General features: G+C 68.8%; 56 protein-coding genes (2 of these 56 cut by a window edge). 33 read left to right on the top strand and 23 right to left on the bottom strand.

Going from position 1 to position 56,664, the window contains the following annotated elements; translation table 11 throughout:
* From ctpC to ACIUM1_RS08980, 4 genes are all read right to left on the bottom strand, one after another.
* On the bottom strand, positions 1–131 hold the beginning of the coding sequence (gene ctpC / locus ACIUM1_RS08995; protein ID WP_406816836.1) for a manganese-exporting P-type ATPase CtpC. 2,053 nt of this gene lie to the left of the window's left edge; only the first 131 of its 2,184 coding nucleotides appear in the window; the start codon lies at positions 129–131; its stop codon lies off the left edge, out of view.
* 9 nt (positions 132–140) lie between these two features.
* Complete coding sequence (locus ACIUM1_RS08990) at positions 141–422, bottom strand: DUF1490 family protein (RefSeq protein ID WP_406816835.1); 282 nt, start codon at positions 420–422, stop codon at positions 141–143.
* Positions 423–518: 96 nt separating this feature from the next.
* Complete coding sequence (locus tag ACIUM1_RS08985) at positions 519–1,256, bottom strand: TIGR03089 family protein (RefSeq protein ID WP_406816834.1); 738 nt, start codon at positions 1,254–1,256, stop codon at positions 519–521.
* Positions 1,244–2,716: an LCP family protein gene (locus tag ACIUM1_RS08980; protein ID WP_406816833.1), complete on the bottom strand. Its 1,473-nt coding sequence runs from the start codon at positions 2,714–2,716 to the stop codon at positions 1,244–1,246. The genes ACIUM1_RS08985 and ACIUM1_RS08980 overlap by 13 nt, the downstream gene beginning before the upstream one ends.
* A 98-nt stretch (positions 2,717–2,814) precedes the next feature.
* Here ACIUM1_RS08980 and rfbD point away from each other — a divergent pair, with 98 nt between their 5' ends.
* The 3 genes from rfbD to ACIUM1_RS08965 are packed head-to-tail and all read left to right on the top strand — an operon-like array spanning position 2,815 to position 5,696.
* A complete protein-coding gene (gene rfbD / locus ACIUM1_RS08975; protein ID WP_406816832.1) occupies positions 2,815–3,720 on the top strand; it encodes a dTDP-4-dehydrorhamnose reductase in 906 nt (301 codons plus the stop codon).
* Positions 3,713–4,615: a glycosyltransferase family 2 protein gene (locus ACIUM1_RS08970; protein WP_406816831.1), complete on the top strand. Its 903-nt coding sequence runs from the start codon at positions 3,713–3,715 to the stop codon at positions 4,613–4,615. Before rfbD ends, ACIUM1_RS08970 begins: the two co-directional genes overlap by 8 nt.
* A 1-nt stretch (position 4,616) precedes the next feature.
* On the top strand, positions 4,617–5,696 hold the full coding sequence (locus ACIUM1_RS08965; RefSeq protein WP_406816830.1) for a sugar phosphate nucleotidyltransferase: 1,080 nt from the start codon (positions 4,617–4,619) through the stop codon (positions 5,694–5,696).
* Here ACIUM1_RS08965 and ACIUM1_RS08960 read toward each other — a convergent pair.
* The 4 genes from ACIUM1_RS08960 to cofD are packed head-to-tail and all read right to left on the bottom strand — an operon-like array spanning position 5,678 to position 10,205.
* Positions 5,678–6,244: an NUDIX domain-containing protein gene (locus tag ACIUM1_RS08960; RefSeq protein ID WP_406816829.1), complete on the bottom strand. Its 567-nt coding sequence runs from the start codon at positions 6,242–6,244 to the stop codon at positions 5,678–5,680. The two genes, ACIUM1_RS08965 and ACIUM1_RS08960, sit on opposite strands and share 19 nt — an antisense overlap.
* Positions 6,241–7,824, bottom strand: a complete 1,584-nt coding sequence (locus ACIUM1_RS08955) for an Eco57I restriction-modification methylase domain-containing protein (protein ID WP_406816828.1) — start codon at positions 7,822–7,824, stop codon at positions 6,241–6,243. Before ACIUM1_RS08955 ends, ACIUM1_RS08960 begins: the two co-directional genes overlap by 4 nt.
* A 30-nt stretch (positions 7,825–7,854) precedes the next feature.
* The gene (locus ACIUM1_RS08950; protein ID WP_406816827.1) at positions 7,855–9,207 is read right to left on the bottom strand and encodes a coenzyme F420-0:L-glutamate ligase; all 1,353 of its coding nucleotides are present in this window, start codon (positions 9,205–9,207) and stop codon (positions 7,855–7,857) included.
* A complete protein-coding gene (gene cofD, locus ACIUM1_RS08945) occupies positions 9,204–10,205 on the bottom strand; it encodes a 2-phospho-L-lactate transferase (RefSeq protein WP_406816826.1) in 1,002 nt (333 codons plus the stop codon). Before cofD ends, ACIUM1_RS08950 begins: the two co-directional genes overlap by 4 nt.
* A gap of 389 nt (positions 10,206–10,594) precedes the next feature.
* On the opposite strand from cofD, the gene ACIUM1_RS08940 reads away from it, so the two are divergent.
* Positions 10,595–10,933, top strand: coding sequence for a WhiB family transcriptional regulator (locus tag ACIUM1_RS08940; protein WP_406817603.1), 339 nt, complete (start codon positions 10,595–10,597; stop codon positions 10,931–10,933).
* Positions 10,934–10,987: 54 nt separating this feature from the next.
* On the opposite strand, the gene ACIUM1_RS08935 is transcribed toward ACIUM1_RS08940, so the two are convergent.
* Positions 10,988–11,410: a metallopeptidase family protein gene (locus ACIUM1_RS08935; RefSeq protein WP_406816825.1), complete on the bottom strand. Its 423-nt coding sequence runs from the start codon at positions 11,408–11,410 to the stop codon at positions 10,988–10,990.
* Positions 11,411–11,599: 189 nt separating this feature from the next.
* Between ACIUM1_RS08935 and ACIUM1_RS08930 the strand changes: the two genes are divergently transcribed.
* From ACIUM1_RS08930 to manA, 4 genes are all read left to right on the top strand, one after another.
* Entirely contained in the window at positions 11,600–12,040 is a 441-nt protein-coding gene (locus tag ACIUM1_RS08930; RefSeq protein ID WP_406816824.1) for a DUF3499 domain-containing protein, read from the top strand.
* A 99-nt stretch (positions 12,041–12,139) separates the two neighbouring features.
* Positions 12,140–13,540, top strand: a complete 1,401-nt coding sequence (locus ACIUM1_RS08925; protein ID WP_406816823.1) for a phosphomannomutase/phosphoglucomutase — start codon at positions 12,140–12,142, stop codon at positions 13,538–13,540.
* Entirely contained in the window at positions 13,537–14,637 is a 1,101-nt protein-coding gene (locus ACIUM1_RS08920) for a TobH protein (protein WP_406816822.1), read from the top strand. The genes ACIUM1_RS08925 and ACIUM1_RS08920 overlap by 4 nt, the downstream gene beginning before the upstream one ends.
* Positions 14,638–14,645: 8 nt before the next feature.
* A complete protein-coding gene (manA, locus tag ACIUM1_RS08915) occupies positions 14,646–15,872 on the top strand; it encodes a mannose-6-phosphate isomerase, class I (protein WP_406816821.1) in 1,227 nt (408 codons plus the stop codon).
* A gap of 5 nt (positions 15,873–15,877) precedes the next feature.
* On the opposite strand, the gene ACIUM1_RS08910 is transcribed toward manA, so the two are convergent.
* The gene (locus tag ACIUM1_RS08910; RefSeq protein ID WP_406817602.1) at positions 15,878–17,287 is read right to left on the bottom strand and encodes an FAD-dependent oxidoreductase; all 1,410 of its coding nucleotides are present in this window, start codon (positions 17,285–17,287) and stop codon (positions 15,878–15,880) included.
* Between the two features lie 98 nt (positions 17,288–17,385).
* Between ACIUM1_RS08910 and ACIUM1_RS08905 the strand changes: the two genes are divergently transcribed.
* The 14 genes from ACIUM1_RS08905 to ACIUM1_RS08840 all read left to right on the top strand — a co-directional run bounded on the left by ACIUM1_RS08905 (position 17,386) and on the right by ACIUM1_RS08840 (position 34,206).
* Entirely contained in the window at positions 17,386–18,903 is a 1,518-nt protein-coding gene (locus tag ACIUM1_RS08905; RefSeq protein WP_406816820.1) for an amino acid permease, read from the top strand.
* Between the two features lie 101 nt (positions 18,904–19,004).
* Complete coding sequence (locus ACIUM1_RS08900; RefSeq protein ID WP_406816819.1) at positions 19,005–20,255, top strand: alkane 1-monooxygenase; 1,251 nt, start codon at positions 19,005–19,007, stop codon at positions 20,253–20,255.
* A complete protein-coding gene (locus tag ACIUM1_RS08895; RefSeq protein ID WP_406816818.1) occupies positions 20,252–20,431 on the top strand; it encodes a rubredoxin in 180 nt (59 codons plus the stop codon). The genes ACIUM1_RS08900 and ACIUM1_RS08895 overlap by 4 nt, the downstream gene beginning before the upstream one ends.
* On the top strand, positions 20,428–20,613 hold the full coding sequence (locus ACIUM1_RS08890) for a rubredoxin (protein WP_406816817.1): 186 nt from the start codon (positions 20,428–20,430) through the stop codon (positions 20,611–20,613). Before ACIUM1_RS08895 ends, ACIUM1_RS08890 begins: the two co-directional genes overlap by 4 nt.
* An 8-nt stretch (positions 20,614–20,621) precedes the next feature.
* The gene (locus tag ACIUM1_RS08885) at positions 20,622–21,269 is read left to right on the top strand and encodes a TetR family transcriptional regulator (RefSeq protein WP_406817601.1); all 648 of its coding nucleotides are present in this window, start codon (positions 20,622–20,624) and stop codon (positions 21,267–21,269) included.
* 98 nt (positions 21,270–21,367) lie between these two features.
* On the top strand, positions 21,368–22,840 hold the full coding sequence (ahcY, locus tag ACIUM1_RS08880; protein WP_406816816.1) for an adenosylhomocysteinase: 1,473 nt from the start codon (positions 21,368–21,370) through the stop codon (positions 22,838–22,840).
* Positions 22,841–22,926: 86 nt separating this feature from the next.
* Positions 22,927–23,571 (top strand): dTMP kinase, encoded by a 645-nt coding sequence (locus tag ACIUM1_RS08875; RefSeq protein WP_406816815.1) that lies wholly within the window; start codon positions 22,927–22,929, stop codon positions 23,569–23,571.
* Between the two features lie 90 nt (positions 23,572–23,661).
* The gene (gene mtrA, locus ACIUM1_RS08870; protein WP_007168097.1) at positions 23,662–24,348 is read left to right on the top strand and encodes a two-component system response regulator MtrA; all 687 of its coding nucleotides are present in this window, start codon (positions 23,662–23,664) and stop codon (positions 24,346–24,348) included.
* A 13-nt stretch (positions 24,349–24,361) separates the two neighbouring features.
* A complete protein-coding gene (gene mtrB, locus ACIUM1_RS08865) occupies positions 24,362–26,041 on the top strand; it encodes an MtrAB system histidine kinase MtrB (RefSeq protein ID WP_406816814.1) in 1,680 nt (559 codons plus the stop codon).
* Positions 26,041–27,852: an MtrAB system accessory lipoprotein LpqB gene (gene lpqB / locus ACIUM1_RS08860; protein WP_406816813.1), complete on the top strand. Its 1,812-nt coding sequence runs from the start codon at positions 26,041–26,043 to the stop codon at positions 27,850–27,852. Before mtrB ends, lpqB begins: the two co-directional genes overlap by 1 nt.
* Positions 27,853–27,929: 77 nt before the next feature.
* On the top strand, positions 27,930–28,562 hold the full coding sequence (locus ACIUM1_RS08855; RefSeq protein ID WP_406816812.1) for a ComF family protein: 633 nt from the start codon (positions 27,930–27,932) through the stop codon (positions 28,560–28,562).
* Between the two features lie 334 nt (positions 28,563–28,896).
* Complete coding sequence (hpf, locus tag ACIUM1_RS08850) at positions 28,897–29,565, top strand: ribosome hibernation-promoting factor, HPF/YfiA family (RefSeq protein WP_406817600.1); 669 nt, start codon at positions 28,897–28,899, stop codon at positions 29,563–29,565.
* A gap of 92 nt (positions 29,566–29,657) precedes the next feature.
* Entirely contained in the window at positions 29,658–32,486 is a 2,829-nt protein-coding gene (gene secA, locus ACIUM1_RS08845) for a preprotein translocase subunit SecA (RefSeq protein ID WP_406816811.1), read from the top strand.
* 169 nt (positions 32,487–32,655) lie between these two features.
* Positions 32,656–34,206: an HD domain-containing phosphohydrolase gene (locus ACIUM1_RS08840; protein WP_406816810.1), complete on the top strand. Its 1,551-nt coding sequence runs from the start codon at positions 32,656–32,658 to the stop codon at positions 34,204–34,206.
* Position 34,207: 1 nt separating this feature from the next.
* Here ACIUM1_RS08840 and ACIUM1_RS08835 read toward each other — a convergent pair whose 3' ends face one another.
* Positions 34,208–35,929, bottom strand: coding sequence for an ATP-binding cassette domain-containing protein (locus ACIUM1_RS08835; protein ID WP_406816809.1), 1,722 nt, complete (start codon positions 35,927–35,929; stop codon positions 34,208–34,210).
* Between the two features lie 188 nt (positions 35,930–36,117).
* Between ACIUM1_RS08835 and mddA the strand changes: the two genes are divergently transcribed.
* Genes mddA through ACIUM1_RS08820 form a run of 3 tightly spaced genes read left to right on the top strand, consistent with a single transcriptional unit; the run spans position 36,118 to position 38,586 of the window.
* Entirely contained in the window at positions 36,118–36,885 is a 768-nt protein-coding gene (gene mddA / locus ACIUM1_RS08830; protein WP_406816808.1) for a methanethiol S-methyltransferase, read from the top strand.
* 56 nt (positions 36,886–36,941) lie between these two features.
* A complete protein-coding gene (locus tag ACIUM1_RS08825; RefSeq protein WP_406816807.1) occupies positions 36,942–37,424 on the top strand; it encodes a cation:proton antiporter regulatory subunit in 483 nt (160 codons plus the stop codon).
* A gap of 4 nt (positions 37,425–37,428) precedes the next feature.
* Positions 37,429–38,586 (top strand): cation:proton antiporter, encoded by a 1,158-nt coding sequence (locus ACIUM1_RS08820; protein ID WP_406816806.1) that lies wholly within the window; start codon positions 37,429–37,431, stop codon positions 38,584–38,586.
* Between the two features lie 13 nt (positions 38,587–38,599).
* On the opposite strand, the gene ACIUM1_RS08815 is transcribed toward ACIUM1_RS08820, so the two are convergent.
* Positions 38,600–39,157, bottom strand: a complete 558-nt coding sequence (locus ACIUM1_RS08815) for an Rv3235 family protein (RefSeq protein WP_406816805.1) — start codon at positions 39,155–39,157, stop codon at positions 38,600–38,602.
* 196 nt (positions 39,158–39,353) lie between these two features.
* On the opposite strand from ACIUM1_RS08815, the gene ACIUM1_RS08810 reads away from it, so the two are divergent.
* The 5 genes from ACIUM1_RS08810 (at position 39,354) to ACIUM1_RS08790 (ending at position 44,841) form a co-directional block, all read left to right on the top strand.
* Positions 39,354–40,775, top strand: a complete 1,422-nt coding sequence (locus tag ACIUM1_RS08810; RefSeq protein ID WP_406816804.1) for a WS/DGAT/MGAT family O-acyltransferase — start codon at positions 39,354–39,356, stop codon at positions 40,773–40,775.
* A gap of 41 nt (positions 40,776–40,816) precedes the next feature.
* Positions 40,817–41,674: a polyphosphate kinase 2 gene (ppk2, locus tag ACIUM1_RS08805; protein WP_406816803.1), complete on the top strand. Its 858-nt coding sequence runs from the start codon at positions 40,817–40,819 to the stop codon at positions 41,672–41,674.
* A 6-nt stretch (positions 41,675–41,680) separates the two neighbouring features.
* Entirely contained in the window at positions 41,681–42,181 is a 501-nt protein-coding gene (locus tag ACIUM1_RS08800) for a DUF6912 family protein (protein ID WP_406816802.1), read from the top strand.
* A gap of 125 nt (positions 42,182–42,306) precedes the next feature.
* Positions 42,307–43,461 carry a ferredoxin reductase gene (locus ACIUM1_RS08795; RefSeq protein ID WP_406817599.1) on the top strand — a complete coding sequence of 385 codons (1,155 nt, stop codon included), beginning with the start codon at positions 42,307–42,309 and terminating at the stop codon, positions 43,459–43,461.
* A 96-nt stretch (positions 43,462–43,557) separates the two neighbouring features.
* A complete protein-coding gene (locus tag ACIUM1_RS08790; protein ID WP_406816801.1) occupies positions 43,558–44,841 on the top strand; it encodes a fatty acid desaturase family protein in 1,284 nt (427 codons plus the stop codon).
* Positions 44,842–44,868: 27 nt separating this feature from the next.
* Here the strand turns inward: ACIUM1_RS08790 and ACIUM1_RS08785 are convergent, their stop codons facing one another.
* The 6 genes from ACIUM1_RS08785 to ACIUM1_RS08760 form a co-directional block, all read right to left on the bottom strand.
* The gene (locus ACIUM1_RS08785; protein ID WP_406816800.1) at positions 44,869–45,735 is read right to left on the bottom strand and encodes an ABC transporter substrate-binding protein; all 867 of its coding nucleotides are present in this window, start codon (positions 45,733–45,735) and stop codon (positions 44,869–44,871) included.
* A gap of 51 nt (positions 45,736–45,786) precedes the next feature.
* Positions 45,787–46,530 carry an SDR family NAD(P)-dependent oxidoreductase gene (locus ACIUM1_RS08780; RefSeq protein ID WP_406816799.1) on the bottom strand — a complete coding sequence of 248 codons (744 nt, stop codon included), beginning with the start codon at positions 46,528–46,530 and terminating at the stop codon, positions 45,787–45,789.
* 77 nt (positions 46,531–46,607) lie between these two features.
* Positions 46,608–47,837, bottom strand: a complete 1,230-nt coding sequence (locus ACIUM1_RS08775) for an FAD-dependent oxidoreductase (RefSeq protein ID WP_406816798.1) — start codon at positions 47,835–47,837, stop codon at positions 46,608–46,610.
* Between the two features lie 98 nt (positions 47,838–47,935).
* Entirely contained in the window at positions 47,936–48,436 is a 501-nt protein-coding gene (locus tag ACIUM1_RS08770) for a nitroreductase/quinone reductase family protein (RefSeq protein ID WP_406816797.1), read from the bottom strand.
* A 157-nt stretch (positions 48,437–48,593) separates the two neighbouring features.
* Positions 48,594–49,097, bottom strand: coding sequence for a DUF302 domain-containing protein (locus ACIUM1_RS08765; RefSeq protein ID WP_406816796.1), 504 nt, complete (start codon positions 49,095–49,097; stop codon positions 48,594–48,596).
* Positions 49,098–49,101: 4 nt separating this feature from the next.
* The gene (locus tag ACIUM1_RS08760; protein ID WP_406816795.1) at positions 49,102–50,298 is read right to left on the bottom strand and encodes a thiolase family protein; all 1,197 of its coding nucleotides are present in this window, start codon (positions 50,296–50,298) and stop codon (positions 49,102–49,104) included.
* Positions 50,299–50,396: 98 nt separating this feature from the next.
* Between ACIUM1_RS08760 and ACIUM1_RS08755 the strand changes: the two genes are divergently transcribed.
* The gene (locus tag ACIUM1_RS08755; RefSeq protein WP_406816794.1) at positions 50,397–50,873 is read left to right on the top strand and encodes a winged helix-turn-helix transcriptional regulator; all 477 of its coding nucleotides are present in this window, start codon (positions 50,397–50,399) and stop codon (positions 50,871–50,873) included.
* Here ACIUM1_RS08755 and rsgA read toward each other — a convergent pair.
* Both rsgA and aroA read right to left on the bottom strand, forming a co-directional pair.
* Positions 50,857–51,852, bottom strand: coding sequence for a ribosome small subunit-dependent GTPase A (gene rsgA / locus ACIUM1_RS08750; protein ID WP_406816793.1), 996 nt, complete (start codon positions 51,850–51,852; stop codon positions 50,857–50,859). The genes ACIUM1_RS08755 and rsgA overlap by 17 nt on opposite strands.
* The gene (aroA, locus tag ACIUM1_RS08745; protein ID WP_406816792.1) at positions 51,849–53,144 is read right to left on the bottom strand and encodes a 3-phosphoshikimate 1-carboxyvinyltransferase; all 1,296 of its coding nucleotides are present in this window, start codon (positions 53,142–53,144) and stop codon (positions 51,849–51,851) included. The genes rsgA and aroA overlap by 4 nt, the downstream gene beginning before the upstream one ends.
* A 44-nt stretch (positions 53,145–53,188) precedes the next feature.
* On the opposite strand from aroA, the gene ACIUM1_RS08740 reads away from it, so the two are divergent.
* Positions 53,189–53,953, top strand: coding sequence for an SOS response-associated peptidase (locus tag ACIUM1_RS08740; RefSeq protein ID WP_406816791.1), 765 nt, complete (start codon positions 53,189–53,191; stop codon positions 53,951–53,953).
* Positions 53,954–53,967: 14 nt separating this feature from the next.
* Here the strand turns inward: ACIUM1_RS08740 and ACIUM1_RS08735 are convergent, their stop codons facing one another.
* Together ACIUM1_RS08735 and ACIUM1_RS08730 are read right to left on the bottom strand one after the other, a co-directional pair.
* Positions 53,968–55,332 carry an HNH endonuclease signature motif containing protein gene (locus ACIUM1_RS08735; RefSeq protein ID WP_406816790.1) on the bottom strand — a complete coding sequence of 455 codons (1,365 nt, stop codon included), beginning with the start codon at positions 55,330–55,332 and terminating at the stop codon, positions 53,968–53,970.
* Positions 55,333–55,452: 120 nt separating this feature from the next.
* Positions 55,453–55,689, bottom strand: a complete 237-nt coding sequence (locus ACIUM1_RS08730; RefSeq protein ID WP_406816789.1) for a hypothetical protein — start codon at positions 55,687–55,689, stop codon at positions 55,453–55,455.
* 147 nt (positions 55,690–55,836) lie between these two features.
* Between ACIUM1_RS08730 and ACIUM1_RS08725 the strand changes: the two genes are divergently transcribed.
* Positions 55,837–56,586: an SDR family NAD(P)-dependent oxidoreductase gene (locus ACIUM1_RS08725; RefSeq protein ID WP_406816788.1), complete on the top strand. Its 750-nt coding sequence runs from the start codon at positions 55,837–55,839 to the stop codon at positions 56,584–56,586.
* A 76-nt stretch (positions 56,587–56,662) separates the two neighbouring features.
* Here ACIUM1_RS08725 and ACIUM1_RS08720 read toward each other — a convergent pair whose 3' ends face one another.
* Positions 56,663–56,664, bottom strand: a 2-nt sliver of a protein-coding gene (locus ACIUM1_RS08720; protein ID WP_406816787.1) for a YbaK/EbsC family protein. The gene runs 484 nt beyond the window's last position; only 2 of the gene's 486 nt are visible here; its start codon lies off the right edge, out of view; only part of the stop codon is in view: it crosses the right edge, with 2 bases visible at positions 56,663–56,664.

Here is a 56,664-nt window from a genome sequence, read left to right as displayed (position 1 = left end):
GCGCGCCGGGAGTTGGCGCGCAGCCAGTCGACGCCGACCCGCATGCGTCCGGCCGCATCCGAAATGACGTGCAGCGCAGGATCTTCGGTCCGCGCCTCGTCTGCAATGTCGGGGACTAGGGCGAGATCCATATCGGGCGGTCAGTGCTCGTGGTCGTGGGTGTCGACGATCGAGGGGGTGGGCGCCTCCTCGCCGATGCGCTCGCGGGCCTCGGCCATCACGTCGGCGAGCCGCAGCCGCGCCGACTCGGCGGCCTCCTCGGCCTTGCGGGTGCCACGCAGTCCGAGTTCGGCGCCCTTGACCGCGGTCTCGTGCAGGGGCGCCTTGGCCACGGCTTTGCGCACCACCTCGTAGGCCGTCACACCCACCAGCCCGGTGACCACCGTGCTTGCCGCCTTCGCCAGGAGCCCGTACACCGCCATAGCCCGCACCTTCCCGTCGTCGCAGCGTCAGCGTTATGATCGCACAAAATTAACATGTACACATAGCGATATCAACATATGTCACGACCCGGGCGGTTACAGCACCCGGGTGACCTTCTCGGTCTCGATCCGGCGCTGCAGCACCGCGGGGTCGGCGTTGGCCACCTGCACCAGCGAGGCGCCGACGCCCATGATCGCCAGCAGGCCGTCCACCAGCTCGTCGGGTCCCGACCACGAGGCGCTGGACAGCACCCGGTCGCTCGACGTCAAACCCCTTGTGGCCGCCGAGCTTTCACAATCGGCGAGCACCTGGTTGACCGACCGGCCGTCCAGCGCCGGACCGGGATTCGGTTCGGGAACGATCTGATCGCCGTGCACTCGCACCGCGGTGGCGTAGTCGGTCACGCCGATCGGTAGGTCGGGTGCCGGGCGGCCGAACGGGTCCAGCGACAGCACCGCCACCTCGCCGCCCGATACCGCCGCGTCGGCCTCGTCGAGGCGCTCGGCCGTGCACAGGGCGATGTCCGCGGCCACATCGGCCGGGTCGCCGCCGCCCGCCATCACCGCCTCGGCGCCGATCCACCACACCCCGAACAGCACCGCGGCCGTCTGCCAGTGCGCGGGCAACAGGATCGCCACCCGGCTGGCCGGCCCGGCGCCCAGCTCGTCGCGCAACAGGTTGCCCGTCTTGGCGGCCCAGTTGGCCAGCGTCACCCCGGACAGTTCGATGCGCTCGCCGGCAGCATCGTCGTAGTAGGTGATGCGCGGGCCGACCGGGTCGGCCCGCAGCATCGGATCGAGGATCGCCCCGCTCAGCGTGATCAGTTGATGCACTCCGGCTTGTCGGAGCCGGCGGTCAGGATCGGCGACGGCGCGGGAACGTTGGGGTCGGCCGCCACCGCACCGGCGGTGGACACCTTGGCGGGCATGATCGTCGCGCTGCCGGACAGGCCCGAGCCCGGGCCGCTGTAGTCGTTGGCCAGCACCACCCGCACCGCACCCGGCGCCAGCGAGGTGTCGGCGACCACCGGCAACCCACCCAATTCCTTGGAGACCTCCTTGGCCCCCAGGTCGTCGCTCTTGGCGGCGCGCACCTGGCTGGCCTTGACGTGCCCGCCCTCGTTGTTGCCCACCGTACCGGTGGCAAAGCCCTTGGCGCTCAACACGTCCGACACGGCCGAGGCCAGGCCGTTGATATCGGTGTCATTGAGGACGCTGGCGGTCGTCTTCGCGGGCGTGTAGGCGATCTCCTCGGTCTTGCCCTGCTCCTGGTCGTGCAGCAGGCCGGCGACCCACTCGGCGACCTGGTGCGGGTCCAGGCGCACCACGCTCTGCATGCCGTCGTCGCTCCAGCCGGCGCCGTCGAGCACCGGAATGGTGGCGAAGGCGACGTTGCCGCCGGCCAGCTTCTGCATCTGCTGCACGAAATCCATCACGTCCCAACCGGCGGAGATCACCACCGAGCGCTGCACGGCGGCCTCCAGCCGCTTGACCGTGGTGGGGCTGGACAGCGTCTTACCGGAGATGACCCGATGGGCCAGCGAGGCCATCACCACCTGCTGGCGCACCACCCGGTCCAGGTCTCCGCGGGGGAGTTCGTGGCGCTGGCGCACGAAGCTGAGCGCCTCGGGGCCGTTGAGTCGTTGCGGGCCGGCCGGGAAGTCGGCGCCCGACAGTGGCTCGAACACCGGCTCTTTGAGGCAGACGTCGACACCGCCGAGGGCGTCGGTGATCAGCGCGAAGCCGAGCAGGCCGATCTCGGCGTAGTGGTCGACGGTGACGCCGGTGAGGTCGGCCACGGTTTTGATCAGCGCCTCGCGGCCGGCCTCGGTGCCCTGGGCTGCCGCCTCGCTGGCGGAGGCGCCGGCCTTCACCAGGGCGGCGCGCTTGGCCTCCCGGGTCTGGCCGTAGACGCCGTTGATCTTGGTCTTGCCCAGGCCCGGCGCGGCGACGTAGGAGTCGCGCGGGATGGAGATGGCGGTGGCCGACTTCCCGTTGTTGGGGATGCGGATCAGGATGATCGTGTCGGTGTTGGTGGCTTCCTCGTCGCCGGCCTTGAGCGTGTCCAGTTCCTCCTGCGACAACGGGTTGCCGTGCGCGTCGGTGCGGCTGTCGAGGCCGACCAGCAGGATGTCGATCGCGCCGTCGTCGCCGCCCTTGCCCAGCGAGGGCGCGGACATGTGAAAGATGCCGTCTTCGAAGGACCGGACGTTGCTCCACGCGATCCCGGTGCCGACGACGACCGCGAGCGTCAGCGCGGTGGCAATCACACGAACCACACGTTGCACAGGCATCCCACTACATTACTTGCGACACAGGGGCTTCGCGGGTAGCCGACGGCGGCGTGGCCCGCGCTTCCTCGCGCTTTTTCCGGCCATGCCAAACTCGGACCATGTCGGGCAGGATCGTGATCGCCGGAGCCGGTGGGCAGCTGGGCGGCTATTTGACCTCGCTAACCGCAAGTCAGGGCCGTGACGCGGCGGCGCTGACGTCGTCGCAGTGGGACATCACCGACCCCGCGGCCGCCGAGCGGATTGTGCGGCCCGGCGACGTGGTGATCAACTGCGCGGCCTACACCAACGTCGACGGCGCCGAGAGCGACGAGGCCGGCGCGTTCGCGGTCAACGCAACCGGGCCCGGGCACATCGCCCGCGCCTGCGCGCGGGCCGGCGCGCAACTCGTCCACGTCTCCACCGACTACGTGTTCAACGGGGACTTCGGCGGCGCGGCGCCCCGGCCGTACGAGCCCACCGATCAAACCGCGCCGCAGGGTGTCTATGCCCGCAGCAAGGTCGCCGGGGAGCAGGCCGTGCTCGCGGCGTTGCCGGAGGCCGTCGTCGTCCGCACCGCATGGGTCTACACCGGCGGCACCGGGAAAGACTTCGTCGCCGTCATGCGCCGGTTGGCCGCCGGCGACGGGCCGGTGAACGTGGTCGACGACCAGACCGGTTCACCGACCTACGTCGCCGATCTGGCCGCCGCGCTGCTGCAGATCGTCGACGATTGCGTGCCCGGTCCGATCCTGCACGCCGCCAACGAGGGCGCCTGCTCGCGCTTCGAACAGGCCCGCGCCGTCTTCGAGGAATGCGGCGCCGACCCGGAGCGGGTGCGACCGGTCAGCACCGACCACTTCCCCCGCCCGGCGCCCCGGCCCGCCTACTCCGCGCTGTCCAGCGGCCAGTCGGTCGCGGCGGGGATGCGGCCCCTGCGGCCCTGGCGCCCTGCGCTTGTCGCGGCGCTGACCGCCGCCAATAGCGATGCCGCGGCCGATCGACCGTTACCCTCTACGCGTGACTGACGTCCTGCCGGTCGTGACGGTGACCTACTCACCGGGTCCGCACCTGGAGCGCTTCCTTGCCTCGCTGTCGCTGGCCACGGAGCGAGAAGTGTGCGTGCTGCTGGCCGACAACGGCTCCACCGACGGCACCCCGGAGGCGGCCGTCGAGCGCTATCCCAACGTGCGGCTGTTCCGCACCGGAGCCAACCTCGGCTACGGCACCGCGGTCAATCGCGCGGTCGCCCGACTGGACCGCGGCCTGGACGAGGATGGGGACTGGGTGATCGTCGCCAACCCGGACGTGCAGTGGGGGCCGGGCAGCATCGACGCCCTGCTGGACGCCGCCTCGCGCTGGCCGCGTGCCGGCGCGCTGGGCCCGCTGATCCGCGACCCCGACGGCTCGGTGTATCCGTCGGCGCGACACCTGCCCAGCCTGATCCGCGGCGGCATGCACGCGGTCGTCGGACCGTTCTGGAAGAACAACCCGTGGTCGGCGGCGTACCGCCAGGAACGGCTGGAGCCCAGCGAGCGGCCGGTCGGCTGGCTGTCGGGGTCCTGCCTGCTGGTGCGCCGCTCCGCGTTCGGCCAGATCGGCGGGTTCGACGAGCGCTACTTCATGTACATGGAAGACGTCGACCTGGGCGACCGGCTGGGCAAGGCCGGCTGGCTGTCCGTCTACGTGCCGTCGGCGGAGGTGCTGCACCACAAGGGCCACTCCACCGGCGGGGATCCGGCCAACCACCTGGCCGCCCACCACAAGAGCACGTATATGTTTCTGGCCGACCGGCATTCCGGCTGGCTGCGCGCCCCGCTGCGCTGGACCCTGCGCGCCTCGCTGGCGGTGCGCTCCCGGCTGATGGTGCGCAGCGCGCTGCGCGCGTCCGGCCGGCGCAAACTCCTAGAAGGGCGACACTGAGGTGGCAACTCCAGACGTCGATGTGGTGATCCTGGTCGGGGGCAAGGGCACCCGGCTGCGGCCGCTGACGCTGTCGGCGCCCAAGCCCATGCTGCCCACCGCGGGGCTGCCGTTCCTCACGCATCTGCTGTCGCGGGTCGCCGCGGCCGGCATCGAGCACGTCATCCTCAGCACGTCGTATCAGGCCGGGGTGTTCGAGGCGGAATTCGGTGACGGGTCCAAGCTGGGCCTGCAGATCGAATACGTCACCGAGGAGCGGCCGCTGGGCACCGGCGGCGGCATCGCCAACGTCGCCGGACACCTGCGGCACGACACCGTGATGGTGTTCAACGGCGACGTGCTCTCCGGGGCCGACCTGGGCGAGATGCTCGACTTCCACGCCGCCCGGCAATCCGACGTCACCCTGCACCTGGTGCGGGTGGGCGACCCGCGGGCGTTCGGCTGCGTGACCACCGACGACGACGGCCGGGTCACCGCCTTTGTGGAGAAGACGCAGGATCCGCCGACCGACCAGATCAACGCCGGCACCTATGTGTTCTCGCGCCAGGTGATCGACCGCATTCCGCGTGGCCGGGAGGTCTCGGTGGAACGCGAGGTGTTCCCCGCGCTGCTGTCCGATCCCGACGTGAAGGTCTGCGGCTACGTCGACGCCAGCTACTGGCGCGACATGGGCACCCCGGAGGACTTCGTCCGCGGCTCAGCGGATCTGGTGCGCGGCATCGCCCCGTCGCCGGCGCTGCACGGCCACCGCGGCGAGCAGTTGGTGCACGACGGCGCGGCGGTGTCGCCGGGCGCGGTGCTGATCGGCGGCACGGTGGTCGGGCGGGGCGCCGAGATCGGCCCCGGCGTCCGGCTGGACGGCGCCGTGATCTTCGACGGCGTCAAGGTCGAGGCCGGCAGCGTGATCGAGCGCTCGATCATCGGCTTCGGCGTGCGCATCGGCCCGCGGGCGCTGATCCGCGACGGCGTGATCGGCGACGGCGCCGACATCGGGGCGCGCTGCGAGCTGCTGCGCGGCGCCCGGGTGTGGCCCGGCGTGTCGATTCCCGACGGCGGCATCCGCTACTCGTCCGACGTGTGAGCCGGCTTCGTGCGCGGGCGTAGGGCCTGGGCCACCAGATAGGCCAGCGCGTAGTCGGTCCCGCCGGGCAGGGCGTCGGCGGGCCACCACCGCAGGTCCTCCGACTCGTCGCTGATCGCGATCTGCGCGCCGGCCGGCGCGTGCGCGACGAACTGCAGATCCAGGTGACGGGTCGGCACGCCCAGCGAGCAGGTCACCGGATGCACGTGCACGGCGGCCAATCGGGGCTGCATGCTCAGCCCGTCGATGCCGGACTCCTCGGTGGCCTCGCGCAGCGCGGCAGCGGCGACGTCGGCGTCGTCGTCGTCACAATGGCCGCCCAGCTGCACCCACCGGCGCAGGCGGCGATGCAGGGTCAGCAGCACCTGACCGCCGGTGTGGTCGAGCACCAGCGCCGACGCGGTGACGTGGCCGGGCACGCACTCGCGCCGGCAGGCGTCGCTGCGGGCGTGCGCGAACGCCAGCACGGCGTGCCGCAACGAATCCTGGGCCGGGTCGGGCGGTTCCCAGTCCGACAGCAGCGCGATCGCCGACTCCCGAACGCTCATCGCGATCGCCGCCGTTTCCGCCGATCTCGCAGCGACACCCAGGCCGCGCGGCAGTCCGCCACCGCCTCGGCCGGCAGTCCCAGGCCGTCGATCAGCACGCGGCGGTCGACGGCGTCGAGCGCCTTGTCGATCTCGTTGGCCTTCAACAGCAGGTCCACGTCGCGGGCGAGTCCGGCGTCGGCGTGCACCGGCGGGGGAATGGGCAGCTGCTCGGCTTCGCGGGGCTCCAGCTCCAGAACGCCCCCGCCGTAACTGCGCCCCATGATCTCGGCGAAGGCGAACGTCACGCTGTTGTGGAACACCGCGGCCAGCGCGGGCGGGTCGACGTCGGCGGTGAGGCGCACCCGATGCACGGTGTCGGTGCTGGTGGCCGCGGCCGCGTTGACGCTCAGCCGCGGCGCCCGGTGGATCTGGCGCAGCAGGAACAGGTCGGGCGCCCACAGCGACGGCGTGCCCCACCACGGCTTGCGGATCGAGCATTTGTAGCCGCGGTGCACCCCGGCCGCCTCGCCGGCACGTATGTGCGCGCGCAACGCGGGATCGGCCGGCTGGTGCGGCGCGTTGAGCAGCCAGCTGCGCTGCCCGGCGGCGACATCGGTTGCCCGGCAATCGGTGTCGTATACCAGCCCGGACAGCTGGGCGCTGCGCGATACCAGCGGGACGCAGTGCGGCCGCAACCCGAGCTCGCCCACCTGGGCGTCGGTGAAGGTGAAGAAGGCATTGCGCCCGGTCACGATCCCGACGTCCACCTCGGCGACCGACCCGAGCCGGGTCAGGGCGGGCGAGCGCGTGAGCGTACGCAGCCGCCGGATCGCGGCGGGTTCCAGAAAATACTCGGTCCACTTCTCGTCCTCGTGCAGCTGCGCGGGCCCAAAGGGATGGTGCTGCACGGTCAGATCGGCGTCGGCCAGCGCGTCGGCGTCCTCGAGGTGGACGGTGCGGATGCGCGCGGGGCCGGCGCCGACCACACCGCAGAACAACACCACCTCCTGCAGGATGCCGTCGAACACCAGGCGCTCGAAGGTCAGCAGGGTGATCTCGGCGAATCGGCTGCGCAGAAAGTCGCGCAGCTGCGCGGCGTAGGTGACCTGCAACAGTTCGGCGGGCAGCACCAGGCCCACCCGTCCGCCGTCGCGCACCAGCATCGTGCTCGCCACCACGAACGGCACCCAGGCGTTGGTCAGCCGGGAGGGGCGCAGCCCCTCGCGCCGCATCAGGTCCAGCGCCGGATCGCGCTGCTGCGCCGACCAGTTGCCGAACCGGATGTAGGGCGGATTGCCGGCGACCCCGTCCCAGCCGCCGGCCGCGGCGGTGGCCAGCCAGGCGAACAGGCTCTCGGCGTCGACCGGAGCGAACCGGCGGGACTTGGCCGCCTCGTCGGCGATCAGCTCGACGCCGCGCACCTGGTCGCTGAGGCGAGCCAGCTCGCGCAGGATCGCGCCGTCGCCGCACGAGGGTTCGACGATCTTGGGTCCCGCCGCGCGGACCCACGCAGCGAGGAAGCGCGCCACCGGGGCGGGGGTGTAGTAGCCGCCGCGGGCCTTGTCGGCCGACGCCGCCGCCTTGCCCGCGAAATTCATGGGCTCAGTATCACTTGCGGATCAGCAGAATCACTTGCGGATCAGCAGATCGCCGGGGTCTGCCGGATCACGGGGCCCGCCCGGTTCGGCGGCATAACCGATGGCGACGGCGCCCAACGGCTCCCAGTCGGGGGGCAGCCCCAGCTCGGCGCGCACCAGGTCCGCGGCGAAGATCGTCGAGCCGATCCAGCAGCTGCCCAGCCCGCGGACGGCCAGCGCGACCAGGAGGGCCTGCACGGCCGCGCCGACCGCGACGGTGAACATGGTGTGCTCGGCGTCGGTGCGGGCGGCGTCGGGATAGGAGTGCGCGCCGTCGGGCACCAGGATCGGGATGACGACTTCGGGCGCGTCATAGAGGATCTGGCCGCGCGCCACCCGGCGGTCGATGGAGTCGGCGGGCCGGCCGTCACCGGCGAGGTCGGCGCGCCACTTGTCCTTCATCCGGTCCAGCAGCCGGGTCCGGGTGGCCGGCGTCTGCAGCCAGACGAACCGCACCGGGCGGGTGTGGTGCGGGGCCGGCGCGGTGAGTGCCTCGGCGACGGCGGCCTCCAGCAGATCCTCCGGCACCGGCTCGGCGCTGAACCGGCGCACCGACCGGCGCAGCAGCTGCGCCTCACGGCGGCCCATCTCGAGGGCTTCGGCGGTGCCGAGCCAGAACAGGTCCTCGGTGCCGGGCCGCAACAATCGCCGCGCGGTCGAACCGTCGTCGGTCACCGACAGGCCGCGCACCACCGCCACCGGCATCGCGGTCAGTTTGCCCTTGACCAGATCGGCGGCCGCGGCGATCTCGTCGGCGATCGCCACCTCGGTGACCAGCAGCTCGTTGCCGTGCTGATCGACGGCCCCCGAATAGCCGTGCAGCACAGTCAGACCCGCCGCGCCCACGGCGGCGTCGGTCTGGCCGTTGCGCCAGGCGCGGCCCATCGTGTCGGTGATGACCACGGCGACTTCGACACCGAGCCGCTCGCGCAGCCCGGCCCGCAGCGCCGCGGCGCTGCCGTCCGGGTCGACCGGAAGCAGCGCCAGTTCGTCGCGCCCGACGTTGGATCCGTCCACGCCCGCGGCGGCCTGTACCAGGCCGATCCGGTTCTCGGTGATCAGCGTCCGGCCCTTGCGGGCCAACACCCGGACGGCTTCGTCGTCGACCAGCTTGCGCCGCAGTTGGTCGCGCTCCTCGGGATCCCGCGGCGCCGGCACCAGCCGGCCCTCGCATTTGGACACCGCCTTGCTGGTGACCACCACGACGTCGCCGTCGCGCAGCCACGGTGCGGCCGCGGTGACGGCCGCACCCAGATCGTCGCCGGGCCGGAATTCGGGCAGCCCGGCGACGGGCAGGATTTCGATCGCGGCTGCGGTGCCGTGCTCGCCGGGCGGGCCGGTCACGGGGACACCCCCGCCAGCTCCAGCCCGGCCCTGACCATCTCGGCGGTCGCCTTGGGGTCGGCCATCACGAGCGGCACCGAACGCACCGCGACGCCGTCGATGTCGGCGCGATCCTCCTCGCTCACCAGCCAGCCGTCCAGGATGCCGGTGCCGCGGCGGGCGCCGTAGTGGCGGCCGACCGCCTCGGCGGTCGACTCGACCCCGATCACCGACAGGCAGGCATCGGCCATGCCGCGCAATGGCTTTCCGCCGATGATCGGCGAGTACCCGACGACCGGGGCGCGCGCCGCGCGCAACGCCCCGCGAATGCCGGGGACGGCGAGGATTGCGCCGACGCTCACCACCGGGTTCGACGGCGCCAGCAAGATGACGTCGGCGTCCGCGATGGCCGCCGTGGCATCGGTTGTGGCGGCCGCCTTTTCGGCGCCGACGAAGGCGAAGCTGTGCGTGGGTACCTGGGCCCGGTAGCGCACCCACCACTCCTGGAAGTGGATGGCCCGGCGGCTGCCGTCGTCGGGATCGGTTATCACCACATGGGTCTCGCACCGGTCGTCGCTGGCGGGCAGCAGCCGCGCGCCGGGTTGCCAGCGGTCGCACAGCGCGGTGGTGATCTGCGACAGGGGGTAGCCGGCGTTGAGCATCTGGGTGCGGACCAGGTGGGTGCCGATGTCACGGTCGCCGAGTCCGAACCAGTCCGGCTGCACTCCGTAGCGCGCCAATTCCTCTTTGGCGTGCCAGGTTTCGTCGCGGTGCCCCCACCCTCGCTCCGGATCTACACCTCCACCTAAGGTGTACATGCAAGTGTCCAAATCGGGGCAGACCCGCAGTCCGTGGATCCAGGCGTCATCGCCAATGTTGACGATCGCCGACACCTCGTGACGGCCCGCCTCGCTGTCCGGGCGCTGTTGCGTTTGAAATTGACCGAGCCCGAACAGCTGTTGAACCCCCAGCAGGAAGCGGGCGCCGCCAACCCCACCGACCAGAACGGTGACCTTCACATTGCACGACAGTACTGCCCGGCAACGGTGCCGTGGCGGGCCCGTCTGGGGTGCCTCAAAGTTGCGGTTCCCCAGCGGTTGTGGGTAACTCGTGGGAAAGTTGAGGGTTGTGTGATCGACACGCCGAAGGCGCAAGACAACAGAAACGCCGAAATTCGATCACGAGATGGTATGGAAATGCGCCGAAGTGCTTGACCCGGCAGATCAACCCGTGTCTAATCACAACAGTGTCATTTCCCGGTTGGCCGGCCGACTCCGGTGTCGCAGACCGAGATTCGATCACTTGTTCGAATTGTCTGTACATCAGAACAGTGGGAAACCAATCACTCTCTCTCAATCAAGCTGAGGAGGCGGACGACCGTATGTCATACGAAACGTTTCGAGGCGCCATGGCGAGCACGCCGCATACCGACATCGACCCGGCACTGGACCGTCCCGCTCGGCCGCATCTGACCGTGGTCCCTGATGCGCCAATCGGTTTCGAGCCCGAGCCCCTGCCGGAGCCGGCCGCCGACCAGTGGCAGGACCGGGCGCTGTGCGCCCAGACCGACCCCGAGGCCTTCTTCCCGGAGAAGGGTGGTTCCACCCGCGAGGCCAAGAAGATCTGCCTGGGGTGCGAGGTGCGTCATGAGTGCCTCGAGTACGCCCTCGAGCACGACGAGCGCTTCGGTATCTGGGGCGGTTTGTCCGAACGCGAGCGCCGCCGCCTCAAGCGCGGCATAATCTGACGCACGCTGATCGCAACGCGCGCTGAGCGTTCAGCACTCGACGCGCAATGAGAGTTATTCGTCGTCGATCGTCGGATCGATGACCGACGGCTCGACGTCGAGGTAGATGGCGACCTGGGCCACCAGGATTTCGTGCAGCAAGTCGCCGAGCTCGACGGTGTCTTTGGCCCTGCGCTCAATTGGCTTGCGGAACAACACAATTCGCGCCCGCGTGGAGTTGCCGCGGATGTCGACGCCGGCCGGGATCAACCGCGCCAGCGGGATCGGCCCATCGGCGATCACCTCGGGTGGCCACTGCACACTCTCGGGATCTTTGGCCGAGATGCGCGGAATCTCATCCACCGCCACGTCCAGCTCGGCCAGCCGGTCCTGCCAGCTCCGCTCGATCGGTTCGTAGGCCTCCAGCACCGCCATGTCGAACCGCTCGGCGCGGCTGCGCCACGCCGGCACGGTCGGGGGCAACAGCGGTCCGCGCATATCGCGGCCCCTGCGGAAGAGTCGATGGGTAGCGGTTCGCCGCGGAGCCGAACCGTCGGAAAACCGATCTCTTCGCGGGGAACTGCGCGAATCGCCCACGCGCCCGATGGTAACGGTTGCACATCGAGGCCCCAGGAGTTGCGCGTGTCCGGCGCTTCGGCGGCGTTTGCGCACGATAGCCTTTCGCTCGTGAACGTTCCCCGTCGCTGTTGCCGGCCCGGGTGCCCGCACTACGCCGTGGCGACCCTGACGTTCGTCTATTCGGACTCGACGGCAGTCGTCGGTCCGTTGGCGACCGCGCGGGAACCGCATTCCTGGGATTTGTGCGTCAACCATGCCGGCCGGATCACCGCGCCCCGCGGGTGGGAGCTGGTACGCCACGCCGGCCCACTGCCCACCCACCCCGACGAGGACGACCTGGTCGCCCTGGCCGACGCGGTGCGCGAGGGCGGCGGCGAACGCGGAGTCCCGTACCTCGCCGCGACGCCGGTGAACGGCTTCGCCGACGCGCACATCCACCATGGCGGAGCGCAGGCCACCGCGCCCAGCAGCAGCCTGCTGGCACCGCCCGAGCATCGGTCCGGACGGCGCCGCGGACACCTGCGCGTGTTGCCCGATCCCAGCGACTAGTGACGGGCCCGGCGCGAAATCCTCACGCACCGCGGCGGCTCCAGTTCTTCGTGGCCCGATAGGCTGACGGCCAAGAGTTCACGTCGTCAGGAGTCCCGCATGTCTCGGCCCGCCGCGACTGTCCACCGTGTCGTCAAGGCTTACGACGTGCGTGGGTTGGTCGGCGAAGAGCTCGACCAGCCGCTGGTCACCGATCTCGGTGCGGCCTTCGCCCGACTGATGCGCGGCGAGGGTGCCCTACAGGTCGTGATCGGCCACGACATGCGCGACAGTTCGCCCGCGCTGGCCGCCGCGTTCGCCGCCGGGGTGACCAGCCAGGGGCTGGACGTGGTGCGCATCGGCCTGGCGTCCACCGATCAGCTCTACTTCGCCTCGGGGCTGCTGGACTGCCCGGGCGCCATGTTCACCGCGAGCCACAACCCGGCGGCCTACAACGGCATCAAACTGTGCCGGGCGGGGGCCAAACCGGTCGGCGCCGACACCGGCCTGCGCGTCGTCGCCGATGAGGTGATCGCCGGCGTCGAGGGCTACGACGGGGAACCGGGAACCGTCAGCGACCGCGACGTGCTGACCGACTACGGGCAGTTCCTGCGGTCCCTGGTGGACACCTCCGGGCTGCGGCCGCTGCGGGTGGCCGTCGACGCCGGCAACGGCATGGCCGGCCTGACCACGCCCGCGGTGCTCGGCCCGATCGGCTCGATCACGTTGGAGCCGTTGTACTTCGAGCTCGACGGTTCGTTTCCCAATCACGAGGCGAACCCGCTGGATCCCGGCAACCTGCTGGACCTGCAGGCCTATGTGCGCGAGACCGGCGCCGACATCGGGCTGGCCTTCGACGGTGACGCCGACCGCTGCTTCGTGGTCGACGAACGCGGCGACCCGGTGTCGCCGTCGACGGTGACCAGCCTGGTGGCCGCGCGCGAACTGGGCCGGGAGATCGGCGCGACGATCATCCACAACGTGATCACCTCGCGCGCGGTGCCCGAGCTGGTCACCGAGCGCGGCGGCACACCGCTGCGCTCCCGGGTGGGGCACTCCTATATCAAGGCGCTGATGGCCGACACCGGCGCGATCTTCGGCGGGGAGCATTCGGCGCACTACTACTTCCGCGACTTCTGGGGCGCCGACTCCGGGATGCTCGCGGCGCTGTACGTGCTGGCCGCGCTCGGCGAGCAGCACCGCCCGCTGTCCGAGTTGACCGCGGACTACCAGCGCTATGAATCGTCCGGCGAAATCAACTTCACGGTGGCCGACGCCGGCCACTGCACCGAGGCGGTGCTGAAGTCGTTCGGCGCCCGGATCCACTCCCTCGATCACGTGGACGGGGTGACGGCCGATCTGGGCGACGGCAGCTGGTTCAACCTGCGCAGTTCCAACACCGAGCCGTTGCTGCGGCTGAACGTGGAGGCGCGCACCGCCGAGGACGTGGCCGCGGTGGTCGCCCAGATCAGTGCGGAGATCACCGCGGCCGCCGGGGCGGGCGTGAAGGCCGCCCCGTGAACGCCACCCGGGCGATCGATCTGGAGGACACCGAGGGCCTGCTGGCCGCCGATCGCGACGGCCTGCTGCGGGCGGCGTCGTCGGCCGGTGCCCAGGTGCGTGCGATCGCCGCCGCGGTCGACGAGGGCGCGCTGGACCCGCTGCGCGCCGAGGAGCGTCCGCGCAGTGTCATCTGGGTGGCCGGGCGCGGTACCGCCGAGACCGCCGGCGCGATGCTGGCCGCGACCATGGGTGGCATCGCGTCGCAACCCTTCACTCTCGCCGACGCGGCACCGCCGTGGGTGGGTCCGCTCGATGTGCTGGTCGTCGCGGGCGGCGACCCGGGTGATCCGGCGCTGGCCGCCGCCGCCTCGACCGCGTTGCGCCGCGGCGCGCGGGTGGTGGTGGCGGCGCCGTATGAGGGCCCGCTGCGGGACGCCACCGCCGGGCGCGCCGCGGTGCTGGCGCCCCGGCTGTCGGTTCCCGACGAGTTCGGCCTGTGCCGCTACCTGGCCGCCGGGCTGGCCGTGCTGCACGCCGTGGACCCGCGGCCCATCGTCGACCTGGCGGTGCTCGCCGACGAGCTGGACGCCGAGGCGCTGCGCAACAGCGCCACCCGCGAGCTGTTCACCAATCCGGCCAAGCTGCTGGCCGCGCGGATCGCCGAGCGCCAGGTGGCGCTGGCCGGCGACGGTGCCGCGACACTGGTGCTGGCCCGGCACGGCAGCTCGGTGCTGCTGCGGGTCGCGAACCAGGTGACCCCGGCGACCGGGCTGGCGGACGCGCTGGTCGCCCTGCACGCGGCGGCCTCGGACGGCTTCGAGGATCCCGACGCCGCCCTCTTTCACGACGAGGAGATCGACGGGCCGCTGCCGCAGCGGTTGCGGGTGCTGGTGGTGGTCCTGGCCGCCGAGCAGGCGGCGGTGGCCGCCCGGACCGCCGGGCTGGACAACGTGTACCTGCTCGCGGCCGAGGATGTGCCCGACGGGCCCGGCGGCTCGGCGGGCTACGACGTCTCGCCGGCGCTGGGGGGCCCCGGTAGCCCCGAGCAGCAACTGGCAGTATTGGCCGTCCGGCTCGAGATGGCCGCGGTTTATATGCGACTGGTACGGGGATAGATACAACAGTGGAACTGCTTCGCGGGGCCTTGAGAACCTATGCCTGGGGTTCGCGTACCGCCATCGCCGAGTTCACTGAGCGTCCGGTGCCCGCAGCGCATCCGGAGGCCGAGCTCTGGTTCGGGGCGCACCCCGGCGATCCGGCCTGGCTGGAAACCGACAACGGCGAGATCACGTTGCTGGACGCGCTGGTCCGCGACCCGGAGGGACAGCTCGGTCCGGTGTCGCGGGCGCGCTTCGGTGACGTGCTGCCGTTCCTGGTCAAGGTGCTGGCCGCCGACGAGCCGCTGTCCCTGCAGGCCCACCCGAGCGCCGCGCAGGCGGCCGAGGGCTACCTGCGCGAGGAGCGGGTCGGCATTCCACTGACCTCGCCGGTGCGCAACTATCGCGACACGTCGCACAAGCCCGAGTTACTGGTCGCGCTGCACCCGTTCGAGGCGCTGGCCGGGTTCCGGCAGGCCTCCCGCACCGTCCAGCTGCTGCGCGCCCTGGCCGTCTCCGATCTCGACCCCTACATCGACCTGCTGAACGATCAGTCCGACGCCGACGGGCTGCGCGCGCTGTTCACCACCTGGATCACCGCGCCGCAACCCGACATCGACGTGCTGGTGACGGCCGTGCTGGACGGCGCCATCGCGTATTTGAGCTCGGGTGCAACCGAATTCGCCGCCGAGGCCAAGACGGTGCTCGAGCTCGGCGAGCGCTATCCCGGTGACGCCGGCGTGCTGGCGGCGTTGCTGCTGAACCGCGTCAGCCTGGCCCCGGGCGAGGCCATCTTCGTCTCCGCCGGCAATCTGCACACCTACCTGCGTGGCTTCGCGGTTGAAGTGATGGCCAACTCCGACAACGTGTTACGTGGCGGCCTGACCCCCAAGCACGTCGACGTGCCCGAGCTGCTGCGGGTGCTGGACTTCGCGCCCACCACCGAGGAGCAGCTGCGCCCGCACATCCGCCGCGAGGGCTTCGGCCTGATCTACGAGACCCCGACCGACGAGTTCGCCGTCGCGCGCCTCGAGCTCGACGACGAGTACGTCGGCCATGAGGTGGACGCCACCTGCAGCCACGACGGTCCGCAGATCCTGTTGTGCAGCCAGGGATCCACGACGGTGCACGGCAAATCGGGGTCGCTGACGCTGAAGCGGGGGATGGCCGCCTGGGTGGCGGCCGACGACGCCCCCATCCGGCTGGTCGCGCACGAACCCACCAAGCTGTTCAGGGCGACGGTTGGGTTGTGAGGGGGCTAATCCCGATGGTGGCGACCCGCTTCGCCCGGCTCCGCCGCGCTTGCGATCGCCACGCGCCGTTTGGTGGCTTCCCGCCGCTCGCCCAGCCACAGCCGCAGGTTGTGCGCCATCGCGCGGCCGATGATGCGCGGCGGCGGAACCATATAGAGGCTGTCGAGTAGCGAGAATCGCCGCAAGAACCACTCCGCCAGCACGGGTTCGGTCTCGGCGGCGCCCAGGAACTGGTCGAACAGCGCGCCCGAGGGCCGCCACCACCAGGGAACCGGGCCGTTGGCGCCGGCATGGTGGAACGTGACGTCGCCGATCGCGTTCATCATCCACACCGGGAAGGTGCTCTTGGCGGTGGCCCGGTTCAGCTCCGCGGCGACCTCATCGTCGGGGAGTCGCAGCGCCCGGCGTAGGTGCCCGGCCTGCAGCGAGGTCATCGTCATGCCCTGCCCGTAGGTGGGATTGAAGCTGGCCACCGCGTCGCCGAACGCGATGATGCCGGCCGGCAGTCGGTGCAGCTTGTCGTAGCGGCGCCACTTGCTGGCCGGGAAGGCATGAAACGCCGGATCGCCCAGCGGCTCGGCGCGCGTCAGCGCGGCGTTGAAGTGGGGCGGGAGCAACCGGGTCGCCAGCTCCAGCATCTCGGGGAAGGTTTTCGGCGGTTTGGCGTTTGCCACACCGAACGTGGTCAGCACCCAGGCGCCGTCCTCGTAGCACAGCATGCCCAGTCCCAGGGACTGGTCGTGGGAGGCGCCGGCGACCACCACCTTCTCCGCGATCAGCCCGTCGGGGATGGCAAACCGCTGGGTGGCGTAGTGGATGCCGATGTCCAGCACCTGTTCGACCGGGCGCTCGAACCCCCAATCCGTCAACCACACCGGCAGCCGGGTGCCGCGGCCCGCCGCGTCGACGACCAGGTCCGCCGCCACGAACTCCGGGCCGTCGTCGTCGGGGCCGGAAGGATCCAGCAGCACGCCGGTCACCCGTTGTCGCGCGCGGTCGTACCGCGGCTCGGCCACCGAGCGGCGCGCCACGCTGACGTTGTCGAGGTCGCGGACCCGTTTGCGCAGCTGCCATTCCAGGTGCGGGCGGCTGGGCACGTAAGCGGTGAATTCGTCCCGCAGGGTCTGCCCGGTGCCCAGCACGTGGCCGGCGGCGCCCAGGTGGATGCAGTCGGGCCGGTTCTGCAGCTTGACCACGCCGGCGGACACCATGTCGTCGAGCAGGCCGGGAAAAAGGTCCTCGAATTCGATGGCCCCGCGCGCCATCAGCATGTGCAGGTGGCGGTCCTGGGGCACCGTCGCGCGGTTCGCCGGTTCGCCCGGCAACTCGTCGCGCTCGTACACCGTCACCCGTGCATACGACTCCGAAAGCACCCGCGCCGCGCAAAGACCGGCGATGCTGCCCCCGATAACCACGGCATGGTCCCTGGCCGTTGCTGGGCTATCCGGCATTTGCGCAGAGTACCCAGTACTGTGACGGACCAACGGCTCCCAGCGGTGGGAAAGGGCAATGCATGGCCAATCGATGGCGGACCAAGTCGATCGAGCAATCAATCGCCGACACCGACGAGCCGGACACCAAGCTGCGTAAGGATCTGACCTGGCGAGACCTCGTCGTATTCGGGGTAGCGGTGGTGATCGGCGCGGGCATCTTCACGGTCACCGCGTCGACGACCGGCGACATCACCGGCCCGGCCATCTGGGTGTCGTTCGTGATCGCGGCGGCCACCTGTGCGCTGGCGGCGCTGTGCTACGCCGAGTTCGCCTCGATGCTGCCGGTGGCCGGTAGCGCCTACACCTTTTCCTATGCCACCTTCGGTGAGTTCCTGGCCTGGATCATCGGCTGGAACCTGGTGCTGGAACTGGCGATCGGCGCCGCCGTGGTGGCCAAGGGCTGGTCGAGCTATCTGGGCACCGTGTTCGGATTCGCCGGCGGCACGGCGCAATTCGGCTCGGCCCAGGTGGATTGGGGGGCCTTGGTGATCGTCGCGATCGTGGCGACCCTGATCGCGTTGGGCACCAAGTTGTCATCGAGGTTCTCCGCGGTGGTCACCGCGATCAAGGTGTCGGTGGTGATCTTCGTCGTGGTGGTGGGCGTCTTCTATATCAAGCGCGCCAACTACTCGCCGTTCATCCCCAAGCCGGAAGCCGGCCGCGAGGCCAAGGGCATCGACCAGTCCGTGCTGTCGTTGCTCACCGGCGCGCACAGCAGCCACTACGGCTGGTACGGCGTGTTGGCGGGGGCGTCCATCGTGTTCTTCGCGTTCATCGGGTTCGACATCGTCGCCACGATGGCCGAGGAGACCAAGAATCCGCAGCGCGATGTGCCGCGGGGGATCCTGGCGTCGCTGGGCATCGTCACCCTGCTCTACGTCGCCGTCGCCATCGTGCTGTCCGGCATGGTCTCCTACACCCAGCTCAAGACGGTCCAGGGCCGCGGGCAGGCGAACCTCGCCACCGCCTTCACCGCGAACGGCATCCACTGGGCGAGCAAGATCATCTCCATCGGCGCGCTGGCGGGACTGACCACCGTGGTGATGGTGCTGATGCTGGGCCAGTGCCGGGTCCTGTTCGCGATGGCGCGCGATGGGCTGCTGCCGCGGTCGCTGGCCAAGACCGGCTCGCACGGCACCCCGGTGCGCATCACCGTGCTGGTCGCCCTGGTGGTTGCCGTGACCGCGTCGGTGTTTCCCATCACCAAGCTCGAGGAGATGGTGAACGTCGGAACCCTGTTCGCCTTCGTCCTGGTCTCGGCCGGCGTGATCGTTTTGCGCCGGACCCGGCCGGATCTGGAGCGGGGTTTCAAGGCGCCGTGGGTGCCGCTGCTCCCGATCGCCTCGATCGCCGCGTGCCTGTGGCTGATGCTGAATCTCACCGCGCTCACCTGGGTGCGGTTCGGGGTGTGGTTGGTGGTCGGCGCCGCGATCTACGCCGGCTACGGCTACTGGCACTCGGTGCAGGGCCGGCGTGCGGAGGGCGAGACCGAACGCAGCGATTCGCTCGCGGCCGACCCGCACAGCCCGGTGCCCTAATCGCCGTCGTTTACAAATCGGCGTCTTTTGTCTAGACAGGAGACGTAGACATCGGTATTGTCCAACCTCAACGTGGTGTGACTCACAAGGAGGTTTGGCAGATGACCACATTCGAACCGCGACTGAGCCAGGAATCCCAGCCGCTGGTCTGGCGGGACAAAAAACGCCGGCTATGGCTGATGGGGCTGATCGCCCCGACGGCGTTGTTCGTGATGCTGCCGCTCATCTGGGGACTGAACCGGCTGGGCTGGCACGGCGCCGCGCAGGTGCCGCTGTGGATCGGGCCGATCCTGCTCTGGGTGCTGCTGCCGATCCTCGACCTGCGCTTCGGGCCAGACGGGCAGAACCCGCCCGACGAGGTGATGGAGCAGCTGGAGAACGACAAGTACTACCGCTACTGCACCTACGTCTACATCCCGTTCCAATACCTCAGCGTCATCTTCGGCGCCTACCTGTTCACCGCCGACCACCTGAGCTGGCTGGGCTTCGACGGCGCACTCAGTTGGGCGGGCAAGCTCGGGCTGGCGCTGTCGATCGGCGTGCTGGGCGGCGTCGGCATCAACACCGCTCACGAAATGGGCCACAAGAAGGACTCGCTGGAGCGCTGGCTGTCTAAGATCACCCTGGCGCAGACCTGCTATGGGCACTTCTACATCGAGCACAACCGCGGCCACCACGTGCGGGTGGCCACCCCCGAGGATCCGGCGTCGGCGCGCTTCGGCGAGACCTTCTGGGAGTTCTTGCCGCGCAGCGTGTTCGGCAGCCTGCGCTCGTCGCTGCGGCTGGAGGCGCAACGGATTCACCGGCTGGGCAGGAGCCCCTGGGACCCCAGGACATACTGGTCCAACGACGTGCTCAACGCCTGGCTGATGTCGGTGGTGTTGTGGGGGGTGCTGATCGCGGTCTTCGGCCCGGCGCTGATCCCGTTTGTGATCATCCAGGCGGTCTTCGGGTTCCACCTGCTCGAGTCGGTCAACTATCTCGAGCACTACGGGCTGTTGCGGCAGAAGAACGCCAACGGCCGCTACGAACGCTGCACGCCGGTGCACAGCTGGAACTCCGACCACGTGGTGACCAACCTGTTCCTCTACCACCTGCAGCGGCACAGCGACCACCACGCCAACCCGACCCGTCGCTATCAGACGCTGCGCAGCATGGCGGGTGCGCCCAACTTGCCGAGCGGTTACGCGTCGATGATCTCGCTGACCTACTTCCCGCCGCTGTGGCGCAAGGTGATGGATCACCGGGTGCTGGCGCACTACGCCGGCGACATCACCCGGGTCAATGTGCAGCCCAGGCTGCGCGAGAAGCTGCTGGCGCGCTACGGGGCCGCCCAGGCGGACGCGGCATGACCGCCTATCGCTGCCCCGGCTGCGACTACACCTACGACGAAGCGAAAGGCGCACCGCGGGAAGGCTTTCGGCCGGGCACGCCCTTCGACGACATCCCCGAAGACTGGTGCTGCCCCGACTGCGCGGTGCTGGAGAAGGCCGATTTCACCCAGATCCGAGAAGGAGCGAACCGATGAGCGACGACTTCAAGCTATTCGTCTGCGTGCAGTGCGGGTTCGAGTACGACGAAGCCAAGGGCTGGCCGGAAGACGGCATCGCCCCCGGAACCCGCTGGGAAGACATCCCGGAGGACTGGAGCTGCCCGGATTGCGGCGCGGCCAAGACCGACTTCGAGATGGTGGAGATCGCCCGTTCGTGACGCGCGTCATGCCGCCCCACACGCGGCCGCAAACCACTAGTCTCGCGGCTGTGAAGCGGATGCCGTACGCCGAGGCGTCGCGCGCCCTGCTGCGCGACTCGGTGCTGGATGCGATGCGGGACCTGCTGGGAAGCCGGGACTGGTCGGCCATCACCCTGTCCGACGTGGCCCGCGCCGCGGGCATCAGCCGGCAGACGATCTACAACGAGTTCGGCTCCCGGCAGGGCCTGGCGCAGGGGTACGGCCTGCGGCTGGCCGATCGGCTGGTCGACGCCGTCAACGCCGCGTTGGAAGCCAACGTCGGCAACATCTATAAGGCGTTCCTGCGCGGCTTCCGTGATCTGTTCACCGAGCTGTCCGCCGACCCGCTGGTCATATCGCTGCTCACCGGGGTGGCCAAGCCGGACCTGCTGCAGCTCATCACCACCGACAGCGCCCCCATCATCAACCGCGCCTCCGACCGGCTGACCACGGCGCTGACCCACAGCTGGGTGGCCACCAGCGACGAGGACGCCGGTGTGCTGGCGCGGGCCATCGTGCGGCTGGCGCTGAGCTACGTGTCGATGCCGCCCGAGGCGGACCACGACGTCGCGGCCGATCTGGCCCGGTTGATGACGCCGTTCGCGGAGCGGCACGGCGTCATCAACGTTCCCTGACCCGCGAGGCGCGGCCACCCGCGACTACAGTGGCGCAAGAACATACCTAAGCTAATTACCGCTTTCATCCGAGCGGGCCGAAAAAGGAAGAACACGCTATGACGACGACCGAAAACGCACTGACTCCCGACGTTCGAAACGGCATCGATTTCAAGGTCGCCGATCTGTCGTTGGCGGATTACGGTCGCCGGGACATCGAGCTTTCCGAGCAGGAGATGCCGGGTCTGATGTCGTTGCGCCGTGAGTACCACGACGTGCAGCCGCTCAAGGGCGCGCGCATCTCGGGTTCGCTGCACATGACCGTGCAGACCGCCGTGCTGATCGAGACCCTCGTCGCGCTGGGCGCCGAGGTCCGTTGGGCGTCCTGCAACATCTTCTCCACTCAGGACCACGCCGCCGCCGCGGTGGTCGTCGGTCCACACGGCACCCCCGAGGAGCCCCAGGGTGTGCCGGTGTACGCGTGGAAGGGCGAGACGCTCGAGGAGTACTGGTGGGCGGCCGAGCAGGTGCTGACGTGGCCCGATCAGCCGGCCAACATGATCCTGGACGACGGTGGGGACGCCACCATGCTGGTGCTGCGCGGGGCGCAGTACGAGAAGGCCGGTGTGGTGCCGCCGGACGATGAAGACGACTCGACCGAGCACCGGGTGTTTTTGAACCTGCTGCGCAAGCGGTTTGAGACCGACAAGGACAAGTGGACCAAGATCGCCGCGTCGATCAAGGGCGTCTCGGAGGAGACCACCACCGGTGTCCTGCGGCTCTACCAGTTCGCCGCGGCCGGCGATCTGGCGTTCCCGGCGATCAACGTCAACGACTCGGTCACCAAGAGCAAGTTCGACAACAAGTACGGCTGCCGGCACTCGCTGATCGACGGCATCAACCGCGGCACCGACGTGCTGATCGGCGGCAAGAAGGTGCTGATTTGTGGCTACGGCGACGTCGGTAAGGGGTCGGCGGAGTCGGTGGCCGGCCAGGGCGCGCGGGTGACCGTCACCGAGATCGACCCGATCAACGCCCTGCAGGCGCTGATGGAGGGCTTCGACGTCAAGCGGGTGGAGGACGTGATCAGCGAGGCCGACATCGTCATCACCACCACCGGCAACAAGGACATCATCACCCTTGAGCACATGCGGCAGATGAAGGACAAGGCGATCCTGGGCAACATCGGTCACTTCGACAACGAGATCCAGGTCGCCCGGCTGGAGAAGTCCGGTGCCATCAAGACCAACATCCGCCCGCAGGTCGACCTGTGGACGTTCCCGGACACCGGCAAGTCGATCATCCTGCTGTCCGAGGGCCGGCTGCTGAACCTGGGTAACGCCACTGGGCACCCGTCGTTCGTGATGAGCAACAGCTTCTCCAACCAGGTCATCGCGCAGATCGAGCTGTGGACCAAGAACGACGAGTACGACAACGAGGTCTACCGGCTGCCCAAGCACCTGGACGAGAAGGTGGCCCGCATCCACGTCGAGGCCCTCGGCGGTGTGCTGACCAAGCTGACCAAGGAGCAGGCCGAATACATCGGCGTCGACGTCGACGGCCCCTACAAGGCCGACCACTACCGCTACTGAGACGCCCGCCGAACGCCCGGCCAGCCGGGCGTTCGGCACCGCGTGCCCGGCCAGCCGGGCGTTCGGCGACGAGCTAGGCTCGCGCCGTGCTGATCGCGATCGAAGGCATCGACGGCGCCGGCAAGCGGACGCTGACCGACAAGCTGCGCACTCTGTTCGAGGCCGACGGCAAGTCGGTGGCCATGCTGGCCTTCCCGCGCTACGGGCGATCGGTGACCGCCGACATCGCGGCCGAGGCCCTACACGGCGAGCACGGCGACCTCGCGTCGTCGGTCTACGCGATGGCGACGCTGTTCGCGCTGGATCGCGCCGGGGCGGTCGACGAAATCGATGCGCTGCGCCGCGAGCACGACGTGGTGATCATGGATCGCTACGTCGCGTCCAACGCGGCCTACACCGCCGCCCGTTTGCACCAGGACGCGGCCGGCCCGGCCGTCGCATGGATCCACGCCCTGGAATACCGGCGCCTTGGGCTGCCCGCGCCCGACTGGCAGGTGCTGCTGGCGGTGCCGGCCGAGCTGGCCGGCCGGCGCGCCCGCAGCCGGGCCGAGTCCGATCCGGGCCGGGCGCGCGACAGCTACGAACGCGACGACGGGCTTCAGCAACGCACCGGCGCGGTCTACGCCGAACTGGCCGCCGCGGGCTGGGGCGGCGCCTGGCTGAGCGTCGACGCGGACGTCGATCCGGCGCGGCTGGCCGCCATGTTGACCGGCGCCGGGGCGGCCGAATAGGCGAATTCAACCGAATTTGCATCCAAAATTGGCCATCGAGCCACGAAACGCCCGTGTGGCGCCCCGAATTTGCACCAATCTGGTGACACCATGGACTCCATGAGGCAAAGGATTTTGGTCGTCGATGACGACGCTTCGCTAGCCGAGATGCTCACCATCGTGCTGCGTGGGGAGGGTTTCGACACCGCGGTCATCGGTGACGGCACCCAGGCCCTGACTGCGGTGCGCGAACTGCGCCCCGATCTGGTGTTGTTGGACCTGATGCTGCCCGGCATGAACGGCATCGACGTGTGCCGGGTGTTGCGCGCCGACTCCGGCGTGCCGATCGTGATGCTGACGGCCAAGACCGACACCGTCGACGTCGTCCTGGGCCTCGAGTCGGGCGCCGACGACTACATCATGAAGCCGTTCAAGCCGAAGGAACTGGTGGCCCGGGTGCGGGCGCGGCTGCGGCGCAACGACGACGAGCCCGCCGAGATGCTGTCCATCGCCGACGTCGAGATCGACGTGCCGGCGCACAAGGTCACGCGCAACGGCGAGCAGATCTCCCTGACGCCGCTGGAGTTCGACTTGCTGGTGGCGTTGGCGCGCAAACCGCGGCAGGTGTTTACTCGTGATGTGCTGCTCGAACAGGTGTGGGGCTATCGTCACCCGGCGGATACCCGCTTGGTGAACGTTCACGTCCAGCGTCTGCGGGCCAAGGTCGAGAAAGACCCTGAGAACCCGACCGTGGTGTTGACCGTTCGAGGAGTTGGGTACAAGGCCGGACCTCCGTGACCGGTAGGGACACGTGATCTGGGGCTCCCGGCGACGCACTCGGAGCCGCTGGGGGCGCTCCGGCCCCATGACTCGTGGCATGGGTGCGGTGAGTCGTGCCGTGGCCATTGCCTGGCGGCGCTCGCTGCAGCTGCGGGTGGTGGCGCTGACCTTGGGGTTGTCCCTGGCGGTCATCCTGGCGCTCGGCTTCGTGTTGACCAGTCAGGTCACCAATCGCGTGCTCGATGTCAAGGTGAAGGCCGCCATCGAGCAGATCGACCGGGCGCGCACCACCGTGGGCGGGATCGTCAACGGCGAAGAGGCGCGGTCGTTGGACAGCAGCCTGCAGCTGGCACGCAACACGCTGACCTCCAAGACCGACTCGGCCTCGGGTGCGGGCATGGCCGGCGCCTTCGACGCGGTGCTGATGGTCCCGGGCGACGGCCCGCGGGCCGCGACGACGGCCGGTCCCGTCGACCAGGTGCCCGCTTCCCTGCGCGGCTTCGTCAAGGCCGGGCAGGCGTCCTACCAGTACGCCACCGTGCACACCGACGGGTTCTCCGGACCGGCGCTGATCGTCGGCACGCCGGCGTCGTCTCAGGTGGCCAACCTGGAGCTGTACCTGATCTTCCCGCTGAAGAACGAGCAGGCCACCATTCAGCTGGTGCGCGGCACCATGATCACCGGCGGCGCGGTGCTGCTGGTCTTGCTGGCCGGGATCGCGCTGCTGGTGTCGCGGCAGGTGGTGGTGCCGGTGCGATCGGCGTCGCGCATCGCCGAGCGGTTCGCCGAAGGGCATCTGTCCGAACGCATGCCGGTGCGCGGCGAGGACGACATGGCGCGGCTGGCCATGTCGTTCAACGACATGGCCGAGAGCCTGTCGCGCCAGATCACCCAGCTGGAGGAGTTCGGTAACCTGCAGCGCCGCTTCACTTCCGACGTGAGCCACGAGCTGCGCACCCCGCTGACCACCGTGCGGATGGCCGCCGACCTGATCTATGACCACAGCGCCGACCTGGACCCGACGCTGGCCCGCTCCACCGAGCTGATGGTCAACGAGTTGGACCGGTTCGAGTCGCTGCTCAACGACCTGCTGGAAATCTCCCGGCACGACGCCGGTGTGGCCGAACTGTCGGTCGAGGCGGTCGACCTGCGCACCACCGTGCAGAGCGCGCTGAGCAACGTGGGGCATCTGGCCGAGGACGCCGGCATCGAACTGAAGGTGGACCTGCCGACCGACGAGGTGATCGCCGAGGTCGACACCCGCCGGGTGGAGCGGATCCTGCGCAATCTGATCGCCAACGCCATCGACCACGCCGAGCACAAGCCGGTCAAGATCCGGATGGCCGCCGACGAGGACACGGTCGCGGTCACCGTCCGCGACTACGGGGTGGGGCTGCGACCCGGCGAGGAGAAGCTGGTGTTCAGCCGGTTCTGGCGGGCCGACCCGTCGCGGGTACGCCGCTCCGGCGGCACCGGGCTGGGCCTGGCGATCAGCATCGAGGACGCCCGGCTGCACCAGGGCCGGCTGGAGGCGTGGGGCGAACCGGGCGAGGGGTCCTGCTTCCGGCTGACGCTGCCGCTGGTGCGCGGTCACAAGGTGACCACCAGCCCGCTGCCGATGAAGCCGATCCCGCAGCCCGCCCCGCCGCCGGGCGCACCCGAGCGCAAGGAACGCCAGCGCCAGCGTGAGCACGCCGAGAGGATGCTGTGATGCGGGGCCTCGATCGCCCGGCTCCTCAGCGGGCCGCGCCGGCCCGCATCGTCGCCGCGCGGCGGCTGTTGGGCCTGCTGCTGCTGGCCGTGCTGCTGGCCGGCTGCGCCGGGGTGCCCAGCTCGTCGGCGCCGCAGGCCATCGGCACCGTCGAGCGGCCCGCGCCGTCGAACCTGCCCAAGCCGACCCCGGGCATGGACCCCGACGTGCTGTTGCGCGAATTCTTCAAGGCCACAAGCGATCCGGCGAACCGGCACCTGGCCGCGCGGCAGTTCCTCACCCAGTCGGCGTCCAACGCCTGGGACGACGCGGGTAGCGCGCTGCTGATCGACCACGTGGTGTTCGTCGAAACCCGTGCCGCCGAGCGGGTTTCGGCGACCATGCGGGCGGACATCCTGGGTTCGCTGTCCGACGTGGGGGTGTTCGAGACCGCCGAGGGGGTGCTGCCCGACCCCGGGCCGATCGAACTGGTCAAGACCTCCGGCGGCTGGCGCATCGACCGGTTGCCCAACGGCGTCTTCCTGGACTGGCAGCAATTCCAGTCCACCTACAAACGCAACACGCTGTACTTCGCCGACCCGACCGGCAAGACGGTGGTTCCGGACCCGCGTTACGTGGCGGTGCCCGACCATGACCAATTGGCCACCGAGCTGATCTCCAAGCTGATCGCCGGGCCGCGTCCCGAGATGGCGCACACTGTCCGTAATCTGCTCGCCCCGCCGCTGCGGTTGCGCGGGCCGGTGACCCGGGCCGACGGCGGCAAGAGCGGCATCGGGCGCGGCTACGGCGGTGCGCGCGTCGACCTGGAGAAGCTGTCCACCACCGACCCGCACAGCAGGCAATTGCTTGCGGCGCAGATCATCTGGACCCTGGCCAGGGCCGACATCCGGGGCCCGTACGTGATCAGCGCCGACGGCGCGCCGCTGGACGACCGGTTCCGTGACGGGTGGACCACCTCCGACGTCGCGGCCACCGACCCCGGCGCGGCCGACGGCGCGGGAGCGGGGCTGCACGCCCTGGTCAACGGCTCGCTGGTGTCACTGGACGGCCAGCACACCGTCACGGTGCCCGGCGCGTTCGGCCGGGTGGGCGACCAGACCGGCGCCGCGCTGTCGCGCACCGGCCGGCAGGTGGCGTCGGTGGTGACGCTGCACCGCGGCGCCCCGGACATGGCCGCGTCCTTGTGGATCGGTGACCTCGGCCAGGAAGCGGTGCAGGCCGCCGACGGGCACAACCTGTCCCGGCCCACCTGGTCGCTGGACGACGTGGTCTGGGTGGTGGTCGACGGCAACAACGTGTTGCGGGCGATTCAGGAACCGGCCTCCGGCCAGCCCGCACGCCTTCCGGTGGATTCGGTCGCGGTGGCCACCCGGTTCCCGGGGCCCATCACCGACCTGCAGCTGTCCCGGGACAGCACTCGCGCCGCGATGGTGATCGGCGGCCAGGTGATTCTCGCCAGCGTCGAGCAGACGCAGGCCGGGCAGTACGCGTTGACCTTCCCGCGCCGGCTCGGTTTCGGGTTGGGCAATTCGGTGGTGTCGCTGTCCTGGCGCACCGGTGACGACCTCGTCGTGACCCGCACCGACGCCAGCCATCCGGTGTCCTACGTGAACATCGACGGGGTGAACTCCGACGCGCCGCCGCACGGCCTGCAGATGCCGGTGACGACGGTGGTCGCCAACCCGTCGACGGCCTACGTCGCGGGACCGCAAGGGGTGCTGCAGTATTCGCCGTCGGCCGACGGCCAGCAGGGCTGGTCGGAGGTGCCCGGGCTGACGGTGCCCGGGGCGGCCCCGGTGCTGCCGGGCTGATACCGGGCGCTGCGGGTCGTCGCCATCGGGGGGCTGACCGCGGGGAACATGTCACCCCGGCCGGTCACACTGGCGCCATGCTCGACCTGTTCCTGCCGGCCGAATGCGGCGGCTGCGGGGCGCCGTCGACCCGCTGGTGCAATGCGTGCGCCGGCGAGCTGGCGGTGGCCGCCGACCAGCCGCATGTGGTGAACCCGCGCATCGACCCGGGCGTCCCGGTGTTCGCGCTCGGCCGCTACGCCAATGCCCGACGCCGCGCCATCCTGGCGGTCAAGGAACAGGGCCGCGCCGATCTCATCGACCCGCTGGCGCAAGCGCTGGCCGTCGGCGTGCACCGGCTGTTGTGGTGGGGGATCGTGCCGACCCCGCTGACCGTCGTGCCCGCACCGACCCGGCGCTCGGCCGCGCGCCGGCGCGGCGGTGACCCCGTCGCCCGGTTGGCGCGGGCCGCGGTGGCGCGGCACCCGGACATCGCCGTCGCGCCGGCCCTGCGGCTCAAGGCGCTGACCCGCGATTCGGTGGGCCTGGGCACCGCCGCGCGCGAGCGCAACGTCGCCGGCCGGGTGGTGCTGCGCGGGCGGCCGCCGCGCACCGAAGTGATGGTCGTCGACGACATCGTCACCACCGGGGCGACGGCGCGCGAGTCGGTGCGCGTGCTGCAGGCCGCGGGGGTTCGGGTCGTCGCCGTGCTGGCGATCGCGGCGGTGTGAATCGGCCGCGGTCGCGCCCAACCCATGAACTGGCCAAGGAGATGTGAAGAACTCGCAACAGCTCGACCAAATCAGTGGCATCGGCAGGCGAACACGAGCTAACGTCGAGAACAACGAAGAACGACTCATCGGTCTGCCTCACTGGTCGCGATTTTCCAGGCGAGACCCATCCGCGGGAAGGGGTGAGTAATCGACACCTTGCACCGGCGGGCAGCCTGCGGCGGTAGCCAGTCTCGAACCGCTCTCACCTCGTCGGCGCACATTCAGCAGCCGGGCGCGCAGGGCGCGTGTGACGTCAAAGAGAAATGAGTTGTCACGTATGTCAAGGCTATCCGTGGATTCCGGTCAGATTCTGGACCAACCGCCCGTCACCGACGGGCAAGCCCCACCGACAACCACCGCCGACGTTGTGTTCAAGGGCCGCAACGTAGAGATCCCCGATCATTACCGTCTGTACGTCTCGCAAAAACTCGCCCGCCTCGAGCGGTTCGACCGCTCCATCTACCTCTTCGATGTCGAGCTCAAGCACGCGCCCAACCGGCGTCAGCGCAAATCCTGTCAGCGGGTGGAGATCACCGCGCGCGGCCGGGGCCCGGTGACCCGGGCGGAGGCGTGCGCCAACAGTTTCTACGCCGCGTTCGAGTCGGCGGTCGACAAGCTGGAGAACCGGCTGCGCCGGGTCAAGGACCGCCGCAAGGTGCACTACGGCGACAAGACACCGGTGTCACTGGCCGCCGCGACCGCGGTGCCGCCGCCCGACCCGGCCGGCAGCGCGCCGCAGCCCGCGCCGGCCGAGCATGCCGGCGTGGAGCCCGACCACGAGCCCGGACGGATCGTGCGGACCAAGGAGCACCCGGCCACGCCGATGACCGTCGACGACGCGCTCTACGAGATGGAGCTCGTCGGCCACGACTTCTTCTTGTTCCACGACAAGCAGACCGAACGGCCCTGCGTGGTCTACCGGCGGCACGCCTACGACTACGGACTGATCAGGCTGAGCTGATCGCGCTCGCTTGAGGTTCGGCGGCCCTTACGGGCTCGTCGCCTACCATGGGAGTCGCTCAATCAAGACTCCTACCAACAGGGGACATAGCTGTGCTGTCGAAGTTGCTGCGCCTTGGCGAAGGTCGCATGCTCAAGCGTCTCAAGCGGGTGTCCGACTACGTCAACACCCTGTCCGACGAGATCGAGAAGCTCACCGACGCCGAGTTGCGGGCCAAGACCGACGAGTTCAAGAAGCGGCACGCCGACGGCGAAAGCCTCGACGACCTGCTGCCCGAGGCCTTCGCGGTGGCCAGGGAGGCGGCCTGGCGGGTGCTCGACCAGCGCCCGTTCGACGTGCAGGTGATGGGCGCGGCGGCTTTGCACTTCGGCAACGTCGCCGAGATGAAGACCGGTGAGGGCAAGACCCTGACCTCGGTACTGCCGGCCTACCTGAACGGCATCGGCGGCAAGGGCGTGCACGTCGTCACCGTCAACGACTACCTGGCCAAACGCGACAGCGAGTGGATGGGCCGCGTACACCGCTTCCTCGGGCTCGAGGTCGGCGTGATTCTCGCGCAGATGACGCCCGACGAGCGCCGGGTGGCCTACAACGCCGACATCACCTACGGCACCAACAACGAGTTCGGCTTCGACTATTTGCGCGACAACATGGCGCATTCGCTCGACGACCTGGTGCAGCGCGGGCACAACTTCGCCATCGTCGATGAGGTCGACTCCATCCTGATCGACGAGGCCCGCACCCCGCTGATCATCTCCGGGCCCGCCGACGGCGCCTCCAACTGGTACCTGGAGTTCGCCCGGTTGGCGCCGCTGATGGAAAAGGACGTCCACTACGAGGTGGACCTGCGCAAGCGCACCGTCGGTGTGCACGAACTGGGTGTCGAGTTCGTCGAAGACCAGCTCGGCATCGACAACCTCTACGAGGCCGCCAACTCGCCGCTGGTCAGCTACCTGAACAACGCGCTGAAGGCCAAGGAGCTGTTCAACCGCGACAAGGACTACATCGTCCGCGACGGCGAGGTGCTCATCGTCGACGAGTTCACCGGCCGCGTGCTCTACGGCCGCCGCTACAACGAGGGCATGCACCAGGCCATCGAGGCCAAGGAGCACGTCGAGATCAAGGCCGAGAACCAGACGCTGGCCACCATCACGCTGCAGAACTACTTCCGGCTCTACGACAAGCTCGCCGGCATGACGGGTACCGCCCAGACCGAGGCGGCCGAGCTGCACGAGATCTACAAGCTGGGCGTGGTGCCGATCCCCACCAACAAGCCGATGATCCGCACCGACCAGTCCGACCTGATTTACAAGACCGAGGAAGCCAAGTACATCGCCGTGGTCGACGACGTCGTCGAGCGCTACGAGAAGGGCCAGCCGGTGCTGATCGGTACCACCAGCGTCGAGCGCTCGGAGTACCTGTCGCGGCAGTTCCAGAAGCGCCGCGTGCCGCACAACGTGCTGAACGCGAAGTTTCACGAGCAGGAGGCGACCATCGTCGCCGTCGCCGGCCGCCGCGGCGGCATCACGGTGGCCACCAACATGGCCGGTCGCGGCACCGACATCGTGCTGGGCGGCAACGCCGACTTCCTCACCGACCAGCGGCTGCGCGAACGCGGCCTGGACCCGGTGGAGACGCCCGACGAGTACGACGCCGCCTGGCACGAGGAGCTGCCCAAGGTCAAGGAGGAGGTCAGCGCCGAGGCCGCCGAGGTGATCGAGGCCGGCGGCCTGTACGTGCTGGGCACCGAACGCCACGAGTCGCGCCGCATCGACAACCAGCTGCGCGGCCGCTCGGGCCGCCAGGGCGACCCCGGTGAGTCGCGGTTCTACCTGTCGCTGGGCGACGAGCTGATGCGCCGGTTCAACGGTGCCGCGCTCGAGGCGATGCTCAACCGGCTGAACCTGCCCGACGACGTGCCCATCGAGGCCAAGATGGTCACCCGCGCGATCAAGAGCGCCCAGACCCAGGTGGAGCAGCAGAACTTCGAGGTCCGCAAGAACGTCCTGAAGTACGACGAGGTGATGAACCAGCAGCGCAAGGTGATCTACGCCGAGCGCCGCCGCATCCTGGAGGGCGAGAACCTCAAGGAGCAGGCGCTGGACATGGTCCGCGACGTGGTCACCGCCTACGTCGACGGCGCCACGGCCGAGGGCTACGCCGAGGATTGGGACCTGGAGGCGTTGTGGACGGCGCTGAAGACGCTGTACCCGGTGGGCATCGACCACGCGACGTTGACGCGCCGCGACGCCGACGCGGACCTGGACGACCTCACCCGTGAGGAACTGCTCGAGGCGCTGCTCAAAGACGCCGAAAACGCTTATGCCACAAGGGAGGCCGAGCTCGAGGAGATCGCCGGTGAGGGTGCGATGCGCCAGCTGGAGCGGAACGTGCTGCTCAACGTCATCGACCGCAAATGGCGCGAGCACCTCTACGAGATGGACTACCTCAAGGAGGGCATCGGGCTGCGCGCGATGGCGCAGCGCGATCCGCTGGTCGAGTACCAGCGCGAAGGCTACGACATGTTCATGGCGATGCTCGACGGCATGAAGGAGGAGTCGGTCGGGTTCCTGTTCAATGTCACCGTCGAGGCGGTGCCCAGCCCACAGGTCGCGCCGGTCGAAGCTCCGGAGGGGCTGGCGGAATTCGCCAGCGCCGCGGCCGGGCAGCAGGGCGGCGCGCCGACGGCAGTGCGCGAAGAAGCTCCAACCCAGTTGCGCGCCAAGGGCATTGAGAACGAGGCGCCGGCCATGACGTATACCGGGCCGTCCGAGGACGGGTCGGCGGCGGTGCAGCGCAACGGCGGCGACGGCAAGGCGCCGGCCGGGGTTCCCGGGGGCGCCAGCCGGCGCGAACGCCGCGCCGCGGCGCGCCAACAGGGCCGCGGCGCCAAGCCACCCAAGTCGGTCAAGCGCCGCTGAGCGCGGCAATCTGACCGGAGTCGCCCCCGCTGAGCGCGAAGCTACCCTCGCGTTCGCCGACTTCTCTCGACCCGGCAGCAATCCCGATGCCCTAGGCTTATCAGGCATCGGCCCGGCTGTGTTTACACCGACGGCGCGCCGGTGAGGGGTCGAGAAAGGGGCACGTTCCATGCCCTTCGACGAAGCTGTGTCGCGGACCGACGTCCTGGCGGCGCTATCGTTGGCGATCGACCTCGGGCTCGGGCAGCCGATGGATCACATGCTGCGGTCGGCGGCGATGGGCTCGAGATTGGCGACGCGGCTGGGACTCGACGAGCGCGAATGCCAAACCGTCTTCTATACGGCCCTGGTGATGTGGATCGGCTGTCACGCAGACTCGCACGAGTACGCGCAGTGGTTCGGCGACGACATCGCGGTGCGCCATGACAGCCACTACATCGACTGGTCCGGCGCGCCGTACCGTCGATTCCTCATCAGCAATCTGGGCCGTGGCACGACGTTGCCGAAACGAGTGCAGTTGGCGGCCAAGGTTTTCTGGGACGCACGCGGGAACCTCGGCGCGTTGGTGCACTCGCATTGCCTGTCGGCCGCGCTGCTTGCCGAGGAGATCGGTCTGGGCGCCGACGTGGGTGGAGCCCTGCCCTACGCGTACGAACGATGGGATGGCAGCGGTCTTCCGGCCGGGGCAGCCGGAGACCAGATTCCCGTGGCGATGCGGGTGGCGCAGATCTCCGACATCGCCGAAGTGCATCATCGCGCCTACGGCGCGAGCGCCGCGGTCGCCGAAATCCGCCGGCGCAGCGGCAAACAGTTCGACCCGGCCATGGTCGCGGTCTTCACCGCGGCCGCCGACGACCTGCTGCGCGACGACGAAGACGTGTGGTCGACCGCTGCCGACCTGGCTCCCGATCCGGGCGAAGCGCTCAGCGGACCCGCGTTGGACCGACTCCTGTGCGCGATGGGTGATTTCGCGGATCTGAAATGCCCGTTCACCCTTGGTCATTCGCGCGCCGTCGCGCAGCTGGCGGAGAGCGCCGGGAAATGCGCGGGGTTGCCGCAAGACGAGATCGACATCCTGCGCCGCGCGGGCTACGTTCACGATCTGGGTCGCATCGGTGTGTCGAACCGGGTGTGGGAAAAATCAGGGCCGTTGACCGATGTCGAACGCGAGCGCGTGCAGTTGCATCCCTATCTGACAGGCAGGATCCTGGCCCGGGTCGGTGGGCTGAAGGCGGTCCGGGAGGTCGCGGTAAACCATCACGAGCGACTGGACGGCTCGGGCTACCCGAACGGTCTGCGCGGCGATGATCTGTCGGGCCTCGACCGCGTGCTCGCCGCCGCCGAGAGCTATTGCTCCGCAATGGAACCGCGGCCCTATCGCGATGCGCTTGATGGGGTTGCCGCGGCCGGGAGACTGCGAGACGAAGCGGTTCGGGGCCGCCTGGACTGCGACGCGGTTGAAGCCGTCTTAGCGGCCGCGGGCCATCGGCCGTCGCGCAGGGCCGCCCGGCCGGCGGGTTTGACCCGGCGCGAGGCCGAGGTGTTACTCCATGTCGCACAAGGGCTTTCCAACAAGGAGATCGCCTCGGCGCTGTGGATTTCCGAGAAGACAGTCCGTAATCACGTCGAACACATCTACGCCAAGATCGGCGTTTCGAACCGGATCGGGGCCAGCTTGTACGCGACCAGGCACGGCCTGACCGGCGGCATACCCAATTGACCTACGAAGCGCCGGGCCGGGATCGCCGGTCCAGCAACCACGCGGTGGCAAGTGTGAGGACGACGGCGAACGACGCGAGCGCTATGAGGCTTACGGCGTTGCCGCCCTGAAAGGTCTGCCGGTATACGGACATGGCCGGCAGCGTCATCGTGTAGCGGTCGAGCTGCAGGTCGCGGCCCAACGCGTCGAAGGCGTGACGGTTGGACAGCACCAGACTCATCAGCCGCCCTGGCGTGGCCATCTGGTCGACGGGGACGATGGCCCCACCGAAGAGGACCTGCGGAAAGCACAGCATAGGCAGGGCGAGTGCTGCCTGTGCGGCGTTGGAGACGGCGGCCGAGGCGAAAAGGCCCAGGGCCAGCGCCGAGACCGCTTCGATCACAATGGTCGCGAACAGCAAGGCGTACACGTGCCACCCGAGAGCCGGTAGGCGGCCGAGGGCGCGCAGCACCACCAGCAGTACCGCGCTCACTCCCGCCAGCACCGGAAACAGCGCCGTCACCTTCGATGCCACGTAGGCGCCCACGCGCAGCCCCGCCAGGCGCTCGCGCCGGAAGACGGCCATCTCACCGACGATCTGCAACAGGCCGTAGGTGAGCCCGAAGAAGAAGCCGTCGAAGGCGATCCAGAACACGATCTGGGCCGGGCCGACGCCGGCGGCGTCACCCGGATCGAACGCACCTCGCTTGAACAAGGTCGCCATCATCGCCGTCACGAGCACCGGTGAGCCGAGCAGGATCGCGAGGGTCAGCCGATTACGGAACAGGACATCGACGTTGCGCCGGGTGAGCAGCCACCATTGCCTGACCATCCCCGTCCGACTGACGTCGGAGCGCTTGTCCGACAGAGTCTTTCGAATGAAATCGGGCCGGGTCGGGGGATTCTCGCGGCTGTCCGCGAATCGCTGCCCCCAGACCCGCGGCGTGTGCTCTTGAGCCAGGCGCTCGTACACCTCGGTGAGATTGTCCACGCCGAAGTAGCGCCGCGCAGCGCCCGGCGTGCCGATGAACGCCAGGTGGCCGTCGCGGGCCAGGAAGATCACCCGGTCGCACTGGTCGATGCCGGCGGGCTCGTGGGTGGTCAGCACGACGGTGACGCCGCGTTCGCTGAGCCGGCGCAGCAGGCGCATCACGTCAGCGGCGGTCGAGGGATCGAGCCCGGAGGTCGGTTCGTCGAGGAAGAAGACGCGTGGCCGGGTCAGCAACTCCACGGCGATGCTGGCCCGCTTGCGCTGGCCGCCCGACAGCGCACGCACCGGCACGTCGGCCCGATCGGCGAGGTCGAGGTCATGCATGGTTTCGTCGACGATCCGCTCCGCTTCGACCGCGGGCGTGCCGGCGGGCAGCCGGAGCAGCGCCGCGTAGCGCAGCGTACGGCGCAACGGCATCTCGAGGTGAATGATGTCCTCCTGGGGCACGTAGCCAACCGTCGCCCCGGCGCGGGCGCGGGCACGGGGTACGACACCGTCGTGCCGAACCTCCCCCGTGGACGGCACTTGCAGTCCGGCAAGCGTTTCCAGCAGGGTGGTCTTGCCTGCCCCGCTGCCCCCGGCGATGGCGACCAATTCGCCGGGCTCCACCGAGAGCGACATGGTCTGCAGAAGTTGCCGGCCACCGACGCGCCGGCCGACGTCGATTGCTTCGATGCGTGCGCCGTCCGGCGCCTGTGTTGGGTGATCGCCGAGCAGCTCGATGGCTGTGGCGCCACATATCGGTTCATTCATGATCCGGTCTCCGTGATTTCTCGAAGTGGGCCTGTCACGGCCGATCATCGGTCCGCCGATTGGGCCGCCGCATGAGGCGTTTGCCTCAAATGACCGGACGGGTCGGTCAGCGATGTCGGGTATCGCTTCGCGGAAATTGAGGCAAATGACCTATATGCCTGCGCGAGAAACAGGCGCACAATCAGCAAATGAAGCGCTACCTGACGGTCGGCTACGGCGCGGCCGCTTATCTGCTGTTTCTCACCGTATTCCTGTATTTAATCGCGTTCCTGGGCAACTTCTGGGTGCCGCGGACGGTCGATCACGGTCTGTCGGCACCCATCGGACAGGCGGTGCCGGTCAACATGGTGCTGCTCGGTCTGTTCGGCCTGCAGCACAGCGTCATGGCCCGGCCGGGGTTCAAGGCGCGGTGGACGCGGTTGGTGCCGCCGTCGATAGAGCGCAGCACATACGTGATGCTGTCGAATGTCGTACTGGCGCTGCTCTATTGGCAATGGCGAACGATGCCGACCGCCATCTGGCGGGTGGAATTACCGGCCGGCCGGATGGCGTTGTGGACGCTGTTCTGGCTGGGCTGGGTGATCGCCCTGGCGTCGACGTTCATGATCAACCACTTCGACCTGTTCGGGCTGCGGCAGGTGTATTTGGCTTGGCGGGCAAAGCCTTACACGGACCTCGATTTTCGCGTTCGGTTCTTCTACCGCCTGGTGCGCCACCCGCTCATGCTCGGCTTCCTCATCGCGTTCTGGGCGGCGCCCACCATGACCGCAGGGCATCTGCTCTTCTCCATCGCGATGACCGGCTACATTCTGATCGCCACGCGGTTCGAAGAGCGCGACCTGGTGGCCGCGCTGGGTGATCGGTATCGCGACTACCGCCGCCAGGTGCCGATGCTGCTGCCGCTGGGGCACCGCTCGCGCGGTGGCCCCACCCAACCGGCGGGCGCCCGAGGCTGACGATCCTTCCCTCCATCCGCTTACGGTGGCGCCCGGCGACCTGTCAGGATTGACGTATGGACGTCAAGGAGGTGCTGCTCCCCGGGGTCGGTCTTCGCTACGAATTCATCGATCACAAGGGCGACCGCATCGGCATCATCGCGCGGCGCAGCGGCGATTTCGACGTCGTCGTGTACGCGCGCGACGATCCGGACGAGGCCCGGCCGCTGCTGCACCTCAGCGACCAGGAGGCCGAGGCCGTCGCCCAGATTTTGGGGGCGCCGCGGATCGCCGAGCGGTTCACCGAACTGGCCCGAGAAATTCCCGGGCTCGAGACGGGTCAGGTGCACATCCTGGCCGACAGCCCTTTCGTGGATCACCCGCTGGGGGACACCCGGGCCCGCACCCGGACCGGGGCGTCCATCGTGGCGATCGTGCGCAACGAGGAAGTGCTCGCCTCACCCGGGCCGTCCGAGATGCTGCACGTCCAAGACGTTCTCATTGTGATCGGCACCGAAGACGGCATCGCGGGCGTCGAGAAGATTATCGACAAAGGCTGAGCGGGTGCAGATTTCGGGGACGCTGCTATTGCAACTCGGCGCCCTCCTGGCCACTCTGGCCGTGTTGGGCGCTGCCGCACGGCGATTCGCGTTGTCGCCGATACCGGTCTACCTGTTGGCGGGCCTGGCCCTGGGCAACGGCGGCATCCTGCCGCTGGCCGCCGGTGGCCAGTTCATCACCACCAGCGCACCGATCGGCGTCGTGTTGCTGCTGCTGACCCTGGGCTGCGAGTTCTCGGTGGCCGAGTTCTCTTCCAGCATGCGCCACCACCTGCCGTCGGCGGCCGTCGACATCGTGCTCAACGCCGCACCCGGCGTGATCGCCGGGTGGCTGCTGGGACTGCACGGCGTGGCCATCCTGTGCCTGGCCGGCGTCACTTACATCTCCTCCTCGGGTGTCATCGCGCGGCTGCTGGAGGACCTGCAGCGGCTCGGCAACCGGGAGACTCCGGCGGTGCTGTCGGTGCTGGTGCTCGAAGACTTCGCGATGGCCGCCTACCTGCCGCTGTTCGCGGTGCTGGCGTCCGGCGGCGGATGGCTGCACGCCGTGGGCGGCATGGTCGTGGCGGTGGGCGCTCTGGTGGCGGCGTTCGCCGCGTCCTACCGGTGGGGCCACCACGTGGAGCGGCTGGTGCAACACCCCGACTCCGAACAGCTCATGCTGCGGGTGCTGGGCATCACCCTGATCGTGGCGGCGATGGCCGAGTCTCTGCACGCCTCGGCCGCGGTCGGCGCGTTCCTGGTGGGCCTCACGCTGACCGGCGAGACGGCCGAGCGGGCGCGCCAGGTGCTGGGCCCGCTGCGTGACCTGTTCGCCGCCATCTTCTTCCTGGCGATCGGCTTCTCGGTGGACCCGCACGAGTTGGTTCCGATGCTGCCGGCCGCATTGGTGCTGGCCGCGGTGACCGCGGCGACCAAGATCGCCACCGGGGCCTTCGCCGCCCGGCACGACGGAGTGGCGCGGCGCGGGCAGCTGCGCGCGGGCACCGCGCTGATCGCCCGGGGCGAGTTCTCGCTGATCATCATCGGGTTGGCCGGCAAGTCGCTGCCCGCCGTCGCGGCGTTGGCGACGTCCTACGTTTTCATCATGGCGATCGCGGGTCCCGTGCTCACCCGCTACACCGGCGGCCCGCGGGCGGCCGGCGCCGCACCGGCGACCTGACCGCGGTCCGCGGTCACCCGATGTGCAGGGCCACCACCATCCACCGGGTTCCGCCGGCGGCGGCGACCTGCTCGACCCGGCAGGCGATGGCGTGGATCCGGTTTCCGCGACTGTAAGAACCGAAGACCTCGGCCGCCGAGTCGGGGTCGCGGTGACCGGCCGGCTGTAATCGCATGCGACGCAATATCGCGGCGCCGCGCTGGTGGCCCGCGGCCGAACGGCCGACCGCGGCCACCGAATCCACCAGGCTCGGCGCCAGCAGCGGATTCAACTGGGCGGCGGGGCGGCGGCGGTCGATGACTTCCAGCACCCGGCGCAGCGCGGCGTCGGCGAAGGCGGCCGCCTGACGCAGCCGCGGGGACATGATCGCGCCGGGATCCGGTGCCGGCGCCCTGCTGGGCTGGCCGGTGTAGGGCCGCGGCGGCGCGTGGCCGCTGCCGCGGCGCAACGGGGCGCGCGGCGATTGCCGGCACGGCGCGGCGGTCGGCGAAACGGCCTGCGTCGGCGGCTCGTAGTCGGCGACTGGTATGACGGTGAAAGCGTCTGGATTCGCGACGGGACTGGTGTTCAACGCGCACTCTCCAAGTCTTCGGCTGGGCCGGAAGCCTGCTGGAGAGTGGCAGACACTGGTTGGTCAGTGGTCATCATGGCACAACTCGACCGCACGCGTACCCACGCTGAAGAGTGCACGGCCATCCGATTACCGTGGGCGGGACATCGGGCCCCCGGAGCGCACGGGCGACTACTGACCAGGAGGACAGCGCCGCATGGTGAGCCGCTTGTCCCCAGCGGACGCGTCGTTCTTCCGGCTGGAAAACACCGCCACCCCGATGTACGTCGGATCCCTGTCGATCCTGCGTCGCCCCCGCGCCGGATTGAGCTACGAGACGCTGCTGGCCACCGTCGAGCAGCGGCTGCCGCAGATACCGCGCTACCGGCAGAAGGTCCGGGAAGTGCGGGTCGCTACGGCCCGGCCGGTGTGGCTGGACGACAACGACTTCGACATCACCTATCACGTACGTCGCTCGGCGTTGCCCTCTCCGGGCAGTGACGAGCAGCTGCACGAGCTGATCGCGCGGCTGGCCGCGCGGCCATTGGACAAGTCGCGCCCGCTCTGGGAGATGTACCTGGTCGAAGGCTTGTCGAAGAACCGGGTCGCCCTTTACACCAAGTCGCATCAGGCGCTGGTCAACGGCATGGCGGCACTGGAGATCAATCACGTCATCGCCGATCGGACCAAGCGCCTGCCACCGTTCCCCGAGGACATCTGGGTACCGGAGCGCGACCCCGGCAACACCCGGCTGATCTTGGGTGCGGTCGGGGACTGGTTTGCGGGCCCGGGCGCCCAGCTGCGGGCCGTCGGGTCGACGATCGGCGGCGTGCTGACCAACCACGGCGAGCTGCTCGACGCCGGCCGCCGGGCCGTCGATTTCGTGCGCACCGTGGCCCGGGGCACGGCGCCCAGCAGCCCGCTCAACGCCACCGTGTCGCGGCATCGGCGCTTCACGGTGGCGCGCGGCAGCCTGCAGGATTACCGCAACGTGCGTGCGCGCTACGACTGCGACGTCAACGACGTGGTGCTCGCGGTGATCGCCGGCGCTCTGGGCAACTGGTTGATGTCGCGTGGGGTGGCCGTGTCGCCAACCGCGACGGTGCGGGCGATGGCGCCGCTTTCGGTGTACGACGACGGCGACCTCGACACCAGCGGTCCCGGTCAGGCGATCAGCCAGGTGGTGCCGTTTCTGGTCGACCTGCCGGTGGGGGAGCCCAATGCGGTGGTGCGGCTGTCGCAGATCGCGCACGCCACCGAGTCGAACCCGACGGCCGCCCATCTGGTGGACGCCAGGACTATCGTCACGCTGTCGGGTTTTGCCCCACCGACGCTGCACGCCATGGGCATCCGGGTGGCGACCGGCGTCCCGAGCTTCTCCAAACGCACCTTCAATCTGTTGATCACCAACGCCCCCGGCGCGCAGTCGCAGATGTACATCGCCGGCACCAAACTGCTGGAGACCTACGCGGTGCCGCCGCTGCTGCACAATCAGGCGCTGGCCATCGGCGTGACGTCGTACAACGGTGAGCTGTACTACGGAATCAACGCCGACCGCGAAGCCATGAGCGATGTCGAGCTGCTGCCCGGACTGCTGAACCAGGCCCTCGAAGAACTACTCGAGGCATCCCGGTCCTAGTCAGCAATGAAACATCCTGCGTAGGGCTATTATTCGTGGCTGTGAGCACCGGGAAAAGCGACGCGGCGCCGGAGAAGCCGAACAAGAAGTCGGCCCGGCCGACCGTGCCCAAGATTTCCGATGACGTCTACGAAGCCGAATTGTTCAGGCTGCAAACGGAATTGGTGAAGCTTCAAGAGTGGGTGCGGCAGTCCGGGGCACGGCTGGTGGTGCTCTTCGAGGGCCGTGACGCCGCAGGCAAGGGCGGTGCCATCAAACGGATTACCGAATACCTCAGCCCGCGGATCGCACGCGTCGCCGCGTTGCCGGTGCCCTCGGATCGGGAACGCGGCCAGTGGTATTACCAGCGCTACATCGCCCACTTGCCCACCAAGGGCGAGATCGTGTTCTTCGACCGGTCCTGGTACAACCGGGCGGGCATCGAGAAAGTCATGGGGTTCTGCACGCCGCGCGAGTACGCGCTGTTCATGCGCCAGACGCCGATCTTCGAGCAGATGCTCATCGACGACGGGATCCTGTTGCGCAAGTACTGGTTCTCGGTCTCCGAGGCCGAACAGCTGCGCCGCTTCAAAGCGCGGCGCAACGACCCGGTCCGGCGATGGAAGCTGTCCCCGATCGACCTGGAATCGGTATACCGGTGGGAGGATTACTCACGCGCGAAGGACGAGATGATGGTGCACACCGATACCGTGGAGAGTCCCTGGTACGTCGTGGAATCCGATATCAAGAAGCACGCGCGACTGAACATGATGGCCCATTTGTTGTCCACCGTCCCCTACCGAGATGTCGAGATTCCCAAGGTCAAGCTGCCGGAGCGTCCCGTCGTCAGCGGTAACTACCAGCGCCCGCCGCGAGAGCTGTCGACCTACGTCGACGACTACGCGGCCACGCTGATTTAGCCGCCCATGACGGTCGTCTACATCCCGGCCACGCTGCCCATGTTGGCGCAGCTCGTCGCCGACGGTTCGTTGTGGCCGGTCAACGGCACGGCGTTCGCACTGACGCCGAGGCTGCGCGAGGCCTACGCCGAGGGTGACGACGACGAGCTCGCCGACGTGGCGCTGCGCGAGGCGGCGCTGGCGTCGTTGCGGTTGCTGGCCGCCGACGCGTCATCGGAGCCCCCGCCGCGCCGCGCGGTGCTGGCCGCCGACGTCGAGGACGTCACGTACCGTCCCGACCTCGACGACGCCGTGGTGAGGCTGGCCGGACCGGTGCCGATCGGCGACGTGATCGCCGCCTACGTCGACAACGCAGCCGCCGAACCGGCGGTGGCGAAGGCCGTCGAGGCGGTCGACGCCGCCGACCTGGGCGACGAGGATGCCGACCTGATCGTCGGTGACGCGCAAGACCACGATTTGGCCTGGTACGCCAACCAGGAGCTGCCGTTTCTGCTGGACCTGATGTGAGGCATTCGCTGCCCGGACACTAGCTACGGGACCGTAGGTTACGGTACCGTAGGTTTCGTGGAGCGCACAGAATCGATCACAATGTGAGGGCAAGCCAGACGCCGCATCGTGAGCAGGAGCTTCCCCTGGGCAGACGTAACCCCTCGATCACGGGCAACGTCGTCGACACCGCGCGACCTGTTGTCGCCGGCGCGGACCGGCATCCCGGCTGGCACGCGCTGCGCAAGCTCGCCGCGCGCATCACGACGCCGCTGTTGCCCGATGACTATCTGCACTTGGCCAACCCGCTGTGGTCGGCGCGCGAACTGCGCGGTCGGATCCTGCAGGTGCGCCGCGAGACCGAAGATTCCGCGACCCTGGTGATCAAGCCGGGGTGGGGCTTCAACTTCGACTACCAGCCCGGCCAGTACATCGGCATCGGGTTGCTGATGGACGGGCGCTGGCGCTGGCGGTCGTACTCGCTGACGTCGGCCCCGGCCGGCGGTAGCTCGCGCTCCGGTTCGGCGCGCACCGTGACCATCACCGTGAAAGCGATGCCGGAGGGGTTCCTGTCGTCGCACCTGGTTGCCGGTGTCGAGCCGGGCACCATCGTCCGGCTGGCCGCGCCGCAGGGTAACTTCGTGCTGCCCGACCCGGCGCCCGCGTCGATCCTGTTCCTCACCGCCGGCTCGGGCATCACCCCGGTGATGTCGATGCTGCGAACCCTGGTGCGGCGCAACCAGATCGGTGACATCGCCCACCTGCATTCGGCGCCTACCCAATCCGACGTCATGTTTCGTGCCGAGTTGACCGCGCTGGCCGCCGAGCACCCCGGCTACCGGATGCAATTGCGCGAGACGCGCACCCAGGGCCGGCTGGACCTGTCCGCGCTGGATCAGGGGGTGCCGGACTGGCGGGAACGCCAGACCTGGGCCTGCGGTCCGGAAGGCATGCTCGCCGAGGCCGAGCGGGTATGGTCGGCCGCCGGTGTCGGTGAGCGCCTGCACCTGGAGCGGTTCGCGGTGTCCAGGGCCGCACCCGCCGGCGCCGGTGGCGCCGTCACCTTCGCCCGAAGTGGTCGCACCGTCGCTGCCGACGCCGCGACGTCGCTGATGGACGCGGGCGAGGGCGCCGGAGTGCAGATGCCCTTCGGGTGCCGCATGGGGATCTGCCAGTCGTGTGTGGTCGGCCTGGTGGAGGGTCACGTCCGTGATCTGCGGACCGGCCAGGAGCATGACCCCGGGACTCGCGTGCAAACCTGTGTGTCCGCGGCTTCCGGCGATTGCGTGCTCGACATTTAGAGGCTACTCATAGGTAACCTACGGCTTCGTAGGTTACGATAGCGTAGGTCTGGAACGCGTTAAGGACCGAACAATCGACTCAGGGAGATAACGACGATGGCAATTACCGACGTCGACGTATTCGCCCATTTGACGGACGCCGATATCGAAAACCTGGCCGTTGAGCTCGATGCCATTCGCCAGGACGTGGAAGATTCACGCGGCGAGCGCGATGCTCGCTACATTCGCCGCACCATCGCGGCCCAGCGCGCGCTGGAGGTGACCGGCCGGCTGCTGCTGGCCGCCAGCTCGCGGCGCTCGGCCTGGTGGGCGGGGACGGTGACCCTGGGCGTGGCCAAGATCGTCGAGAACATGGAGATCGGCCACAACGTCATGCACGGCCAGTGGGACTGGATGAACGACCCCGAGATTCACTCCACCACGTGGGAGTGGGACATGAGCGGGTCGTCCAAGCACTGGCGCTACACGCACAACTTCGTGCACCACAAGTACACCAACATCCTCGGGATGGACGACGACGTCGGCTACGGGCTGCTGCGCGTCACCCGCGACCAGCGCTGGAAGCGCTTCAACATCTTCAACCTGGTGTACAACACGCTGCTCGCGCTGCTCTTCGAGTGGGGAGTCGGCCTGCAGCATGTGGAGCTGGGCAAGATCGCCAAGCGCCGCATGGACAACGAGGAAGCCAGGGAGCGGATCGACGAGTTCCTGGCCAAGGCGGGGCGCCAGGTGCTCAAGGACTACGTCGCGTTCCCGGCGCTGACCTCGCTGTCGCCCGGAGCCACCTACATGTCCACGTTGAAGGCCAACGCGACGGCCAACGTGATCCGCAACGTGTGGGCCAACGCGGTGATCTTCTGCGGCCACTTCCCCGACGGCGCAGAGAAATTCACCAAGACCGACATGATCGGCGAGACCAAGGGGCAGTGGTATCTGCGTCAGATGCTGGGCAGCGCCAACTTCGAGGCCGGCCCCGCGCTGCGGTTCATGAGCGGCAACCTGTGCCACCAGATCGAGCACCACCTGTACCCGGACCTGCCGAGCAACCGGCTGCACGAGATCTCGGTGCGGGTGCGCCAGGTGTGCGACAAGTACGACTTGCCTTACACCACAGGCTCTTTCCTGTTCCAGTACGCCAAGACGTGGCGCACACTGGCCAAGCTCTCGCTGCCGAACAAGTACCTGCGCGACGACGCCGACAACGCGCCGGAGACCCGCAGCGAGCGGATGTTCGCCGACCTCGAGCCCGGTTTCCTGGGCACCGATCCGGCCACCGGCCGGCGCCGCGGGCTGAAGTCCGCGATCGCAGCGGTGCGCGGCTGGCGGCGCGCCAAGCGGGCGACCGCGGACGGCGTCGCCGACGACGATCTGGCCGCCTGACCGCCGCGTGGTGTGCGGCGGACGATGTCACGGACTTAGCGGGTAGAAGTCCGCGGCGGCGATTGGCGCGACACCGAGTTCGCCAGCGACCGCGTCGAGCGATCGCTGCGCGATGCGTGGGTCCGCCTTGCGGCCGGGAACGAAATACGGCCCGACGTAGCGCTCGTAGAATCGCTCCGCTTCATCGCGGGTGAGCCGGTCGAGGAACCAGGCGACGTAGTCGACGGCCCTGCCCGGTTGTTCGGTCAGTAGCCGCAGCGCCCGCTCGTTGGCACGCACCAGCGCCTGCAGCGCCGGGTTATCCAGCGGGATGTGCACGGGGTCAACCACCACGCCCACGGTGGGGATCTGGAAATGATCGCCGACCCAGGCCAGCACGTGGAACCCCTCCTCCTCGGCGACCTGCTCGGGTGAGAGCGTGCTGCCCACGTAGGCCGCATCGATCGAGCCGTCCCGAAGCCGGCGCAGGTCCATCTGGTAGTCACCCGGATGGCGGACCACGCAGTCCAGGTCGCGGTCGGGGTCCAGGCCATGCTGACGCAGGACGATTCGCGCGAAAGTACCGGGCGGGCTACTGGCGGCGTGGACGGCCAGGCGCCGCCCGCGCAGCTGCGCCATGGACCTCACCTCGGCGTTTCCGAGAAACCAAAACAGCGGGCGATCGGTGCTGAAGCTCAGCGCCGTCCATCCGATTCCGTCGATCAGCCGCGACACCAGGGTGCGGCCCAGGCCGATCACGGCGCTGCGCCGCAGCCGTTCCGCCGGCCAGCTGACCCCGTCGCGGATGGCGACGTGGACGCCCTCATCCTCGAAGTAGCCCTCTTGGTCGGCGACATGGGCGACCAGCTCCTCGTGCAGGCCACGCCCGACATACGCCAAATCGATGGTCTGCACCGGCAACGGCCCCCTTCAGGTTCGATGACTCCACAAGTGGCGCAACTGCTTTCAGTCCATCGCGAGGCCGCCGTTGACCTCTAGGCAATGGCCGGTGGTGAAACCGGAATCCTCACTGGCCAGGAAGGCCACCGTCTTGGCTACCTCGTCGGGAGTAACCAGGCGACCCATCGGGTTGGCGGCGCCCAGTCGATGCACCTCGTCGCTCGCCAGCAGCGAGCTCGCCGTGGCATCGCCGACGGTGGCGGGCGAAACGAGATTGGCGGTGACGCCGTGTGGCGCCAGCTCGAGTGCGACGTAGCGGACGAACTGGTCCATCGCCGCCTTCGCGGTGCCCACCGTGATCATGCCGTCGCGGGGCCGCCGGGACAGTATCGTGGTGAGATAGACCAGACGGCCATAGCCACGGGAAATCATGTCCGGCACAACGGCTTTGGTAACCAGGAAAGCGGCACGCAGCTCCCGCTCCAGCTTGCCGCCGAGCTGCTCCCAACTCAGATCGGCGAACGAGGTGACGTCGTAAGGGATCAACGCGTTGTGCACCAGCACGTCCACCCGGCCCCACTTTTCGTTGGTCTGGTCGACCATCGCGGCGACGTCGTCTGGTGCGGTGACATCGGCCCGAATCGCTGTTGCCTCACCGCCGGATGCGGTCGCGGCCCTGACCACCTCTTCGGCTTCCTCGGCGCTGGACCGGTAGTTGACCACCACCCGAAACCCGCGTGACGCGAGGACCAGTGCCGTCGCCGCACCGATGCCCCGGCTGGCTCCGGTGATCACCGCGACACGAGTCATCGGGGTTACCTCCCTGGCGGGTCCCAACGGCCAGCCGGAACGATACGCCCCCAGTACTCCCCGGTAAAGATCGTGAATCAGCTCCGGCGTGCGAACGGTGGAGCATGCTCTGGAAACAAGCCGACGCCGATGGCGTAGGCGGGAACCGCGGACAGCGACGGTATCCAGCCGAAAAGCCTTGCGACAGAATTGCTGACAATGGGTGGGGGCGGTTTGACCTCGCCGCGCAGTACGGCAGGGACGAGGAAGCGCGCCGCGGCCTGCTGCACGGTCTGCGTCACGGCCGCGGGCAGGTATCGGCGTCGTTGGACGGCGGCCAGGTCACGCGTGGTGAGCCGATGCGCCGACAGGGGGTCGGCCAGCAGTCGGGCGGTGGCCACGGCGTCGGCGATCGCAAGGTTGATCCCGACTCCGCCGGCCGGGGACATCGCGTGGGCGGCGTCCCCGATGCACAGCAGTCCCTCCCGGTACCAACGGCGCAGCCGGTTCACCCGAACGTCAAGGATTTTGACCTCGTCCCACGATGTGAGGTTTTGCACCGAGGCTTCGGGGACCAGGTCGGCCACCTCAGCACGGAAGGTGTCGATTCCGCGGGCGTGCAATTGTTCCTCGCCGCCCTTGGGCAAAAAGCACCCGGCCTGGAAGTACCCTTCGCGCGGTATCAGCAGCAGCGTCAAGGTCGGCGAAGTACGGGGCGTCAGTTGATATTTCACTTCCTTTTTGGCGTCGAGCCGAAACCACCCGACATCGAACGGCACCGGGTATTCCCGCGCGGTCAAGCCGGCTTCGCGGCGCACGGTCGAGGTACGGCCGTCGCAGCCCACCGTGAGGTCGGCGCGCAGCTCTCCTGGGCCGTCGGGCCCGCGGTAGCGCACACCGGTGATGGTGTCGCCGTCGCGCAGCAGCCCGGTAACCTCGGTCTGCATCCGCAAGGTGAATGTTGGTTCCTCCTTGCCGGCCTCGGCGAGCAGGTCGAGAAGATCCCACTGGGGCACCAGCGCGATGTAGCGATGGGGTAGGTGCAGGCGACCGAAGTCGACGAAAGTGACCTGCCGCCCGTTGATTTCGAACTCGGCCTTTTTGAACTTGCTGTGCGGCAGCGCGTCGAAGCGGGAGAACAACCCCAGCTCGTCGAGCAAGCGCAGGGTGACCGGGTGCACGGTGTCGCCGCGAAAGTCACGAAGGAAGTCGGCGTGCTTTTCGAATACGGTGACCTCGACCCCGGCCCGGGCCAGCAGCAGCCCGAGGATCATTCCGGCTGGACCGCCTCCGGCAATCGCGCAGGTGGTGGATCGCGGTTCGGTCATTGTGTTCTTCGCTTCCGAGAGGCGTCGACAGCACGGACGAATGGATCGCGTCGTATCACACCACAGGTGGTGATGTCTTTGCTACCACCGAATGACGGCTACCGTAAGTCCTCCGCAGAGAAGACGTCGATCGCCCGCACGGGCGCCAACATCACCAGCGGGATCTGACGACGTGTCGACCTCTGGTAGGCGAGGTACGGCGGGTACAGGTGAGCCATGTAGGCCCACACCTCATGACGCTCCTCGCCTTCGGGTTCCCGCCAGGTGGCCTCGAATGCCTGGGTGGCGATCTGGACGCCGATTGTGCTGCTCGCTAACACATTCAGGTACCACTGCGGATGCGTGTCGGCGCCGCCCTTGGATGCGACGATGACGATTTCGCCGCCGACATTGCCGTAGATCAACGGCCTGACATAGCTTTTCCCGGACGTGCGACCCGCCACCTTGATCAGGCAGTGCATGGTCAGTTCACGGCCTCCGACCGCGCTCAGGTCCATGATGTGGCCCCGCACGCCGCCCGAGGTCAGATACGCCTCGAGGTGCTCGCTGATCCAGTCCTTTCGCGCCGCCCGGATCGATGCGGCGTCGTGGTCGCTCATGGGTGACATGCAACCATGCGCCCAGCGGGGTCTGGCCGTGGCCCCCGGCGGAACGGTCTCGGATTCTCAAAGCGCGGAGCAATACCCGGGCTGAGTGTGCTGGGGGATCGCTGTAACACCACCTACAGAGCCGGATAGCCCCACTGTGCACGTCCATTCACGAGCCACTGGTCACCTTGGCGGCCAGCGCCGCCAGCTTGGCATCGAGTTGCTCTGCGGCGCTGAGTAATTCCGCATTCTGCTCAACCACCATCAGCGACGACGGCTTGACGTAGGTCAGGCTGCTCCTGCCCTCGTCCTCCTCCAGCAACAGCAGCTCGACCGGGGCGAACAGCCCGGCCGTCACATCGTGGCGCAGCATGGTGATAGCGATCAGCGGGTTGCCGAGGATCACCCGCAGCGCCTTGCGGTCGATGCCGGCCTTGGGGATCCAGGAGCCGTGGTCGACCACGCCGAACAGCATGAATCCACTTGGGCCGACGTGGGATTCGACGCGCTCCTGATAGGACGGCCAGTCCTCGGTGACGGTGGCGATGTCGTTGATCGGCACCGGTTGCTCGCCGATGTCGGCGAGCAACGCGGCACGGAGTTGGTCGTAGCCCTTGGCGCTGTCGTAGCGCACTCGCACTCCGTCGAACTTGATCTCTTGGGGATTGCTCACGATCTCAGCCCAATCGCTCGATGATGGTGGCGTTGGCCATGCCACCGCCCTCGCACATGGTCTGCAGCCCGTAGCGTCCGCCGCGCTGTTCCAGGGCGTTGACGAGCGTGGTCGTCAAGCGGGCACCGCTGGCGCCCAACGGGTGACCGATCGCGATCGCGCCGCCGTTGACGTTGGTCTTGGCCAGATCGGCGCCGGTGTCCTTGGCCCAGGCCAGCACGACGGGGGCGAACGCCTCGTTCACCTCGAACAGGTCGATGTCGGCCAGCGTCAGCCCGGCGCGCCGCAACACCTTCTCGGTGGCCGGAATGACTCCGGTCAGCATGTAGAGCGGGTCGGAGCCCACCACGGTGGTGGTGTGGATTCGGGCCAGCGGGCGCAACCCCAGCTTTTTGGCGGCCTCGCTGCTGGTGATCAGCACCGCGGCGCTGCCATCGGACAGCGGTGAGGAGTTGCCGGGCGTGATCTCCCAATTGATTTGCGGGAACCGGGCTTTGGCCGCATCACTGTAGAACGCCGGCCGTAACCCGGCCAGTGTCTCGACCGTGGTCCCCGGGCGGATGATCTCATCGGTGGCCAGCCCGGCGATTGGAATGAGCTCGTTGTCGAACAGTCCTTCCTTGGTGGCGCGGGCGGCCTTCTCGTGGCTGCCGGCGGAGAACTCGTCGAGCTGGGCTCGCGAGAAGCCCCACTTCGCGGCGATCAGTTCGGCGCTGATGCCCTGCGGCACCAGGCCGTCGGGGTAGCGCCGGGTCATGTCTTCGCCCATCGGGTTGCTGCCCGGTGGCACCTGGGAGCCCATCGGCACGCGGCTCATCGACTCCACGCCGCTGGCGATCACCAGGTCGTAGGCGCCGGCGATCACGCCCTGGGCGGCGAAGCTGATGGCCTGCTGGCTGCTGCCGCACTGGCGGTCGATCGTCACGCCGGGAACCGACTCCGGGAACCCCGCGCCCAGCAAGGCGTTACGGGCGATGTTGGCCGCCTGGTCGCCCACCTGGGTGACGGCTCCGGCGATGACGTCGTCGACCTGGGCCGGGTCCACGCCGGTGCGCGCGACCAGTTCGCGCAGGCTGTGTGCCAGCAGGTCGGCGGGCAACACGTCGTGCAAAGCACCACTGGCCTTGCCCTTGCCGATGGGCGTGCGGACGGCTCCGACGATGACCGCGTCGCGGACCCCAAAACTGGGATGGCTCGTCATGACTCCTCCTCGAGTCGATCTCGATCTAGGTATAGACCGCTGTACCCAGATAAACACCTCGGTATGCTTAAAGCAACTCAGCTGCGGAGGTGATTTAGATGACACTGCTGCAAGGACCGCTGGCCGACCGCGACGCCTGGTCGGCGGTGGGCGAGTGCGCGATCGAGAAGACGATGGCGGTCGTCGGAACCAAATCCGCGATGCTCATCATGCGCGAGGCGTACTACGGCACCACCCGGTTCGACGACTTCGCCCGGCGGGTGGGCATCACCAAGGCCGCCACCTCGGCGCGGCTGAGCGAACTGGTCGAACTCGGGCTGCTGCGACGCCAGCCCTATCGGGAGCCCGGGCAGCGCAGCCGCGACGAGTACGTGCTCACCGATGCCGGCATCGATTTCATGCCGGTGGTGTGGGCGCTGTTCGAGTGGGGGAGGCGTCACCTGCCCGGCCGCCACCGGCTGCAGTTGACGCACTTGGGCTGCGGTGCCGAGGCAGGCGTCGAAATGCGTTGCAAGGAAGGTCATCTGGTGCCGCCCGACGAGCTCGGTATGCGGCTGGCTAAGAAGCCTGGTTGAGCGCGGCCAGCAGCCGGCGGGCCGCGGCGACGCGGCGCGCGGCGGGCCCGGTCAGCACGTCCAGCGCGCACTCGGGGTCGGCCGGCGGCCCCATGTGCCCGCAGCCGCGCGGGCAATCCGCGATGGCCTCGGCCAGGTCGGAGAACGCCATCATCACGTCGTCGGGCTGGATGTGCGCCAGCCCGAAGGAGCGGATGCCCGGCGTGTCGATCACCCAGCCGGTGGTGCCCAGCGGCTCGGTCAACGGCAGCGCCACCGACTGCGTCGACGTGTGCCGTCCCCGGCCGATGTCGGTCACGTCGCCGACGGCGCGGTCCGCGTCGGGCACCAGGCGGTTCACCAGGGTGGACTTGCCGACACCGGAATGCCCGAGCAGCACGGTGATCTTGCCCGCCAGCAAGTCCGCCACGGCCAGCAGCGGATCGTCGCGGCCGGCGGTGACCACCGTCAGGTCCAGGTCGACGAACTGCTCCGCGAACGGCTCCGGCGGGGCGAGGTCGGTCTTGGTCAGGCACAGGATGGGCGTGAGACCGCCGGCGTAGGCGGCGATCAGCGCCCGGTCCACCAGGCCGGTCCGGGGCGGCGGGTCGGCCAGCGCCACCACGATCAGCAGCTGATCGGCGTTGGCGACCACCACCCGTTCCGTCGGATCGGTGTCATCGGCGGTGCGCCGCAACACCGTTCGGCGCTCCCCACGGCGCACGATGCGGGCCAGCGTGTCCGGTCGCCCGGACAGATCACCGACCACGTCGACGTCATCGCCCACCACGATCGGGGTGCGGCCCAGCTCGCGGGCCCGCATGGCGGTGACCCGGCGATCGACATCCCCGCCCAGCACGCACCCCCAGCGGCCACGGTCGACGCTGACCACCATGGCGGGCTCGGCGTCAGCGTGCTCGGGGCGGGTCTTGGTCCGCGGCCGCGAGCCGCGGCCGGACCGGATCTTGACGTCGGATTCGTCGTAGTCGCCGGGCCTCACATGCCGCGCTCTTCCCCGGCCTCCAGCATGCGTGCCCACAGCTGCGGAAAGTCCGGCAGCGTCTTGCTGGTGGCGCCGATGTCGTCGACCTCGACCCCCTTCACCCGCAGCCCGACGATGGCACCCGCCATCGCCATCCGGTGGTCGGCATACGAGTGCCAGACCCCGGGTTGCAGCGGCGTCGCGGTGATCTCCAGGCCGTCGGGGGTTTCGGTGCAGTCGCCGCCCAGCCGGTTGATCTCGGTGCTCAGCGCCGCCAGCCGGTCGGTTTCGTGGCCGCGCAGATGCGCGATGCCGGACAGCCGCGACACCGACCCCGGCGTCGCCAGCGCCGCCAGCGCGGCCACCGACGGCGTCAGCTCGCCGACCGCGCGCAGATCGACGTCGAAGCCACCGTAGTCCCCGGACCCGCGCGCCTCCAGGAACGAATCATCCTGCGTGACAACGGCATTCAACCTGCTCAAGACGTCCAGGATGTGGTCGGCGGGCTGCACGCTGTTCGCCGGCCAGCCGGTGATGCGCACCGCGCCGCCGCTGACCACCGCCGCCGCCAGAAAGGGAACCGCGTTGGTCAGATCCGGCTCGACCTCCCAGTGCCGCGCCGCCACCGGTCCCGGTCGCACCGCCCAGCGGTTCGGGACGGAGTCGTCGACGTCGACGCCGGCCTGACGCAGCATCACCACCGTCATGGCGATGTGCGGCGCCGACGGCAGCGACGCACCGATGTGCTGCACGGTCAGGCCCTCGGTGAACGAGGCCGCGCACAACAACAGCCCGGAGACGAATTGTGAAGAGGCCGACGCGTCCACGTCGACGCTGCCGCCGACGACCGAACCGGTGCCCAGCACCCGGAACGGAAGACCGGAGCCGTCGATCCGGACGCCCAGCCCGCGCAGGGCGTCCAGCAGCGGCAAGATGGGCCGCGCCCGGGCCTGCTCGTCGCCGTCGAACTCCACCGCCGATTCGGCCAGCGCCGCCAGCGGTGGCACGAATCGCAGCACCGTGCCGGCCAGGCCGCAATCGACTTGCGTCGGCGGCTCCGGGGCGACGCGGCCGCTGACCGTCAGCTCCGTCTCGTCACCGTCGACGCGCAAGCCCAGCGTGCGCAGCGCCCCGATCATCAGGTCGGTATCGCGGCTGCGCAGCGCCCCGCTGATCGTCGGTGTGCCCTGGCCCAGGGCGGCCGCCAGCCCAGCGAGCACCAGGGCCCGGTTGGTCTGCGACTTCGAACCCGGAACCGTCACGGTCGCCTGCACGGGCTGCGATGCCACGGGGGCTGTCCACGTACTCATCGGTCCATCATCGCCTGTCGCCGGTTTCTGCCACCATGGAATGCATGTGTGGACGGTTCGCGGTGACAACCGATCCGGCCCTGCTGGCCGAGAAGATCAAGGCGATCGACGAGGCCACCAGCGCCGACGCCGGTGCGAGCGCGCCCAACTACAACGTGGCGCCGACCTCGACGATCGCGACCGTTGTCAGCCGGCATTCCGAGCCCGAGGACCAGCCGACGCGGCGGGTGCGGCTGATGCGCTGGGGCTTGGTGCCGCCGTGGGCCAAGGCCGGTGCCGACGGAGCGCCCGAGACCAAGGGGCCGATGCTGATCAACGCGCGCGCGGACAAGGTCACCACCTCACCCGCCTTCCGGGCCAGCGCCAAGTCCAAGCGTTGCCTGATTCCGATGGACGGCTACTACGAATGGCGGGTCAACTCGGACGACGCGGCCGGCAAGAAGACCCGCAAGACGCCGTTTTTCATGTACTCCGATGACGGCGAGCCGCTGTTCATGGCGGGCCTGTGGTCGGTTTGGAAACCGGCCAAGGACGCTTCACCGCTGCTGAGCTGCACCATCATCACCACCGACGCGCCGGGGGAGCTGGCGCAGATCCACGATCGGATGCCGCTGGTGCTGCCGGAGCGCGACTGGGACTCCTGGCTCGACCCGGACGCCGCGGTCGACGAGGAACTGCTGACCCGCACGCCCGATGTGCGCGCCATCCGGATGCGCGAGGTGTCGACGTTGGTCAACAACGTCCGCAACAACGGCCCCCAGCTGCTCGAGCCTGCCGAGCCGCAGCCCGAACAGATGAAAATCCTGTAGCGCTGCTCAGCCGGTTACGCCGCCTCATCGTCGTCTCCATCGCGCAGCAGTTTCTCGGGGTGATGGAAGGTGTTGATGCGCGGTTGGCCACGGTCCAAGTGCGGGGGCGGGATCCATTCGGTGTCACCGCGCGCGTTCTTGCGGGTGGTCCAGCCGCCGGGTGTCAGGAGGCGGTGTTGGGGGCCACAGGCGAAGGTCAAATCGTTGACGTCGGTGCTGTGGCAGGTGGCGTAGTCGGTGACGTGATGGAGTTCGCAGTAGTAGGCGGGCACGGTACAGCCCGGGGCCGAACACCCGCGATCCTTGGCGTACAACACAATTCGCTGTCCGTGTGAGGCCAGGCGCTTAGTGTGATAGAGCGCCAGGGCCTTGCCCTTGTCGAAGATCGCCAGATAGTGACGGGCGTGGCGGGCCAGGCGGATCACGTCGCTCATCGGTAGGAGGGTGCCGCCGCCGGTTAGCCCGCGCCCGGCGGCCGCTTCCAGCTCGGCCAGCGTGGTGGTGACGACGATGGAGGCCGGTAACCCGTTGTGCTGGCCCAGCTTTCCGGAGGCCAACATCGCGCGCAGGGCAGCGTTGAGTCCGTCGTGGTTGCGCTGGGCGGCCGATCGCGGGTCGCGGTCGATGGCGTCCTGGGTCGGTGCGCCGTCGATACACGGCGTCTCGTCGAACGGGTTGCACATGCCCGGTGCGGCCAGTTTGGCCAGCACGGCTTCCAGGGTGGCGCGTGCTTCGGGTGTCAGCCAGCCGCGCAGCTGCGACATGCCGTCGGCTTGCTGATTACCCAGTGTGAGGCCGCGCTGCCGGGCGCGGTCCTCGTCGGTGAAGTTGCCGTCGGGGTTGAGGCAATCGGCCAAGACGGCTGCCAGCTTGTCGAGTTGTTCGGGCCGATACCTGGTTCCCTCCATGGCGAGTTTGGCCTCGGCCTGCTCGCGGGTGCCCGTGTCTATCCAGCCGGGCAATTGGTGGTAGAACTTGCGGATCACCGCGACCTGACCCGGTCCCAGCGTGCCGTCGCGTTGCGCGGCCGCGGTGGCGGGCAGCATTGGCGGCACGGGTTCGCCGGTCAGGCCATGGCGCGGCCCGAGATCGCGCGCCTCCTTGATGCGCCGGGATGCTTCGGAGCGGCTGATCAGCGTCGCCTCGGTCATCGCATGGGTCAGCGTGCCACCGAGTTCTTGGGATGGTGCCCGGCGCGCAAGGGAATTGACGATCGGATGCTCGACAGCCGGCAATCGGCGGCGCACCTTTTCGCAGCGTTCCAACACCGCCAACTGCTCGCGAGCGGCCAAAGCATCACAGTCATACCCGACCAGGTCGTCGAGGGCGGCGTCGATGGTGTCAAACGCCGCCGACAAGGCCTCCCGATCTACGCTCACACCCCGAAACTATCGGAGCCCACCGACAAAAATCGTCGGCCAGAGACTCCTGAAACCACAGTGACACCAGTGATTTCAGGCGCGGCGGACCGGGGCGGGTGAGCGCGGCGGACGGCCGAATCAGTTGCTGAGGACCAACTTCCAGTTGCCGTTGACGTTACGATCCGGAACGCACCAGAAGTTGTTCCAGCTTCCCGGCGTGGTGGCCTTGACGCCCGGGCCGGCGTTCTGACACGCCTCCCGCGTCGGGTAGTTGCCCTCCGTCTGGATCGTGTCGGCGCCGCTGACGCCCACGCCGATCGTCAACAGCCCGGCCATTGCCAGCAGAGCTGCTGCGGCAAAACGCTTCATGTCCATCGGTCAACGGTATGCGGAATGGGCAGACCGAGGAGGGCTTTTCACGGACTTTCAACTTCGCTAAGGCGAGAGCGCCACCACGGTGACCGGGCTGCAGGTACGCGCGATGGGCGTCATGGGAGGATCGCCAGTCATGAGGGTCACCGAATGAACACCGTCGATTTCGACTTCACCGGCGCGCACGTGCTGGTGACCGGCGGCACCAGAGGCATCGGCAACGCGATCGCCACCGGTTTCGCCGCTGCCGGTGCCGCGGTCACGGTGACCGGCACCCGCGGCTCGGCCGCGGACTATCCCGAGACCCAGTTGGACGCGTTCACCTACCATCAGTGCCGGATCCAGGATCCCGAATCCGTTGCCGCCCTGGCTGATTCGCTGGGAGACCTGGACATCCTGATCAACAACGCGGGCGGGCCCTACCCCGCCGGCGACGAATATGACCCGGATGGCTACGCCGCGTCGGTCACCCAGAACATGCTGGGCCCGATGCGGCTGACCATGCTGTGCCATGAGCGCCTCAAGTCCAGCCGGGCCCCCGGCGGCGCGAGCGTCGTCAGCGTGGTCTCGATGTCCGCATTCCGCTCGGCGGTGTTCGTCCCGGGCTACGCCTCGTCGAAGATGGGCCTGATCGCCCTGACGATGAACTTGTCTCGCCGGTGGGCCAACGACGGAATCCGGGTCAACGCCATCGCGCCAGGGCTCATCGACACCCGAATGACGCGCCCCGCCATGGGAGTTCCCGAACTGGTGGACGCCGAGATCGGCTTCCACACGCCGCTGGGCAGGCCCGGAAAGCCTCAGGAGTGCGTCGGTGCCGCACTGTTCCTGTGTACCGACGCCGCGTCGTACATCACCGGCAGCACCATCGCCGTCGACGGCGGATACCTGACAGTCTGAGCCCTGCGCGATTTCGACAACATCGGCGAGGCGATCGAATCGGCCCACACGCCTGGGGCCGCGGACAAGGTCGTCGTC

The sequence above is a fragment of the Mycobacterium sp. M23085 genome (genome assembly GCF_045343915.1).
In the GTDB taxonomy this organism is placed as follows: domain Bacteria; phylum Actinomycetota; class Actinomycetes; order Mycobacteriales; family Mycobacteriaceae; genus Mycobacterium.
The sequence above is the reverse complement of the archived record's forward strand: the minus strand, read 5'-3'. Positions and strand labels throughout refer to the sequence as shown.

What these genes read in the sequence shown, in the direction of transcription:
- mtrA (WP_007168097.1), top strand. Translation starts at nt 23,662, where the DNA reads ATGGACTCCATGAGGCAAAGGATTTTGGTCGTCGATGACGACGCTTCG.
- ACIUM1_RS08840 (WP_406816810.1), top strand. Translation starts at nt 32,656, where the DNA reads ATGCCCTTCGACGAAGCTGTGTCGCGGACCGACGTCCTGGCGGCGCTA.
- ACIUM1_RS08890 (WP_406816817.1), top strand. Translation starts at nt 20,428, where the DNA reads ATGAGCGACGACTTCAAGCTATTCGTCTGCGTGCAGTGCGGGTTCGAG.
- ACIUM1_RS08810 (WP_406816804.1), top strand. Translation starts at nt 39,354, where the DNA reads ATGGTGAGCCGCTTGTCCCCAGCGGACGCGTCGTTCTTCCGGCTGGAA.
- ACIUM1_RS08730 (WP_406816789.1), bottom strand. Translation starts at nt 55,689, where the DNA reads ATGGACATGAAGCGTTTTGCCGCAGCAGCTCTGCTGGCAATGGCCGGG.
- ACIUM1_RS08990 (WP_406816835.1), bottom strand. Translation starts at nt 422, where the DNA reads ATGGCGGTGTACGGGCTCCTGGCGAAGGCGGCAAGCACGGTGGTCACC.
- ACIUM1_RS08980 (WP_406816833.1), bottom strand. Translation starts at nt 2,716, where the DNA reads ATGCCTGTGCAACGTGTGGTTCGTGTGATTGCCACCGCGCTGACGCTC.
- ACIUM1_RS08835 (WP_406816809.1), bottom strand. Translation starts at nt 35,929, where the DNA reads ATGAATGAACCGATATGTGGCGCCACAGCCATCGAGCTGCTCGGCGAT.
- ACIUM1_RS08935 (WP_406816825.1), bottom strand. Translation starts at nt 11,410, where the DNA reads ATGCGCGGACCGCTGTTGCCCCCGACCGTGCCGGCGTGGCGCAGCCGC.
- ahcY (WP_406816816.1), top strand. Translation starts at nt 21,368, where the DNA reads ATGACGACGACCGAAAACGCACTGACTCCCGACGTTCGAAACGGCATC.
- ACIUM1_RS08790 (WP_406816801.1), top strand. Translation starts at nt 43,558, where the DNA reads ATGGCAATTACCGACGTCGACGTATTCGCCCATTTGACGGACGCCGAT.
- ACIUM1_RS08940 (WP_406817603.1), top strand. Translation starts at nt 10,595, where the DNA reads ATGGCGAGCACGCCGCATACCGACATCGACCCGGCACTGGACCGTCCC.
- ACIUM1_RS08760 (WP_406816795.1), bottom strand. Translation starts at nt 50,298, where the DNA reads ATGACGAGCCATCCCAGTTTTGGGGTCCGCGACGCGGTCATCGTCGGA.
- ACIUM1_RS08740 (WP_406816791.1), top strand. Translation starts at nt 53,189, where the DNA reads ATGTGTGGACGGTTCGCGGTGACAACCGATCCGGCCCTGCTGGCCGAG.
- ACIUM1_RS08895 (WP_406816818.1), top strand. Translation starts at nt 20,252, where the DNA reads ATGACCGCCTATCGCTGCCCCGGCTGCGACTACACCTACGACGAAGCG.
- ACIUM1_RS08725 (WP_406816788.1), top strand. Translation starts at nt 55,837, where the DNA reads ATGAACACCGTCGATTTCGACTTCACCGGCGCGCACGTGCTGGTGACC.
- ACIUM1_RS08755 (WP_406816794.1), top strand. Translation starts at nt 50,397, where the DNA reads ATGACACTGCTGCAAGGACCGCTGGCCGACCGCGACGCCTGGTCGGCG.
- ACIUM1_RS08825 (WP_406816807.1), top strand. Translation starts at nt 36,942, where the DNA reads ATGGACGTCAAGGAGGTGCTGCTCCCCGGGGTCGGTCTTCGCTACGAA.
- ACIUM1_RS08800 (WP_406816802.1), top strand. Translation starts at nt 41,681, where the DNA reads ATGACGGTCGTCTACATCCCGGCCACGCTGCCCATGTTGGCGCAGCTC.
- ACIUM1_RS08905 (WP_406816820.1), top strand. Translation starts at nt 17,386, where the DNA reads ATGGCCAATCGATGGCGGACCAAGTCGATCGAGCAATCAATCGCCGAC.
- ACIUM1_RS08775 (WP_406816798.1), bottom strand. Translation starts at nt 47,837, where the DNA reads ATGACCGAACCGCGATCCACCACCTGCGCGATTGCCGGAGGCGGTCCA.
- rfbD (WP_406816832.1), top strand. Translation starts at nt 2,815, where the DNA reads ATGTCGGGCAGGATCGTGATCGCCGGAGCCGGTGGGCAGCTGGGCGGC.
- ACIUM1_RS08960 (WP_406816829.1), bottom strand. Translation starts at nt 6,244, where the DNA reads ATGAGCGTTCGGGAGTCGGCGATCGCGCTGCTGTCGGACTGGGAACCG.
- mddA (WP_406816808.1), top strand. Translation starts at nt 36,118, where the DNA reads ATGAAGCGCTACCTGACGGTCGGCTACGGCGCGGCCGCTTATCTGCTG.
- lpqB (WP_406816813.1), top strand. Translation starts at nt 26,041, where the DNA reads ATGCGGGGCCTCGATCGCCCGGCTCCTCAGCGGGCCGCGCCGGCCCGC.
- ACIUM1_RS08780 (WP_406816799.1), bottom strand. Translation starts at nt 46,530, where the DNA reads ATGACTCGTGTCGCGGTGATCACCGGAGCCAGCCGGGGCATCGGTGCG.
- ACIUM1_RS08955 (WP_406816828.1), bottom strand. Translation starts at nt 7,824, where the DNA reads ATGAATTTCGCGGGCAAGGCGGCGGCGTCGGCCGACAAGGCCCGCGGC.
- aroA (WP_406816792.1), bottom strand. Translation starts at nt 53,144, where the DNA reads ATGAGTACGTGGACAGCCCCCGTGGCATCGCAGCCCGTGCAGGCGACC.
- ACIUM1_RS08855 (WP_406816812.1), top strand. Translation starts at nt 27,930, where the DNA reads ATGCTCGACCTGTTCCTGCCGGCCGAATGCGGCGGCTGCGGGGCGCCG.
- ACIUM1_RS08925 (WP_406816823.1), top strand. Translation starts at nt 12,140, where the DNA reads ATGTCTCGGCCCGCCGCGACTGTCCACCGTGTCGTCAAGGCTTACGAC.
- ACIUM1_RS08770 (WP_406816797.1), bottom strand. Translation starts at nt 48,436, where the DNA reads ATGAGCGACCACGACGCCGCATCGATCCGGGCGGCGCGAAAGGACTGG.
- ACIUM1_RS08885 (WP_406817601.1), top strand. Translation starts at nt 20,622, where the DNA reads ATGCCGCCCCACACGCGGCCGCAAACCACTAGTCTCGCGGCTGTGAAG.
- ACIUM1_RS08900 (WP_406816819.1), top strand. Translation starts at nt 19,005, where the DNA reads ATGACCACATTCGAACCGCGACTGAGCCAGGAATCCCAGCCGCTGGTC.